The organism is Teichococcus globiformis (assembly GCF_042646265.1).
Classification (GTDB): Bacteria; Pseudomonadota; Alphaproteobacteria; order Acetobacterales; family Acetobacteraceae; genus Pseudoroseomonas; species Pseudoroseomonas globiformis.
In genome coordinates this window covers 1-53,189 of sequence record NZ_JBHRTN010000014.1, presented here as the reverse complement: position 1 = coordinate 53,189, position 53,189 = coordinate 1, and the positions used below count along the sequence as shown (strand labels likewise).

At 65.7% G+C, this 53,189-nt stretch carries 60 protein-coding genes (1 of these 60 running past the window's edge); 42 read left to right on the top strand and 18 right to left on the bottom strand.

Annotated features, from left to right (window positions below; translation table 11 throughout):
- The 3 genes in view from flgF to motA are tightly spaced (at most 5 nt apart) and all read right to left on the bottom strand, a layout consistent with a single transcriptional unit that may run on beyond the window.
- Positions 1-299 carry the 5' end (the start) of a flagellar basal-body rod protein FlgF gene (gene flgF / locus ACFOD4_RS13945; protein WP_379597333.1) on the bottom strand. Its footprint begins 454 nt before the window's first position, so the window shows 299 of its 753 coding nt (coding positions 1-299); it begins with the start codon at positions 297-299; its stop codon lies off the left edge, out of view.
- Between the two features lies 1 nt (position 300).
- Positions 301-2,886 carry a hypothetical protein gene (locus ACFOD4_RS13940; protein WP_379597331.1) on the bottom strand — a complete coding sequence of 862 codons (2,586 nt, stop codon included), beginning with the start codon at positions 2,884-2,886 and terminating at the stop codon, positions 301-303.
- 5 nt (positions 2,887-2,891) lie between these two features.
- Positions 2,892-3,788 carry a flagellar motor stator protein MotA gene (motA, locus tag ACFOD4_RS13935; protein ID WP_379597330.1) on the bottom strand — a complete coding sequence of 299 codons (897 nt, stop codon included), beginning with the start codon at positions 3,786-3,788 and terminating at the stop codon, positions 2,892-2,894.
- Positions 3,789-3,905: 117 nt separating this feature from the next.
- On the opposite strand from motA, the gene ACFOD4_RS13930 reads away from it, so the two are divergent.
- Entirely contained in the window at positions 3,906-4,934 is a 1,029-nt protein-coding gene (locus tag ACFOD4_RS13930) for a lysozyme family protein (RefSeq protein WP_379597328.1), read from the top strand.
- A 21-nt stretch (positions 4,935-4,955) separates the two neighbouring features.
- On the opposite strand, the gene ACFOD4_RS13925 is transcribed toward ACFOD4_RS13930, so the two are convergent.
- Positions 4,956-5,297 (bottom strand): hypothetical protein, encoded by a 342-nt coding sequence (locus ACFOD4_RS13925; protein ID WP_379597327.1) that lies wholly within the window; start codon positions 5,295-5,297, stop codon positions 4,956-4,958.
- A 210-nt stretch (positions 5,298-5,507) separates the two neighbouring features.
- Here ACFOD4_RS13925 and ACFOD4_RS13920 point away from each other — a divergent pair, with 210 nt between their 5' ends.
- Entirely contained in the window at positions 5,508-6,158 is a 651-nt protein-coding gene (locus ACFOD4_RS13920; RefSeq protein WP_379597326.1) for a hypothetical protein, read from the top strand.
- 405 nt (positions 6,159-6,563) lie between these two features.
- On the opposite strand, the gene ACFOD4_RS13915 is transcribed toward ACFOD4_RS13920, so the two are convergent.
- The 4 genes from ACFOD4_RS13915 to ACFOD4_RS13900 are packed head-to-tail and all read right to left on the bottom strand — an operon-like array spanning position 6,564 to position 9,595.
- On the bottom strand, positions 6,564-7,331 hold the full coding sequence (locus tag ACFOD4_RS13915) for a MotE family protein (RefSeq protein WP_379597324.1): 768 nt from the start codon (positions 7,329-7,331) through the stop codon (positions 6,564-6,566).
- 3 nt (positions 7,332-7,334) lie between these two features.
- Entirely contained in the window at positions 7,335-8,045 is a 711-nt protein-coding gene (locus tag ACFOD4_RS13910; protein ID WP_379597323.1) for a hypothetical protein, read from the bottom strand.
- A complete protein-coding gene (locus ACFOD4_RS13905; RefSeq protein ID WP_379597321.1) occupies positions 8,042-9,124 on the bottom strand; it encodes a FliM/FliN family flagellar motor switch protein in 1,083 nt (360 codons plus the stop codon). Before ACFOD4_RS13905 ends, ACFOD4_RS13910 begins: the two co-directional genes overlap by 4 nt.
- 3 nt (positions 9,125-9,127) lie before the next feature.
- Complete coding sequence (locus ACFOD4_RS13900) at positions 9,128-9,595, bottom strand: flagellar basal body-associated FliL family protein (protein WP_379597320.1); 468 nt, start codon at positions 9,593-9,595, stop codon at positions 9,128-9,130.
- Between the two features lie 315 nt (positions 9,596-9,910).
- Here ACFOD4_RS13900 and fliF point away from each other — a divergent pair, with 315 nt between their 5' ends.
- The 13 genes from fliF (at position 9,911) to ACFOD4_RS13835 (ending at position 22,204) form a co-directional block, all read left to right on the top strand.
- Complete coding sequence (fliF, locus tag ACFOD4_RS13895; RefSeq protein WP_379597319.1) at positions 9,911-11,509, top strand: flagellar basal-body MS-ring/collar protein FliF; 1,599 nt, start codon at positions 9,911-9,913, stop codon at positions 11,507-11,509.
- Positions 11,506-12,168, top strand: a complete 663-nt coding sequence (locus ACFOD4_RS13890; RefSeq protein WP_379597317.1) for a hypothetical protein — start codon at positions 11,506-11,508, stop codon at positions 12,166-12,168. The genes fliF and ACFOD4_RS13890 overlap by 4 nt, the downstream gene beginning before the upstream one ends.
- Positions 12,165-12,446 (top strand): FliM/FliN family flagellar motor switch protein, encoded by a 282-nt coding sequence (locus ACFOD4_RS13885; RefSeq protein ID WP_379597315.1) that lies wholly within the window; start codon positions 12,165-12,167, stop codon positions 12,444-12,446. Before ACFOD4_RS13890 ends, ACFOD4_RS13885 begins: the two co-directional genes overlap by 4 nt.
- A gap of 28 nt (positions 12,447-12,474) precedes the next feature.
- On the top strand, positions 12,475-13,407 hold the full coding sequence (gene fliP / locus ACFOD4_RS13880; RefSeq protein WP_379597313.1) for a flagellar type III secretion system pore protein FliP: 933 nt from the start codon (positions 12,475-12,477) through the stop codon (positions 13,405-13,407).
- On the top strand, positions 13,404-13,700 hold the full coding sequence (locus tag ACFOD4_RS13875; protein WP_379597312.1) for a hypothetical protein: 297 nt from the start codon (positions 13,404-13,406) through the stop codon (positions 13,698-13,700). Before fliP ends, ACFOD4_RS13875 begins: the two co-directional genes overlap by 4 nt.
- Complete coding sequence (locus ACFOD4_RS13870; RefSeq protein WP_379597311.1) at positions 13,697-14,728, top strand: flagellar motor switch protein FliG; 1,032 nt, start codon at positions 13,697-13,699, stop codon at positions 14,726-14,728. Before ACFOD4_RS13875 ends, ACFOD4_RS13870 begins: the two co-directional genes overlap by 4 nt.
- A gap of 9 nt (positions 14,729-14,737) precedes the next feature.
- The gene (locus ACFOD4_RS13865) at positions 14,738-15,439 is read left to right on the top strand and encodes a hypothetical protein (RefSeq protein ID WP_379597309.1); all 702 of its coding nucleotides are present in this window, start codon (positions 14,738-14,740) and stop codon (positions 15,437-15,439) included.
- Between the two features lie 60 nt (positions 15,440-15,499).
- On the top strand, positions 15,500-16,429 hold the full coding sequence (locus tag ACFOD4_RS13860; RefSeq protein WP_379597308.1) for a flagellar motor protein MotB: 930 nt from the start codon (positions 15,500-15,502) through the stop codon (positions 16,427-16,429).
- Positions 16,430-16,556: 127 nt separating this feature from the next.
- Complete coding sequence (locus ACFOD4_RS13855; protein WP_379597306.1) at positions 16,557-18,011, top strand: flagellar hook protein FlgE; 1,455 nt, start codon at positions 16,557-16,559, stop codon at positions 18,009-18,011.
- Between the two features lie 92 nt (positions 18,012-18,103).
- A complete protein-coding gene (gene flgK, locus ACFOD4_RS13850; RefSeq protein ID WP_379597305.1) occupies positions 18,104-19,588 on the top strand; it encodes a flagellar hook-associated protein FlgK in 1,485 nt (494 codons plus the stop codon).
- Between the two features lie 13 nt (positions 19,589-19,601).
- Positions 19,602-20,678, top strand: coding sequence for a flagellin (locus ACFOD4_RS13845; protein WP_379597303.1), 1,077 nt, complete (start codon positions 19,602-19,604; stop codon positions 20,676-20,678).
- A 28-nt stretch (positions 20,679-20,706) separates the two neighbouring features.
- On the top strand, positions 20,707-21,066 hold the full coding sequence (locus tag ACFOD4_RS13840; RefSeq protein ID WP_379597301.1) for a polysaccharide deacetylase: 360 nt from the start codon (positions 20,707-20,709) through the stop codon (positions 21,064-21,066).
- A gap of 16 nt (positions 21,067-21,082) precedes the next feature.
- Positions 21,083-22,204: a flagellar basal body P-ring protein FlgI gene (locus ACFOD4_RS13835; protein WP_379597299.1), complete on the top strand. Its 1,122-nt coding sequence runs from the start codon at positions 21,083-21,085 to the stop codon at positions 22,202-22,204.
- 43 nt (positions 22,205-22,247) lie between these two features.
- On the opposite strand, the gene ACFOD4_RS13830 is transcribed toward ACFOD4_RS13835, so the two are convergent.
- Positions 22,248-22,586, bottom strand: coding sequence for a hypothetical protein (locus ACFOD4_RS13830; protein ID WP_379597297.1), 339 nt, complete (start codon positions 22,584-22,586; stop codon positions 22,248-22,250).
- 578 nt (positions 22,587-23,164) lie between these two features.
- Positions 23,165-23,992, bottom strand: coding sequence for a S1 family peptidase (locus tag ACFOD4_RS13825; protein WP_379597296.1), 828 nt, complete (start codon positions 23,990-23,992; stop codon positions 23,165-23,167).
- A 102-nt stretch (positions 23,993-24,094) separates the two neighbouring features.
- Here ACFOD4_RS13825 and ACFOD4_RS13820 point away from each other — a divergent pair, with 102 nt between their 5' ends.
- The gene (locus tag ACFOD4_RS13820) at positions 24,095-24,505 is read left to right on the top strand and encodes a hypothetical protein (RefSeq protein WP_379597294.1); all 411 of its coding nucleotides are present in this window, start codon (positions 24,095-24,097) and stop codon (positions 24,503-24,505) included.
- 16 nt (positions 24,506-24,521) lie between these two features.
- On the opposite strand, the gene ACFOD4_RS13815 is transcribed toward ACFOD4_RS13820, so the two are convergent.
- A complete protein-coding gene (locus ACFOD4_RS13815; protein WP_379597292.1) occupies positions 24,522-26,267 on the bottom strand; it encodes a hypothetical protein in 1,746 nt (581 codons plus the stop codon).
- A gap of 418 nt (positions 26,268-26,685) precedes the next feature.
- Between ACFOD4_RS13815 and ACFOD4_RS13810 the strand changes: the two genes are divergently transcribed.
- From ACFOD4_RS13810 to ACFOD4_RS13800, 3 genes are all read left to right on the top strand, one after another.
- Positions 26,686-27,000, top strand: a complete 315-nt coding sequence (locus tag ACFOD4_RS13810) for a methionyl-tRNA synthetase (protein WP_379597291.1) — start codon at positions 26,686-26,688, stop codon at positions 26,998-27,000.
- A 225-nt stretch (positions 27,001-27,225) separates the two neighbouring features.
- Positions 27,226-28,140, top strand: coding sequence for a hypothetical protein (locus ACFOD4_RS13805; protein ID WP_379597289.1), 915 nt, complete (start codon positions 27,226-27,228; stop codon positions 28,138-28,140).
- A gap of 111 nt (positions 28,141-28,251) precedes the next feature.
- A complete protein-coding gene (locus ACFOD4_RS13800) occupies positions 28,252-28,929 on the top strand; it encodes a bactofilin family protein (protein ID WP_379597288.1) in 678 nt (225 codons plus the stop codon).
- A gap of 45 nt (positions 28,930-28,974) precedes the next feature.
- Here ACFOD4_RS13800 and ACFOD4_RS13795 read toward each other — a convergent pair whose 3' ends face one another.
- Positions 28,975-29,421, bottom strand: coding sequence for a hypothetical protein (locus ACFOD4_RS13795; protein ID WP_379597286.1), 447 nt, complete (start codon positions 29,419-29,421; stop codon positions 28,975-28,977).
- Between the two features lie 189 nt (positions 29,422-29,610).
- Here ACFOD4_RS13795 and ACFOD4_RS13790 point away from each other — a divergent pair, with 189 nt between their 5' ends.
- The 7 genes from ACFOD4_RS13790 to ACFOD4_RS13760 all read left to right on the top strand — a co-directional run bounded on the left by ACFOD4_RS13790 (position 29,611) and on the right by ACFOD4_RS13760 (position 34,978).
- Positions 29,611-29,886, top strand: coding sequence for a rod-binding protein (locus ACFOD4_RS13790; protein WP_379597284.1), 276 nt, complete (start codon positions 29,611-29,613; stop codon positions 29,884-29,886).
- Complete coding sequence (locus ACFOD4_RS13785; RefSeq protein WP_379597283.1) at positions 29,883-30,248, top strand: hypothetical protein; 366 nt, start codon at positions 29,883-29,885, stop codon at positions 30,246-30,248. The genes ACFOD4_RS13790 and ACFOD4_RS13785 overlap by 4 nt, the downstream gene beginning before the upstream one ends.
- A 153-nt stretch (positions 30,249-30,401) precedes the next feature.
- On the top strand, positions 30,402-32,099 hold the full coding sequence (locus tag ACFOD4_RS13780) for a flagellin N-terminal helical domain-containing protein (protein WP_379597281.1): 1,698 nt from the start codon (positions 30,402-30,404) through the stop codon (positions 32,097-32,099).
- 149 nt (positions 32,100-32,248) lie between these two features.
- Complete coding sequence (gene flaF, locus ACFOD4_RS13775; RefSeq protein ID WP_379597279.1) at positions 32,249-32,671, top strand: flagellar biosynthesis regulator FlaF; 423 nt, start codon at positions 32,249-32,251, stop codon at positions 32,669-32,671.
- Positions 32,671-33,147 (top strand): flagellar biosynthesis repressor FlbT, encoded by a 477-nt coding sequence (locus ACFOD4_RS13770; protein ID WP_379597278.1) that lies wholly within the window; start codon positions 32,671-32,673, stop codon positions 33,145-33,147. The genes flaF and ACFOD4_RS13770 overlap by 1 nt, the downstream gene beginning before the upstream one ends.
- A 68-nt stretch (positions 33,148-33,215) precedes the next feature.
- Entirely contained in the window at positions 33,216-33,512 is a 297-nt protein-coding gene (locus tag ACFOD4_RS13765; protein ID WP_379597277.1) for a hypothetical protein, read from the top strand.
- Positions 33,509-34,978, top strand: coding sequence for a DUF1217 domain-containing protein (locus ACFOD4_RS13760; protein ID WP_379597275.1), 1,470 nt, complete (start codon positions 33,509-33,511; stop codon positions 34,976-34,978). Before ACFOD4_RS13765 ends, ACFOD4_RS13760 begins: the two co-directional genes overlap by 4 nt.
- Before the next feature lie 33 nt (positions 34,979-35,011).
- Here ACFOD4_RS13760 and ACFOD4_RS13755 read toward each other — a convergent pair whose 3' ends face one another.
- The gene (locus ACFOD4_RS13755; RefSeq protein WP_379597274.1) at positions 35,012-36,358 is read right to left on the bottom strand and encodes a FliI/YscN family ATPase; all 1,347 of its coding nucleotides are present in this window, start codon (positions 36,356-36,358) and stop codon (positions 35,012-35,014) included.
- A gap of 141 nt (positions 36,359-36,499) precedes the next feature.
- Here ACFOD4_RS13755 and ACFOD4_RS13750 point away from each other — a divergent pair, with 141 nt between their 5' ends.
- From ACFOD4_RS13750 to ACFOD4_RS13705, 10 genes are all read left to right on the top strand, one after another.
- Positions 36,500-36,904 carry a flagellar basal body protein gene (locus ACFOD4_RS13750; RefSeq protein ID WP_379597272.1) on the top strand — a complete coding sequence of 135 codons (405 nt, stop codon included), beginning with the start codon at positions 36,500-36,502 and terminating at the stop codon, positions 36,902-36,904.
- The gene (gene flgC, locus ACFOD4_RS13745) at positions 36,904-37,344 is read left to right on the top strand and encodes a flagellar basal body rod protein FlgC (RefSeq protein WP_379597270.1); all 441 of its coding nucleotides are present in this window, start codon (positions 36,904-36,906) and stop codon (positions 37,342-37,344) included. The genes ACFOD4_RS13750 and flgC overlap by 1 nt, the downstream gene beginning before the upstream one ends.
- Positions 37,345-37,348: 4 nt before the next feature.
- Positions 37,349-37,645 (top strand): flagellar hook-basal body complex protein FliE, encoded by a 297-nt coding sequence (locus ACFOD4_RS13740; protein ID WP_379597268.1) that lies wholly within the window; start codon positions 37,349-37,351, stop codon positions 37,643-37,645.
- 33 nt (positions 37,646-37,678) lie between these two features.
- Positions 37,679-37,942, top strand: coding sequence for a flagellar biosynthesis protein FliQ (fliQ, locus tag ACFOD4_RS13735; protein ID WP_379597267.1), 264 nt, complete (start codon positions 37,679-37,681; stop codon positions 37,940-37,942).
- A 4-nt stretch (positions 37,943-37,946) separates the two neighbouring features.
- The gene (gene flhA / locus ACFOD4_RS13730; RefSeq protein ID WP_379597265.1) at positions 37,947-40,010 is read left to right on the top strand and encodes a flagellar biosynthesis protein FlhA; all 2,064 of its coding nucleotides are present in this window, start codon (positions 37,947-37,949) and stop codon (positions 40,008-40,010) included.
- A gap of 7 nt (positions 40,011-40,017) precedes the next feature.
- Positions 40,018-40,776 (top strand): flagellar biosynthetic protein FliR, encoded by a 759-nt coding sequence (locus ACFOD4_RS13725; RefSeq protein ID WP_379597263.1) that lies wholly within the window; start codon positions 40,018-40,020, stop codon positions 40,774-40,776.
- Positions 40,776-41,867 carry an EscU/YscU/HrcU family type III secretion system export apparatus switch protein gene (locus ACFOD4_RS13720; protein ID WP_379597261.1) on the top strand — a complete coding sequence of 364 codons (1,092 nt, stop codon included), beginning with the start codon at positions 40,776-40,778 and terminating at the stop codon, positions 41,865-41,867. Before ACFOD4_RS13725 ends, ACFOD4_RS13720 begins: the two co-directional genes overlap by 1 nt.
- Before the next feature lie 88 nt (positions 41,868-41,955).
- Positions 41,956-42,336 carry a flagellar basal body-associated FliL family protein gene (locus ACFOD4_RS13715; protein WP_379597259.1) on the top strand — a complete coding sequence of 127 codons (381 nt, stop codon included), beginning with the start codon at positions 41,956-41,958 and terminating at the stop codon, positions 42,334-42,336.
- A 152-nt stretch (positions 42,337-42,488) separates the two neighbouring features.
- The gene (locus tag ACFOD4_RS13710) at positions 42,489-43,922 is read left to right on the top strand and encodes an MBOAT family O-acyltransferase (RefSeq protein ID WP_379597258.1); all 1,434 of its coding nucleotides are present in this window, start codon (positions 42,489-42,491) and stop codon (positions 43,920-43,922) included.
- 16 nt (positions 43,923-43,938) lie between these two features.
- Complete coding sequence (locus ACFOD4_RS13705) at positions 43,939-45,042, top strand: hypothetical protein (protein WP_379597256.1); 1,104 nt, start codon at positions 43,939-43,941, stop codon at positions 45,040-45,042.
- A 3-nt stretch (positions 45,043-45,045) separates the two neighbouring features.
- Here the strand turns inward: ACFOD4_RS13705 and ACFOD4_RS13700 are convergent, their stop codons facing one another.
- From ACFOD4_RS13700 to ACFOD4_RS13685, 4 genes are read right to left on the bottom strand one after another with little or no spacing between them, the layout of a single operon-like run.
- Positions 45,046-45,735: a flagellar hook assembly protein FlgD gene (locus tag ACFOD4_RS13700; protein WP_379597254.1), complete on the bottom strand. Its 690-nt coding sequence runs from the start codon at positions 45,733-45,735 to the stop codon at positions 45,046-45,048.
- A gap of 33 nt (positions 45,736-45,768) precedes the next feature.
- Positions 45,769-47,427 carry a flagellar hook-length control protein FliK gene (locus ACFOD4_RS13695; RefSeq protein ID WP_379597253.1) on the bottom strand — a complete coding sequence of 553 codons (1,659 nt, stop codon included), beginning with the start codon at positions 47,425-47,427 and terminating at the stop codon, positions 45,769-45,771.
- Between the two features lie 44 nt (positions 47,428-47,471).
- The gene (locus tag ACFOD4_RS13690) at positions 47,472-48,119 is read right to left on the bottom strand and encodes a protein phosphatase CheZ (RefSeq protein WP_379597251.1); all 648 of its coding nucleotides are present in this window, start codon (positions 48,117-48,119) and stop codon (positions 47,472-47,474) included.
- An 11-nt stretch (positions 48,120-48,130) separates the two neighbouring features.
- The gene (locus tag ACFOD4_RS13685) at positions 48,131-48,493 is read right to left on the bottom strand and encodes a response regulator (protein ID WP_456316895.1); all 363 of its coding nucleotides are present in this window, start codon (positions 48,491-48,493) and stop codon (positions 48,131-48,133) included.
- 195 nt (positions 48,494-48,688) lie between these two features.
- Between ACFOD4_RS13685 and ACFOD4_RS13680 the strand changes: the two genes are divergently transcribed.
- The 6 genes from ACFOD4_RS13680 to ACFOD4_RS13655 all read left to right on the top strand — a co-directional run bounded on the left by ACFOD4_RS13680 (position 48,689) and on the right by ACFOD4_RS13655 (position 52,024).
- On the top strand, positions 48,689-49,036 hold the full coding sequence (locus ACFOD4_RS13680; RefSeq protein ID WP_379597249.1) for a hypothetical protein: 348 nt from the start codon (positions 48,689-48,691) through the stop codon (positions 49,034-49,036).
- Positions 49,033-49,725 (top strand): hypothetical protein, encoded by a 693-nt coding sequence (locus ACFOD4_RS13675; RefSeq protein WP_379597247.1) that lies wholly within the window; start codon positions 49,033-49,035, stop codon positions 49,723-49,725. The genes ACFOD4_RS13680 and ACFOD4_RS13675 overlap by 4 nt, the downstream gene beginning before the upstream one ends.
- Positions 49,726-49,913: 188 nt before the next feature.
- Positions 49,914-50,612: a septum site-determining protein MinC gene (gene minC, locus ACFOD4_RS13670; RefSeq protein WP_379597245.1), complete on the top strand. Its 699-nt coding sequence runs from the start codon at positions 49,914-49,916 to the stop codon at positions 50,610-50,612.
- A 40-nt stretch (positions 50,613-50,652) separates the two neighbouring features.
- Positions 50,653-51,504 (top strand): septum site-determining protein MinD, encoded by an 852-nt coding sequence (gene minD, locus ACFOD4_RS13665; RefSeq protein WP_379597243.1) that lies wholly within the window; start codon positions 50,653-50,655, stop codon positions 51,502-51,504.
- Positions 51,505-51,548: 44 nt separating this feature from the next.
- Positions 51,549-51,794: a hypothetical protein gene (locus ACFOD4_RS13660; protein WP_379597242.1), complete on the top strand. Its 246-nt coding sequence runs from the start codon at positions 51,549-51,551 to the stop codon at positions 51,792-51,794.
- A gap of 5 nt (positions 51,795-51,799) precedes the next feature.
- The gene (locus ACFOD4_RS13655) at positions 51,800-52,024 is read left to right on the top strand and encodes a helix-turn-helix domain-containing protein (protein ID WP_379597240.1); all 225 of its coding nucleotides are present in this window, start codon (positions 51,800-51,802) and stop codon (positions 52,022-52,024) included.
- Positions 52,025-52,139: 115 nt separating this feature from the next.
- On the opposite strand, the gene ACFOD4_RS13650 is transcribed toward ACFOD4_RS13655, so the two are convergent.
- The gene (locus ACFOD4_RS13650; RefSeq protein ID WP_379597239.1) at positions 52,140-53,069 is read right to left on the bottom strand and encodes a replication initiator protein A; all 930 of its coding nucleotides are present in this window, start codon (positions 53,067-53,069) and stop codon (positions 52,140-52,142) included.
- Between the last annotated feature and the right edge of the window lie 120 nt (positions 53,070-53,189).

Sequence of the window (53,189 nt, the reverse complement as noted above, 5' to 3'; positions counted from 1 at the left end):
TAAGCCCGGCCGCCGCCGGCGCGCTCGATCCCCAGGAAGGCTTCGCCGTCAATAGCGATGTCGAGCGGGTTGCCGGTCGCGGCCAGGGAACCCTGCCGGGTGTCGAGATAGGTCGCACGGTCCTGCACAAAGGCGATCTCGCGCCCCGGCACGGCCAGTCGGCTGACATGACTCTGGAACAGGGTACGGTCCCCGCGGAAGCCAGTTGTGGTCGCGTTGGCGAGGTTGTTCGCCGTGACATCCATCTGCTGGCGCAGTGCAAGCTGGCCGGAGAGGCCGACAATGCTGGGGCTGTCCATCTCAATTCCTTCCCGCATCAGGCAGCAATCGTTCAACCTGCCGGCTGCGGGCGATAGCGGCGCGGGCGGCCGAAACACCGCGTTCCGAGGCTTGGACGTTGCCGCTGAGATGCAGCAATGCCTTGGTGCTGGAACTGGCTGTCAGAAGGTCGTTCGGCACGTCCGGACGGCCGCCGGCCAAAGCGGCAGCCGCGGCCAGGCGCTGCGTTGCTTCACCGCGCATGTCCGGCGGCAGCTCCGGATCGCGCAGCAAGGCGCCGTAGGCGGCCATGGCATCGGCCCAGGACTGTGCCTGGAACAGCAACCCGGCCCGCGATTGCCGGTCGGCGAGCTCCTCCATACCGCGCAGTTCCTCGGCCGCGTCGGCAGGTTGGCCAAGACGCGTCAGGGCCACGCTGGCGGCGCGGCGCAGCGCGTCCGAAGGGGGCAGGCTCCGCAGCAGCGCCATGGCGCGCCTGGCATCACCCTGGCTGGCCATGGCTTCTGCCCGGGCGGTGAGCAACGCCCCGTCCTGCTGCAGCAGCGTCGCTGGAGTGAGCTGTCGGGCGATGTCGAGTGCGGCATCAGCCAGCCCTTCCTGCAACATCAACTGCACCGCGCCGCGGCGGATATCGTCGCCGCGCTCGCCAGGTGTGGCGTAGCCTTCATATTGCCAGAACAAGGCGAGGCGCTCGCCAGCAGGCGGGAGGGCAAGGCCCTTGGCATCGACCAGCAACAGGCGCAGGGCGCGCGCGGCCAAGCGGGCACCGCGGCTTTCGGCGCTGGGTCGCATCATGGCCTGGCTGGCGCCGTCGGCCACGGCCAGAGCCGCAGCGATGTCGCCACGCTCCAGCAGGCGCTGGGCGTACAGGATGGCAGCTTCCTCGCCGAGGCTGTCGCGGCGGAAGGTGCGGCTGGCATCGAGCAGCACCAGCTCAGCCTGGCGGCCCTCGGCGCCGGGGCGGTCGAACTGCAGTGCGGCCAAACGGATGCGCGCCTGCAGGACGGCCAGGCTGCGGCGGTTCCGCACCGCCGCCTGAAGGTGTTGAAGCTCCTCCGGCCGATTGCCCTCGGCATGGGCTAGGCGCGCCATCAGCAGGCTGCGCACCGCCGTCTGTTCAGGACGCGGATCGCCCAGCGCTCCGGGGCCGCGCAGCGCACCCAGCAGGGTACGCAGCGTTTCCGTATCGTCCTCGACGATCTCGGCCATGGTGGCGACAAGGGAAAGGCGCGGACCAGCCGGCACGTCGCGCAGTGCGGCGCGGATGCGGGGCGCCAGGCGGGCAAGGCTGTTGGCATCGCCGCGCAACGCGGCGAGCAGTCCCTGCCACAGCGGCAGATCGGGCGGCGTGCAGTCTCCCGCATCGGCCAGCAAGGGCGAGGTCCCTTCGATCGGCTGGCGGCCCAGCAGGCGGGCCACATCGCGCACCCGTTCCAGACGCTGGCGCACTTCGCCGCCCGGCGCCTCGCCGAGCCGGTTCGACAGAACCTCCAGCGCTTCGCGCGGCAATTCTTGGCCGACATAGAACTCTGCCAGCGCGGCGGCCTCGGCGGCGCCGTGGTCGGAACGTGCCAGGCCCGCGCGCAGCCCGGCCAGGGCTTCGTTGAAGGGCTGCATGCCAGCCCAGCCAATGAGGCTGAAACTTGGGGTCAGGCAAACCGGCTTGTCGGAGGGGGCGGGAAAGGCCGGGTTGGGCAGGGGTGCCGTTGCCATGGCAGACATGGGCCGCTCCTCGGGAGCGGCCGGGCCAGCAGAAGCGGCAGGTATCAGATTGGGGGGCGGGGAAGGTGCTGTCGCGGCCATCGGCGAACGAGCGGGTGCCGCGCTGCCCGCCGAGGGCTGACCGTTCAGCAAGGCAAGGCGGCTCATCAACGTGTCCCGCAGCGCCGCAATCTCGGATTTAGACAGGCTGTCGGTTGCTGTTGGTGCTGCTGTTCCGGCGCCGGCGACCGTTGGCGGTTTTGTTGTTGTGGAAGCGGGTGGGGCGGCGTGGGGAGAAAGGGCAGGGGCAGCCGGAACATCGGCCGGAACAGGGGCGGGCATAGGGGCCGCGGCCGAGGACACCGGCGAAGGAGAGGCCTCCACCGAACCAGCGCTGCGCAACAGGGCGATCGCCTGATCCTGGCGCAGCAATCCAAGCCGCACGGCATCGTCCAGCAGGCGGCGGCGGGCAGCGGCGAGCTGGGCCGGAGATGCCGGCTCACGGACCGTCCGGGCCGGACGCAAATCAACATAAAGCATACCGTCGAAGGCGCCTGTCTCCACCACGCAGTCGCAGGCGGGGCGAAGCCGCAGAACGGTGGCATCGCCTTCCTGGCGCACCTCCATCCCGGTCAGTTCGGCCAGTGGCCGTTGGCCAGACAAGTTGAGCTGGAAGCGCCCACGCAGCCACAACTCGTGCTCGCTCCCGACGCGTCGCAGCTCATGGCTCGGGATAGCGCCGAAATGCAGCACCACCCGGCCACGGTCATTGTGCTGGCCGGTGCGGACGCGAACCGAGGCCGTCTCTGCGGCAGCGGCGACGGGCACAGCTGGAGCCTGGGCTGCTGCCGGCTGGCCCAGCAGTGGCGGCAGGGCGATGCTGGCCAACAGCAGCGCGCGGCGCATCGGCCTCACTCCCCGCCCGAATCGCCGCCGTCGGATTTCATCCGTCCGGCATCGCGTAGTTGCGTCTCCATCTGATCGAAGCTCGGCTGCAGCTTGGAGGGCACGGCCTGGCGGCCGATCTCGACGCAGATCTGTGGCGACAGGTTTTCCAGATAGGAGGTGATCACGGCGCGGGTGACGTCGGCCATGCGCTTCTCTTCCTCGAAGATCGCCTTCAGCCGGCCGGCCATCGGGCCGATCATGCCATAGGCCAGAAAGACGCCGAGAAAGGTGCCGACCAGCGCCGCGCCGATCATCCGACCCAGCACCTCAGGGCTTTCGGAAATGGCACCCAGCGCCTTGATGATGCCGAGCACCGCGGCAACGATGCCGAGCGCCGGAAAGGCGTCGGCCATGGTCTGTATCGCCTTGGCTGGCTTCATGTTCTCCGCGTGGCGCTTGTCGATGGCGGTTTCCATCATTTCGCCGATGCGGTGCGGATCCTTGTTGTTCAGCGTGACCGAGCGCAACGTGTCGCAAATCAGGTCGCGCAGTGCCCCGTCCTGGATGATGCGTGGATAGCGCGAGAAAATCGGCGAATTGTCAGGCGTCTCGATATGCTTTTCGAGCTTCGCCGCGCCTTCCTTCTGGTGCACCCGCAGCAGCAGGTAGAGCAGCGAAAGCAGGTCGCTGTAATCGGTGCTTTTCCAGTTCGGGCCTTTGAAGACCTTGCCGAAGGAGGTGAGCGTCTTCTTCACCAGCGCGCCATCGCCGCTGATCAGCATGGTCATGAAGCCGCTGCCGCCAATGATCAACATCTCGGGCCCAACGGCCGAAAGGATCACCCCCATCTTGCCGCCGGCGATCAGATAGCCGCCAAAGACAGCGACAAAAACTCCGATAATTCCGGCGATCTGGATCATGGCGTGGCGCGGTCCCGCTGTTGCGTCAAAGGGCCGGAGGCCGGCCGCGGCATTCTCTTATCATTTCGCACAACGATGTGCTACGAGCATTTTTCGCAAAAGGCGATGGAGCAATCAATGCCAACCCCTCTCAGCCTCTCCTCCGCGCTGGAGAAAGCCGGCACTGCCGCAGTGGCCGGTGCCGGTCCTGTTGCAACGCCGCTGCGGCAGCGCGGCGCCGAGACGCTCGGGCGCTACACTGTGGACGCCTCGGTCACAGGTGCGCTGCGCAATGCTGCCCAGGCCACCGGGATGGGCTTTGAGGTTCTGGCCGCTAAGGCCGCCATGGAAAGCGGTTTCCGGGCCGATGCGCAGGCCTCCACCTCATCTGCCCGAGGCCTGTTCCAGTTCATCGACCAGACTTGGCTGAGCGTGGTGAAGGAGCACGGCGCGCAACACGGCCTGGCCGAGGAGGCCGCCGCCATCAGCCGCAGCGGCAGCCGGCTCAACGTTTCCGATCCGGCCCTGCGCCAACGCATCCTGGCCTTGCGCGACAATGCCGAGATCTCGGCCCGGCTGGGCGCCGAGCACCTGCGCGACCTTTCGGAGGCGATGACCAAAACCATCGGCCGGCGGCCTGATGCCACCGAGCTGTACCTTGGACATTTCTTGGGTTTGGGGGGGGCCCGAGCCCTGCTGTCCAAGGCGGCAAGTGATCCGGACATGGCGGCGAGCCAGGTTCTGCCCGATGCCGCCCGGGCCAATCCTTCTATTTTTCGCGGAAGTGACGGCGCATCGCTATCCATTCGCCAAGTGATGGATAAACTGCGCGGGCGGGTGAATCAGACCTATGCCCAGCTTGGCCTTGCCACGCCAGAAGGGCCGGTGCAACTCAACGCCGCCTTGCACACGCCGAAGCCCGGCGAGGCCATTGCCAGCAGCGAACCGCTCTGGTGGGGCAGCGGCTCTCCGGCAAGGGTGGCGCATGCGCCGGAGCAGGCGATGTTGTCGACCTTGATGGAAGTGTTCACGCGGATGAACAAGGCCGGCGCGCAACGCGGCGCTGGCGAAGAGCGTGGCACCGCCCTGCCGGCCGGTGTGGTCGAAGCCCTGCGCCAGAACAGCGATGCCGCCGCCGAGGCGCGCAAAGCCTACGGCGCCGCCTGACGTCGCGGCCTGCTCCTGCTGTCAGCCGGCAGCGCCCGGAAGCAGCTGGAATGGCTGCGGACGTGGCAGGCCGGAACCTGGCAACAGGCACAAGATCGGCGCTTCCCGACGTCGCCGGCGGGCCTCGTTCTCGCGCCGGACTTCAGCACCATGGCAATGTCCAGCGGCGTAGCATTGCCGCAATGCGGCGCCGAGAAGGCCGGCCAGGGCCACTCCGGCGGTTTCGGCCAAAGCGTCTGCGGCAAACCCTTCCTGCAGGACATCGCGCCGCTGACCCATCAGGCCATCGCGGCGGCCCAGCGCCGCGGCATGATCCAGCATGGTTTCATTGAAGGCTGTGGCAGGGGGAACAAGGTCGGTCATGGGGGGGATGTCCAGCAAGGTCGGGCGAGAGCCGGGGGGGCCTCAGCGCCATAGTGCAGGCTCTTGGCTCCTCTTATCAAGAGTTTTTCGCATTATGTTGAATCGAAACGCATACCGCTTTTCGCGTATATGGTTTAGTAAATGTTTGCGAAAAATTATGGTGAGGCCGTTACTCTGCTTGCTCCTGCTTCCGGCCTTGTGGAGAAACCCATGCCGCAATCTCCGTTTCGGCGTCTGCCCGCTCTGGCTGTGCTGACCAGTGCTGGGCTGGGCTATCGCTTTGGAGCCATGCCGGAACTTGCCCTTCCCTCAGGCTGGACCATGCTGCTCCTAGGGGGTGGTGGAGCCGCCGCCTGGTTGTTGTTGCGCCGACCGGCACGGGCCTTGCCGACGCTCAGGCTCGAATTGCGGTCTGTGCCGCCGCGCCACAGCTTGCAGGACGTGTTGCGGTTCGTGGGCTCCGCTCCTCTCGCATGGAGCGCGCGTCGTGGCGAATGGTCGCTCGATCTGGATGGCAATGGCCCGGCCGAGCTGCCTTGGCGCCTGGAACTGCGTCATCCCGAAGCACCGTCCATGCCGTTGGCTCGCGCCGCCACGCTGGAGGCGGTGCTGAATGCGTCCCGTCGCCTCTACGCGACCCGGGAGGCCGCCACGCCCGGCGCCGCTCCGGCGCATCGGGAAGCCGGACAGATGCTGGGCTGCGATCTGGAATTCGACCTGCCCTCGCCGCGCCGCTGCATCACCGCGCTGGCCGAGGGCGGCTTCGCTTTGCTGGATGACACGGGCTACCGGGCCTTGTCGCCGCCAACCGCCAATGCGCTGCTGGGTGAGGCGGGCCGGCTGCATGGGGCCCGGCCCTGACGTTCCAGGACCATCCGACGCGCGCAATGCTTCTTTGAAAGGCTTGATCCGGTACTGCAGCAGGCGGAACCGGAACCAGTTATCGCGATCCGGAGCCTCTTGGTGGTGGATGGTGCCGGAGCCGCGGAAGCCAGTCCCGATGCTTGTGGCGGTTGATCCGGGCATGAGCACGGTTCACGCGCAAGAAGCCGCTTCTTTCCCTGATCGTGCGTGAAGCTGATCGCCGGCGGACTTGTGATGCGGTTGGCGCGGCTGTGTGGAGGATCGATCGCCCCGTCCGAGGGTCGACGGCGCGGAATTGATGGCGCTGAACCGGGGCCGGCATGGCGGCCTTCCGGCCGAGCATGCCGGCCAGAACAGTCTGCCCCGTCGCCCTTCCGGAAAAGAAAGACGGGGCTTCAGGCCTCAGGGCGTGGCAACGGGCGATGGGCCGCGAAAGGCTTCACGCCGCCCGGCGATTTCCTGGGTTACGGCCAGGGCCGCGGGCGGTTCCATCTGGGCCAGGATCGGCCCGGCCTGACGCTCGGGGATTTTCAGCAAAACCGCCGCGGCGCGAAGCGGTTCCATGCGTTCCAGAACCTTGGCGGCTTGCTGCGGACGCATGTTGACATAGAGTGAAACCAGCGCGTCAAGATCCCCTTCAGCCGCGGCGCTTTCCTTGGAAACAAGCTTTTCCATCTCTTGGCGCAGACGGGTCAATTCGGTGATCTGGGTACGGGTCAGCGCCTCCGCCGCCCGCAACTGTGCTTCGCGTGCTTCCAGCGCCCGCTCGCGGCGGTCGATCTCGGCCTGGCGGCGGGCGACTTCCACCAGCAGCCGGCCGTCGCCGGGACGGTCCTCACCGATCGGGCTGGCCCGTCCCGCACCGGAGGTTAGCGAGGCCGGCATCGCCATGGGCGTGGCCAAAGGACCCGCCAGAACAGGCGCAACCACGGTGCGCGCGACCATGCCGTCGCGCAGCGTTACCAAGCCTGCCGCAGTGCCGGCAGCGGGCAGTGAGTGGGCGGCGGAACCAGCGGCAGGCGCTTCCACCAGCCACAGACCGGCCAGCCGGCCGGGTACCAGAGCCGCCAGCCCCAGCAGCACCAGAGGCAGGCCGAGGCGGGGACCATAACCGCGGGCCAAGCCTTGCCGGGGCCGAAAGGTGGAAGGAGGGTTCGGAACGGTCATCATGCGTCAGTCCAGCTTCACGCGAACGGTGCGGGGATCATCCGGCCGGTGGGCCAATCCATGAACCGGACCGGCAAGGCCACCTGTCACCGGTGCGGCGCGTTCGGCGAAGAGCAGCTCGGCTGCCAGCACGCTGCCGAGGGATGGCGGCTCCGGCAGCACGTCGTGCGGTTTCATCGCCAAGGCGAGAAGCGGCGCGACGTCCAGCGCGATGGCCGGCTCAGGCGATGGTATGGTGGCCTCCTCCGGCTCGGGCGCAACATCGACCAGTCTGCCCGGCGGAATGGCTGACGCATGCGGCAAGGCACGGTCTTCCCGGCCGGCCAAGCGCTCTGCCAAGCCCAGAGGCTCGGCCAGTTCGCGTGGCGGCGCGGCGGCACGGGCGGTCTGCAGGCGGCGGTTCTGTCGCAGCGCCTGGTCCAGCCGTGTGGCCACCTCTTCGGCATGGCGCGAGGCGGTGGTCAATTCCTGCGACAGGCGACGGCAAGCACCGATCTTGCTGTCCACCTCGGCAATGCCGTCGCGCACCTTCTGCACGATGCCTCCGGCCGAATCGTCTAGCCGGCGCGAGGCGGTGTCGAGCTGGCCGATCACCGCCCCGGCGCCCTCCAGCGTAGTGCGCAACCGCCCCATCCGACGGTAAAGCAAGCCGATCCAGCCTGCCTGAGCCGCCAGCACTGCGAGCGCGGAAGCATCCAGGATCTGTGTCAGGTTCATGGGTTTTCCTTCAGCCCTTCGGATGCGGGCGGCGTGACATCGCCCGGCCAGCCTTTTTCGATCACGCAATCCTCGACGCGCAGCACGATGCGCTCATCCTTGGCGGCGATGGCGGCGCGGCAAACCATGAGGCCTTGGCAGAACACCTCGATCGGGTCGTCCTGCCGGCGGTCCAGCACCAGGGTCGAGCCGGGCTTCCAGCCAGCCACCTCGGCGAAGGAAAGGGTGCGGTTCTCGATCACGGCTGTCAGGTCAATGCCGGCGCGCGGCAGCTCCTCCGCCAGATGGCTGCGCCAGATCGTGTCGCCGCCGGATTTGCGGCCCAGCACTTCCTGGCTCAGCAGGTCGCGCACCGGCTCGATCGAGGAGTAGGGCAGCAGGAAATCGATGAAGCCCCCACGCCCTTCCATGGCGATCTCGGCGCGGAAAGTGAGCGCGGCGGCAGTTGGCTTGGTGATCAGCGCGTAGCCCGGGGTGATCTCGAACCGCTCCAGGGTGAAGGTCGCGGGCGAGACGGCTTCGAACGCCTTGCTCAGATCCTGCGTCACGATGGAGACGAACTTCTCCACAAAGGTGCGCTCGATCGGCGTGTAGGGGCGGCCTTCGATCGGCTGCAGCGCGTTGCGCCTGCCGCCGAGCAGAATGTCGACGATGGACCCGATCAGCCGTGAATCCAGAGCGGCCAGGCAATAGCCGTCCCATTCCTCGATGCGGATGACGCCGATCAGTGCCGGCAGGGTGATGGTGTCGAGAAAGGCGCCCACCCGCACCGGCCGGGTGCGGTCGATCACCACATCGGCGTTGTCCGCTGTGAATTTTCGCGAAGAGCTGGTCATGAGGCGGGCCAGCCGGTCCACCACGATGTCCAGCATCGGCAGTTTCTCGTAGCGGACTGCCCCACCAACCAATGCTTCCAATCCCGATCGCGGCGCCTCCGGCTCCGCCGCCGTCTCAGCGCCACCAAACAGGTCATCGATATCGCCCTGGCCCATGGCGACGCCGGCAGCACCCCAATCGGCCATTGGGTCGATGTCTTCGCTTGCCGGAGAAGGCACCGGGTTCTCGTCGGTTCCGCTCATGCTTCAGGCCACCACAAAGGCCGTGATCAGCACATCGCGCACTGTGTTGGGACCAAGCACCAGTTCCAGCCGGCGGTGCAGATCGCCGCGCAGCCGCTCCATGGCCAACGCCCCATCCATCTCGCCGTCCCGCAGCGTGCGCAGATACAGCACCAGGCTGTCATAGACGCGCGGGCTCATCAGCTCGGGCTGCGCCTCAGGGGCCAGGCCGGCCTGTATCTCGACCGCCAGCTTGAGACGGAGCTGCCGTGGCCGCCCACCATTGGGCAGGGTCACCGTCATCTCCGGATATTCCACGAAGACCGGCTTCAGCATTTCCGCCGGGGCGGGTGCCGCAACAGCAGCCTCGGTTGTTTCATTGGGCGCAAGCCCGGCCAAGCGCCGTGCGGTATCGGCGGCGCCCGGCACCAGGAACCAGACGCCGGCGCCAGTCGCCGCCAGCACCACCGGAAACAGGGCGAGAGCCAGCATAAGGCGGCGCCTGCCAGAGTGGCGGACCGGATTTGCCTGATTTTTCGCGGAAGCATCCGCGCTGGTGGTGGACATGGGCCAAGGATCTCCCGGCGGTTGCGATTTTTCGCGGGACAAGTGGAGTGGAGGGAGATATAAACCGGACTGTCTTCGCATTGCTATGCCAAAAACAAGTAGAGCAAAAAGACTCGCATGGCATGGCGGCGAAGCGGAACAGGGCCAGGGCGCTGCCTGCCCGCATCCCGGCGCAGCAGCATCCGCGCTGCGCCGGGACGCGGGCGGAAGCCTGGCTCAGAATGGGGCGATAGAAGGTCGATGCAGCAAGTTCGCACCCTGGGGCCCGGTTTCGACCTGGGTGGACTGGGCAATACGGTGAAGCGGCTCGGGCCTGCGAAAATCGGTGCCATCGCGGCGGTCGGTCTCGCGGTACTGTTGGGGGTCGGCTATGTCGCGCGTTCGACCGGCACTCCGGCAGGACTGCTTTATGCGGGCCTCGAATCCGCCGACGCCGGCCGCATCGCTGCGCGGCTCGAGGAGCTGAAGATCCCGGTGGACGCGCGTGGCGACGGCAGCATCATGGTGCCGGCCGACCAGGTGGCGCGGCTGCGCATGCAATTGGCCGCCGAAGGTCTGCCGCGCCAGGGCGGGGCGGGCTACGAACTGCTTGACCAGGCTAGCCCGATGCAGATGACCTCCTTCATGCAGCGCGTGCAGCGGCTGCGGGCGCTGGAAGGCGAGCTGGCGCGGACCATTATCACCATGCGTGGCGTGCGCGCGGCCCGCGTGCACATCGTGATGCCTGAGCGTGAGAGCTTCTCCCGCGATGCGCCGTCGCCTACCGCCTCGGTCACCGTCACAACGCACAACAACCAGCGGCTCGGGGCTGCCCAGGCCGCGGCGATCCGGCTGCTGGTGGCCGGCGCCGTGCCGCGGCTGCATCAGGAGGACGTCTCGGTGGTGGATCCGACCGGCGTGGTGCTGGCCGCCGATGGTGGCACCGGCGCCGCTGCAGGCCGTATCGGCGAGATGCGCGCCAACCAGGAGCACGCCTTGCAGAAGGCGGTGCTCGATCTGCTGGAGCCGATTGTTGGCCGCGGCAAGGTGCGCGCCGTCGCCGCCGTCGAGATCGAGGGCGCGCGCATCGTGGCGCGGGAGGAAACCTTTGATCCGCTGGGCCAGGTCGAGCGGGGGCGGCAGGTCCAGACCGAGCAGGAAAACAGCGAGGATGGCCGCGGCCAGGCACCGGTGACGGTGGGCCAGAACCTGCCGAACCAGCAGGTCAACAACAACGCCAACCGCAGCGCCAGCAACAGCCAGCGCAACAACGAAACTATCAACTACGAGATTTCCTCCAAGATCGAGGAAACGACGCGGGAGCCGGGGGCGGTGAAGCGCGTCAGCGTTGCCGTGATCGTGGACGGGCTGACCGATGCTGCCGGCCAGGCGCAGCCGCGCTCCAAGGAAGAACTCGACAGGCTCGCCGCTCTGGTGCGTTCGGCGGTTGGCTTCAGCGAGAAGCGTGGCGACACCGTCACCGTCGACACGCTGCGCTTCCTGCCGGAGGAGGGGCCGGGCACGTTGATCTCCGCCGATGCCGGCGGGGTGACATTGAGCGGCGCGCAGATGGCGCTGCTGGGCGGCGGCCTGATGGTCGCGGCGGGCGGCAGCGCCTTCATGATGCGGCGCCGGCGCCAGCGCCGGATAGCCGAGGAAGCGGCGGCGGCCGAGGCTGCGGCGGCAGCGGCCCTGGCGGCCGCCCAGGCCGAAGCCATGGATGAGGCCATTGCCACGGTGGGCCAGGACATCCAGATCCGCCTGTCCTCGCTCAACGCGCTGCACGACATTATCGACAACCGCCCGGATGAAGCACTGGCTGTGGTGCGCAACTGGATCGAGGAAGGGACGCCCGGATGATGCGTCCCTATCAGCCACCTTCGCTGCTGGCGCTGATCTCGGATGAGGACGGCACCACCGCTTCCCGGATGCTGGCGGAGGAGCGCATCCGCAGTGCCGCCTTCGCCGCCGGCCGGCAGCAGGGCCTTGAGGAAGGCCTGCGGCTGGGCCGAGAAGAAGGTCTGGTTGTCGCCCGGGGTGAGGCCGAGCGCGATCTGCAGGCTGAGCTTCTGAAGCGCGGCCAGCAGGGCGCGGCGGCCTGTGCCGCAGCCCTGCAGGCGCTGCTGTCACGCCGCGATGAGGATCGGCGGGCACTGGATGCCGCGCTGCGGGCAGCGCTGGGTGCCGCGTTGCAGGCGGTGTTCCCGGTGCTGATGTCGCGTGCCGTGGGCAGCGAAGTGGCGGCGCTAGCCGTCGCCGCGCTGACAGAGCGCGGCGAAGATATGCTGACCCTGCACGCCCATCCCGACACCCTTGCCGCCGCTCGGACCGACGGGCTCGTTATGCCGGAACGGCTGCGCCTGCGTCCCGATCCGGCCCTGCCCATCGGACAGGCCGAGCTGGCCTGGGGCGAGGGCGGCCTGCTCTACGATCCCGCCGCGTTGCAGGCGCAGGTGCTCGCCCTTCTTGGCGCACCCGCCGCGCCGGCCTCAACGACCATCCAGGAGATTTCGCCGTGAGCGAGACCGTTCAGTCCGAGAACCCGTTCCTGGCCGAGCGCAAGCCGCGCATCATGGACATTCCGGTCAATGTGCAGGTGGTGCTGGGTAGCAAGCGCCTGCCCATGGCCGCCCTGTTCAATCTCAGCCGCGGCTCGGTGATTGAGTTTGACAAGAAGGTCGGCGAGCCGATCGACCTGATGGCCAATGAGCGGCTGATCGCGCGGGGCGAGATCCAGATCACCGATGACGGGCGGCTGTCGATCTCGATCACCGAGATCGTGTCCTCCGCCGGCTGATCTTTTCTCTGTCTTGAAGGCGTGCAGAATGCCGCTTCCATTTGATGCCGTGGCTTGGGAGGGCGCTGCCCTCCCTGGATCCTCCCGCCGGGGTGACCCTGTCACCCCGGGCCCCGCCATGAGGCCGGAAGGTCCCGGAAAATCCGTTTCCTGGTCAGGGGAGTTCCAGGGAGGCAAAGCCCTCCTCAAGGCCACGTTCCTTGTTCTCGGCTTTCTGCTGCTGAGCGCTCCGGTCTTTGCCCAGAGCGTCTCGCTCAGCCTTGGTCCGGGTGGCGCGCAGGCGGCAGCGAGCGGCGGGCAGAGCCTGACCACCAATGTGGTCGGGCTGATTGTCATCACCACCCTTCTGGCCATCGCGCCAGGCATTCTGGTGGTGGCCACGTCCTTCACCCGCATCGTTGTTGTGCTGTCCATGCTGCGCACCGCGCTCGGCCTGCAGCAGACGCCGCCCAACACAGTGATTGTCAGCTTGTCGCTGTTTCTCTCTGCCTTCGTCATGGCGCCCGTGCTGGAGCGCGTCTGGACCGATGCCGGGAAGCCGCTGATCGACGGCGCCATCACCGAGGAGATGGCTGCCGAGCGCGCCATCGCGCCGTTCCGCGGCTTCATGGAAGCCAATGTGCGCGAGCGCGACTTGGCGCTGTTCATCGACATCGCCAAGTGGCAGCCGACGCAGCCCGAGGCTGGCGCTGCGCCGTCCGCGCCGCGCGCCGCCGTGCCGATCCATATCCTGGCCGCCGCCTTCATCATCTCCGAGCTGAACAAGGCCTTCCAGATCGGCTTCCTGTTGTTCCTGCCTTTCCTGGCCATCGACATCGCGATCAGCGCAGTGCTGATGGGGATGGGCATGATGATGCTGCCGCCGGTAGTGGTCAGCCTGCCCTTCAAGTTGATCTTCTTCGTGCTGGTCGATGGTTGGTCGTTGGTGGCCGGCGCCCTGGCCCGCGGCTTCGCCACATGAGCGGACCCGAAATCCCGCAGCTACGCCGGCCACGCCGCCGCCGTGCCCTGGCTTCGGCCTGGCGCCACGCCATGGCGCAGGAAGGCGGCATCGACACCGTTGCGCTGGAAGCGCGGCTGCGGGCCGTGGCGGAAAGCCACGGCACCGTTCTGCCGCCGGAGGCGGACCTGCCCGAGATTATGGCGCGCCTGCCGCATGGCGGCGGGCTGCCGCCGGAATGGCTGGCCCTGCTGGCCACGCTGCTGCTGCCCCTTCTCAGCCCTGACACCGCCCCGCGGAGTGTTCCCCGATGAAAGCGCCCGAAGCCCGCCGTGCCGTCCGCCCCGTCGAGGCCAAGGCTGATCCGCTCGCCGATGTCGCCGTGCTGTTCATGGCGCTGGACGAGAACCGCATCCAGGGCTTGTTCGACCGGCTGGAAGAAGACGAGATCCGCCGTGTCAGCCGTGCCATGGCCAATCTCGGCAAGGTCGACATCGACCAGGTGGAGCGTACCATCACGCGGTTCCGCAACGATGTTGGCCGCACCGGCACGGTGATCGGCACCGCCGAGACCACGGAGCGCCTGCTGCGCCGCCTGCTGCCCAACGACAAGGTCAGCGAGATCATGGACGAGATCCGCGGCCCCGAGGGCAAGACCATGTGGGAGAAGCTCGCCAACATCTCGCCCGAGGTGCTGGCAACCTATCTCCGCACTGAGCTGGCGCAGACCGCCGCGGTGATTCTGGCCAAACTGCCGGCGCAGCACGCGGCGCGGGTGCTGGCGCTGCTGCCCAAGGCCTCGGTGGACGAGATCATGCTGCGCATGGTGCGCATGGACAGCATCCAGAAGGGCGTGCTGCAGGACATCGAACAGACGCTGCAGAAGGAGTTCATCACCAACCTCAGCCGCTCCTATGAGCGCGACAGCTCTCAGATCGTGGCCGAGATCCTCAACCGTGCCGACAAGGGCCTGGTCGAGCACCTGATGAAGCAGATCGAGAGCCGCGAGCCGCATGCGGCATCGCGCATCAAGCGCATCATGTTCACTTTTGATGACCTGATCCGCGTTGACCGTTCGACCTTCGCGACGCTGGTGGCCGATTGCCCGGCCGACAAGCTGCAGGTGGCGCTGACCGCCGCCACACCGGAACTGCGCGAACTGTTCTTGGGCAGCATGTCCGAACGCGCCGCCACGCTGATGCGCGACGAGATCGAGAACATGCCGGCACAGCGCCGCAAGGCGGTGGAGGACGCGCAAGCCGACATCATCACCATCGCCAAGCGCCTGGCCGATGAAGGCCGCATCTTCATCCTCGACGAGGATGAGGTGGGGGCGGAGTAAGCCACGGCCATGCCGATGGATGACCAGCCTTCTCCGGTACGTCCGGTGGCCGCCCCGTCGGGGCACGGCGCCGGGGCCGGCTATGCCGCCGCCGCACGCTTCCTCAGCGCGATGCCGCCGGTGGCTGGCAGCGAGGCCCCGCCGAGGCCGGATGCGCAGCCCGGGCTGGATGCGGCGGCGTTGCTGGCCGCCCGCATGGTGCTGCCGGGCGGTGCCGGCGGTCTCGCCTTGCCGCTGGCTCTTGCCGCGTTGCGGGTCGATGTGCCGCGCTGGTTGGGCGAAGACGCCCTTAGGGTGCTGGCGGAGCGGCTCGGCCTGCGCGAGCGGGTCCTGGCGGTGTTGTTCGACACTCCCCCCTTGCCGCCGGCAGGGCTAGGCGAGCCGGCACGCTGGACAGGGCGGCAAGTGCCGCTGCTGACAGCTAGAGGTGCCTTGTGCTGGCTCGATCTTTTCTGGCGGCGCGAAGCCGGACGTACGGCCGGATGCGAAAATTTTGCGCTGGCTGCTCGCCTGAGTGTGCCGGGCGCCGGCCGGGTGGATCTGCGTGCGCGGCTGGAAAACAGCCGCATCGATGTGGTGATGGAAACCTCGGAATCCATGCCCCGGGCCTTCTCCGCCGACCTTTCGGACACTTTCGCCGCGATGCTGCCGAAGCTGCGGCTTCAGGGCAGTTTGACGCTGCGGCACCAGAAGCAAGCGCATGACACTTGAAATGCGAAAAACAATGAGGCTAGAGAAGCGCAACGCCCTGCAGAAAGGCAGCACCGTCGCATGAGTGCCGATGAGCACAATCGCCGCCCGATCATCATCAAGCGCCACCATGGCGACCACGATGACGAGCATGGCGGCCAATGGAAGATCGCCTACGCCGACTTCGTCACGGCGATGATGGCGTTCTTTCTGGTGATGTGGCTGCTCTCCTCAACCACTGAGGCGCAACGCGACGGCATCGCCAAGTTCTTCACCGCTTCCAGCATCCTCGACCTGCCGGCCGGGAATGGCGCGCTGGAAGGTGGCCGTTCCATGATGCTGGCGGCCGATTCCAGCGAGCAATCCCTGACCCCCACCGAGGAAGGCGGCTTGCGCCAGGAGATGGATGGCGGGGAGGCAGCAGCCGATGGTGAGGCGCCGCGTCAGGCCCCGCCCCAGCAGGAGGCGATGCGCGACCCGATCGAACGCCAGCGCTTCGACGCCCTGAAGGCGGAGCTGGAGCGGCTGATGACCACCGATGCGCTACGCGAATACGCACAGAACATGCAGATCGAGATGACACCCGAAGGCCTTCGCCTGCAGATCTTCGACCGTGACGGCGCGGCGATGTTCCTGCCGGGCGGGGCTGAGCCAACGCCGCGGCTGGCCCGCATCCTGGAAGTGGTCGGCAGCGTGCTGGCCAGCGTTCCGAACGCCGTTGTTCTTGCGGGCCACACCGATGCCAGCACGCTGAACCGGAATGGTTACGGCAACTGGGAATTGTCTTCCGACCGCGCGAACACCGCCCGAAGGGCGCTGGAGCGGTCTGGCGTGCCGGCGCTGCGGATGTTCCGCGTCGAAGGCAAGGCGGCGGTTGAACCGCTGTTGGCCGAAGCCCCGAATGATCCGCGCAACCGGCGCATCGCCGTCACGGTGCTGCGTTCAGATGTGGTGGCGGCGGCGAAAGCCGCAGTGGCCCGTCAGCAAACTTCCCCGCAGGTGCAGCCATGACGGTGCACCGGCCAGGCGAGGGGCTGGCAGAACGCCGTCGCCGCCCATCCGCCCGCATCCGACCGAACCCGGCAGGCATCCGCCCCGCCGCATCCGAAGCCCCGCTGAAAAACCCCGAGGCCCTGCCATGACGGCTATCAACGCCCTGCGCACCAGCACCTCCGGCCTGAACGCCCAGGCCACCAAGCTGGCCGGCATCTCCAACAACATCGCCAACAGTTCAACCGTTGGCTACAAGCGGGTCGACACGCAGTTCTCGAGCCTGGTGCTCGAAGGCACCAGCAGCGGCTCCACCGCGCTGGCCGGCGCTTCGGCGCAGAACCGTGTGGAGATCAGCAAGGTTGGCCAGGTGCAGAGCACCGGCATCGACACCGACATCGCCGTCAACGGCAATGGCTTCCTGGTGGTCAATGAGGGCTCCGGCAGCGATGGCAAATACCTGGCAACCCGCGCTGGCTCCTTCCGCCCCGATGCCAATGGCAATCTGGTGAACTCGGCCGGCTACTATCTGCAGGGTGTGCCGCTTGGTGCCGATGGCCTGCCCGTCGGCAACAAGGGCGACAACAACCTGGAAAGCCTGACCACAGTCAACATCAGCAACACCTCGGTGGCCGCTTCGCCGACCACCGAGATGACCTTCTGGGCCAATCTGCCCGCCTTGCAGACGGCGCCGACCAACACGCCGCCGGACCATGACGCCTTTATCAGCAGCGTGGATTATTACGATGCGCTGGGCGCCAGCCAGACCCTGACCTATCGCTTCACCCCCGTTATCGGCGACCCCGATACCGTCACGGCCAACTCCAACAAGTGGACACTGGAAATCTTCGACAGCGCCACCACCAATGATGGCGGCTTGGTCGGTCTGGCGGGCATTGAGTTCTGGGATGAGGGGGCGGGGCCGAACAAGGCCGGCACCATCAAGGCCTTCACCGATGCAAGCGGGACATACGCCAAGGCCAGCGGACCGGTTTCCTCCGGCGCGGCGGATGTTCCGAACCCCGCGAGCTATGGGCAGGACCATTCCACCCTGACGCCGCCCCAGAATCAGTTCCGCGACGGCGTCGGTTCGTATGACCCGATCAATGGCATGCTGAAGATCAAGGTCGCCAATGGTGCTGTTGATTTGCCGATCAAGCTGGGTGGCGTCGACAGCATCTCCGGCATCACCCAGCTTGCGGGCAACTACACCCCGGTGAAGATTGAGAAGGACGGCTCGGCCTTCGGCCTGCTCGAGCGTGTGTCGGTGGAGAATGATGGCAAGGTCATCGCCACCTTCTCCAACGGTCAGTCGCGCGCCATCTACCAGCTCAAGCTCGCCGTCTTTCCGAATGCCGACGGGCTGAATCCGGTACGCGGCGATGCCTATGAGATGTCGCGCACAGCCGGCGCCGTTCGGTTGCTCACTGCGGGCGAAGGCTCGGCCGGCACCACCTCGGGCGGCGCCCTGGAAGCTTCCAACGTCGATATCGGCACCGAGCTGACCAATCTGATTGAAACGCAGCGTGCCTACAGCTCGAACGCCTCGGTTGTCCGCACCGCCGACCAGATGCTGGAAGAAGCCACCAACCTGAAGCGCTGATCCGGCCGGGCGCGGTGATGCCGCGCCCGACCCTTTGCTGTCTTCAGTGACGAGTCCGGCAAAACGCCGCGCCGTTGCTCCGGAGCCCGACGATGAGCCTGCAAGCCGCCCTTTCCACCGCCTTGTCCTCGCTGGCCGCGGAGCAACGCCAGTCGGCGCTGATCGCCAACAACATCGCCAACGCCAATACCGAAGGCTATGTGCGGCGCGACCTGCCGCGCACCGAGAGCTTGGTCGGCGGCACGGGCGCGGGCGTCAGCACCGGCACAGTGAAGCGCGCTTCGGATGCCGCGCTGGCCGCCGCCTCGCGCACCGCCAGCGCCAACGAGGCGTATGCTGCCGCCCAGCAGAAGCTGTTGCAGGCCTACACGGCCCATATCGGCCAAGCATCGGATGAGCGCTCCATCTCACATCGCTTGGGCGCCTTCCAGACGGCCATGACGAAGCTTTCCGCGGAGCCGGCCAACGCGGTAGCCCAGTCCCAGGCCCTTTCCTCGGCGCAGGATATGGTGGATTCGCTACACCACATGACCGATGCCGTCGCGCAAGCCCGCGTCAGCGCCGACCAGTCGGTCGCGCAGGATGTGGCCGCGGTCAACAGTGCCCTCGACAACCTGGCCGAGATCGACCGGCAGATGGCCTATGCCAGCGCCCGTGGCGCTTCCACCGCCGAGTTCGAGGACAGGCGCGACACGCTGGTTGCCGAAATCGGCACCAAGGTGCCGCTGCGGATCTTCGACAACGGGCCCGGCCAACTGATCCTGATGAGCGATGGCGGCAACACGCTCTATGACAGCACCACCGTTCATCACCTCAGCTTCACCCACACGCCGGGCATCCCGGCGGCATCGGGCAGTGCCGGGCTGTCGCAGGTCAAGGTTAACGGTCAGGCACTGCGCATCTCTGAGAGCGGCTCCATCGCCGCGGCGCTGACGTTGCGCGACCAGACCCTGCCTCGCTTCAACGACATGCTTGATCAGGTTGCGACGCAACTCGCCAATGCCTTCCAGGCGGCCGATGAAACACCGAGCGGCGGGGCGGCCGGCCTGTTCGTCGATCCGTTGAAGAAGAACTCTGCGGAGGAGCTGGTTTGGGATCAGCTGGCGGCGGGCGATGCCGGTTATCCGGTCTCGGGAATGGCCAGCCGCATCACCATCAATCCCGCCGCTGACCCTGAACTGGGCGGCGATCTGTGGCGCATGCGCACCGGCCTCGACCCTTCGGCGACCGATGCCGGCAATGCATCCGACAACAGCTGGATCCTGGCCGCGCTGAACGCCATGGATGCGGCGCGAGACTACGCCGGCAGCAGCGGACTGCCGTCCAAGATGAACCTGACACAGGCAGCCTCGCAGAGCGTCGGCCTCATGCAGAGCGAGCGCGCTGTTTGGACGGACCGCGCCGGCAGCCGCGCCGCCCTGGCCCTGCAGGCGCGGGAAGAGCTCGTGAACAAGACCGCCGTCAACATCGATGAGGAACTGCAGCGGCTGATGCTGGTGCAGCAGACCTACTCGGCCTCGGTGCAGATCATCCAGGCGGCGTCCAGGATGTTCGAAGAGTTGTCGCAAATCCGCTGAAGGAACGGCCTGAATGTATGATCGTGTTGCCTCGATGGGCGTATCCATCGGCCGTCAGTCGCAGCTGAACCGCATGCAGGCGGACCTTGCCCGCTTCACCGGGGAGATGTCGTCTGGTCGCAAGGCCGATCCGGCGCGTGAGCTCGGCGTCGGCGCTTCTCTGCTCTACAAGCTGCATGCCGATATCCAGCAGGGCGAGGCAATTGCCAACACCGGGGCGCTGGCCGGGCAGCGGCTGACGGCCATGCAGGATGCGCTGAAGTCGGTGGGCGGATTGATGGACCAGATGTCGACCGAGACGCTGCAGGCGGATGTGCTGAAGGGCGTCAGCTTCGAGACCATCGCCAGCAATGCCCGTGAGGTGATGGGCAGCATGATGGACCTGCTGAACAGCAGCTGGAACGGGCAAAGCCTTTTCGCCGGCCTCGACAGCGCAACCAAGCCGCTGGCCGGTGCCGGAGCGCTGACCGGCGCAACGGGCTGGGCCGCCACGGCACTGGCGGATCTGGCCGCGGGCGGCGATCCGGTTGAGATCGGCGGCAGCACCGACGACGGCACCGACGCGACGCTGCTCGGAACCTTCAACGCCATGTTCCGGAACACGGCGATCGATCCCGATGCCTCCTTCTACGGCGTCGTTTATCAAGCGGCGAGCCGGACCGGCGAGGAGCCCTCGCAGGTGCGGATCGGCGCCGGCGAGACGCTGCAATACGACATGCGCGCCGATCATCCTGCCTTCCGTGACGCCTTCCACGCGCTGAGCCTGCTGTCACTGCTGGACCAGCCGGAGGAAGCCCTGCCGGAAGACGCCAAGACGGACATCCTGCGTGAAGCCGGATCGCTCATGCGCGGCGCGCGCAGCCAGCTCACCACCGCCGCCGGTATTCTGGGCGCCAAGCAGGAGCGGCTGGCTCGCGTGGGCGAGATCCAGGACCGCACCGTCACCGCCGCCGCCTCTCAGATCAACGATCTCGAAGGGGTCGACTACTACACTATTTCGGACCGGATCAGCACGCTGCAGATCCAGCTCCAGGCCACCTATTCGATCACGGCCCAGGTCTCGAAGCTGAGCCTGGTGAACTATCTCTGATCCTCAGATCCCGCACCGGAGAAGCCGCATGACCGTTGCCATGGCACCCTTTCTGTCCGAGGCCGATGAACAGGATTTCGTTCCGTTAGCCCTCGGCGATGCCGATCTTGCCGCTTATGCGAGCATGGGTTTCGCGCTGGGCTGCGGCACGGAAGGTTGTGCCGAGGCCTTTATGCTGGCCACTCCCATGGCGCGCGAGCTGGCCGTTCAACTTTGGCGCGGTGCCGTTTTCGCGGCGGAACTCCCTGAGGCCGAGGTCGCGGCGCGGATGCAGCGGCAGTGGCAGGCGGAGCAGGCGCTGGAAGCGATGCGGGCTTTGATCGGCCTGGCGCCGGAGCGGATGCCGCATGCGGCGCTGGCCGCCGCCGGCCTGCGCTACGCCGCCTGAGCGGGAGGAACGGTTCATGCGCTTGTGGCTCCGCGCCGCGCTCGGCCTCGGCTGCTGCCTTCTGGCTCTTGGCGTCGTTGCGCCGATGGCTGAAGCACAGGTGCGGCTCAAGGACATCACCGCGATCGAAGGCGTGCGCGGCAACCAGTTGATCGGCTACGGGTTGGTGATCGGCCTGCAAGGCACCGGCGATCAGCTGCGTAACACTCCTTTCACTCAGCAGAGCCTGGCCGCCATGCTGGAGCGGATGGGTATCAACGTTGCCGATGCGCGGGTGCAGACACGCAACACGGCGGCCGTTATCGTCACTGCGACATTGCCGCCCTTTGCGCGGCAGGGCACGCCAATCGATGTGCAGGTTTCATCATTGGGTGATGCCAAGAGCCTCAATGGTGGCACGCTGATCGTGACGCCGCTGATGGGTGCCGATGGCGAGGTTTACGCGGTGGCCCAGGGTCCTGTGGTGGTGGGCGGCTTCCAGGCGGCCGGGCAGGCGCAAAGCATCACCAGCGGCGTCACCACCCAGGGACGAGTGCCCGGTGGTGCGTTGGTGGAGCGTGAGGTGCCGATGGCCATGAACGCGCAGCAGACCATCCGGCTGACCTTGCGCGCGCCCGACTTCACCACCGCCGTCCGTATTGAGGAGGCGCTGAATGCTCGCTTCGGCGGTGGCAGCGCCGCGGCGCTCGACCTTGGAACGGTGGAGATGCGTATTCCGCCCGGTTTCCAGGACCGCCTGCCCAATCTGGTGGCGCAAATGGAATCGCTGACCGTACGGCCGGAGACGGTGGCACGGGTGGTGGTCGATGAGCGTACGGGTACCATCATTGTTGGCGCTCAGGTGCGGGTGGAGCCGGTGGCCATCACCCATGGCAACCTGGTGATCCGGGTGACCGAAAGCCCCATCGTCAGCCAGCCCGCGCCCTTCTCGAACGGAGAAACAACGGTGGTGCCGCGCACTCAGGTGGAGGTGGACGATCAGCGCGGAAGGCGCTTGGCCACGTTGCCACGCGCAACGACGTTGCGAGACTTGGTGGACGGGCTGAACGCGCTGGGCTTGGCGCCACGGGACCTGATTTCGGTGCTGACAGCGCTGAAGGCCAGCGGCGCCTTGCATGCGGAGCTGCAATTCATCTGATAACTTGGGATGGCGGCTGATGCCTCAACCGGCGTCGAGAGGCTCAGCACCGCCCGCCCGGGCCGCTCCAACCTCGATGAGCCAGTTCGCCCAGATGATCCTCAAGCCCGGCGGCGCGCAGCGAGGCGATGCTGGCCCAGCCGCCAGGCCGGTCAATGGTCACCGGCAACAACAGCAGGTCTGCCGCCTGCTCATCTTCCGGCCACCCCCCTTCCCATAATTCCACATGGAATCGAGCCATGGCTTCGGATGGGAAGGTGGCCACGGCGTCGCGCCCGGCGGCATTCAGCTTTGACCAGTAGGACATGCTGGGGGTCCGGCCGACGTAGAGGCCGAGCCCGGCATGCAGCACCACGAAACCTCTGCCATATATCTCGGCCATGCCGCACTGGTTCCTTGTTCTTCTGCGGAACCATCATGCGTCAGAGCCGTCTGTCTTTAAAACAGGGCATGTGTCTCGATTTACGAGATGGTGCTGTTATCGGAGACTTCCGAAGCCATCTCGGCTCCAACCCTCGCTGAACAAGTTTGGGGCAGGGGCAACGCGTGCCTCCTGGTCCTTTGAAAGGGAGGCTTCTGTGTGGGGCAGGATGCGCGCCGCTAAAGCGGCCCTCGGCATACCATACGGATCAAAGGCCCGGACATCGAAGCTGTCAGAAGGCAAGTTGACGCTCGAAATAGGAGGCAGGCCGCGCGACGGCAACGGTGCCGCCTGCGCCCAACCCAGGGAAGGTGCGCCCAACAGCATCGAAACAACCCAGATCCAGCCTTGTCGCACCCAGCCTCTCCTCACCCAAAGCAACGTCCTTCTTTGCAGGCCGCAAAGGGATGCGCTGCAAACCGGTTTGCGGCACTGGTCGTTGCGCAACTTCACAGTGCTTTGCGAAGATCCAGGCTATCGTGACCAAATTCGCTCTGAGCTTCGCGCAACCGACGGCCGCGCACAGCAAACTGACAAATTCAGCAAGTCAGGCGCCGCGTTGCATGATGAGCATCCTCCAGCACCTTCGGCCAGTCCGGGGTCCGATTGCCGGCCGGGGGTCGGAAATTCGGCATCACCCCGGCACGGGCCAGGAACTCCCGCAAGTCCGACAGCGGAACGGCCGAAGTACGCCCGCCTGCTCCGGCATAGATAACGGCCACAACGCCGCCCTGTGCATCCAGCACCGGGCCTCCCGAGCTGCCACCACCGCTTGGCGCGTCGATTTCCACCTGCCAGCGGAGCTTCTCCGCCTGACTATCACCAAAGTAACGCAGCCCGTCTTCCCATTGCGCCGCGACTTCGCGGCCATCACGATCGGTCACGGTGAAGCTCACGGCGCGGCCGGCCTGAGGGTCATGCACAGTCAGCGCTGCACGGCCGATCCGCCCGGTCCGCGCCTGAAGGCCGCCATTTGCCGGCCCTGTCGCCGGATAACTCAGCAGCATCACGGGCATCCCTGCCGGCAGCCTCGTGGCTGCGGAGAGAAGGAGCGTCGACTCATGGCCCATGGGTCCGGCGAGCAGGGCCAGATCGGTTCCGGCATCCTCGGCCAGGATGCGCCAAACAGCGGCCTTGTCCGGGTGATCCGTCATGATCGCCCGCCCCTCTGCGCGGCAGCGCAGCGCAACATGTGCATTGGTGACCAGAAGCCCGGGCGCCACCAGGAAGCCAGACCCGGAAAGCCCCGATGCCGGTTCGGCGCGCAACGCTGTGGGGGTGGCCAGTCCGTGCCAGACGGCTCCGGCCAGCATTGGACCGCCGATGATCCCGATGGCCGTCAATAACAGCCCAAGCCTCTTCCGCATTCCGCTCTCGACCATTATGCGAAAAACCACTAAATAGTATCATGAGGCCTAGCCTGACGCCAGCTTGGTACAGGGACCATCCGGCCTTCCTGGAACACTGCCATGCAAGCTCTGCCCCTTCTGATCCGCCTTGCCCGCCGCCAGGCCGATGCGCGCCGGGTGGCACTATCCGAAGCTGAGCTGGCCGTTCGTGAAGCGGGGCAGAGGCTCGCCACACATGAGGCCCTCACGGCGGCGGAAACGGCGCGGGCATCCGGCAATGCTTCGGAGATGGCGGCCTGGGTGCATTGGTCACGCCGCTCGGCCCGGGAAACGCGACAGCTTGATCATGCTTACGCCGTGCTGGCGGCACGCGAAGCGGAGATTCGGGCCGCGCTGACCGAAGATTTCGCGGAGACCAAGCGGCTCGAAATCGCGCTGGAGGCACGTCGGCGCGAGGCGGCGAAGCACGCCGCCCGCAAGACCGAGAAGCTGGCCGAAGATGTGGAACTGCGCCGGCCGCGGGCAGGGTGACCGACCTTTTCCCCCGTCAGTCCTCGTTCAGCCGGTCGAGATCCGGATGCTCGCGGAACCTTGCCCAGGCGCTCAGCACCTCGCGCAGCTGATCATCCTGGCCTGTGCGTTCGCGACGCAGGATCTGCATCCGCTTGCGCAGCTCAAGGATAAGATGGCCGCGGGGCAAGTCTGCACCGGTTTCGAAACGCTCCAGAAAGATCCGCCCCAGCTCAGGATCGTCGCGCTCGATGCAGTAGGCTGCATAGGCCAGCACCGAGCCGCGGCCGAACTCGATCATCTTGCGGCCAAAGGTGCGCATCTCCAGTAGGCGCGGATGCTGCTCAACGATCTTCATCACCTCGGCCGGGGTGGGCTTGGCGTTGCGCGTGCCGGCAGGCTTCAGTTCGCGCTTCCACAGCAGCACGGCGGCCGCGGCAATCAACGGCCGGTCGCCGAAATTGTCGAAAGCGGCGCCGAGCTGTGGCCCCTTCTTGGCATGAATGTCGTAGGTGTCGTAGGCCTCTTCCGGCAGGCCGCGCATCACCGGAACCTCGATTGCCTCGCCTGCCTGCACCACGGCCGAAAGGCGATGCTGGCCGTTCAGCAGCCGGCCGGAGCGGCTGAAGCAGATGGGCTGAGCGTTCATCATCCAGTTGCCCGCGCGGATGTCGCGGGCAATGGCGTCCACATGCGCGGCCACGATTTTCCGGTTGCGGGTATTGTGCGTCAGATAGGCCTCCGCCATCTCCGGGCCGATATCCTCGATCGCCAGCGGAAATACGCCATCCTCGTCGGACAGCCGCTGCACCGCCGCCTGCAAGCTGCGCGTCGTCTCCTCCGCATCGCCCTCATGGCCGGGATCGGTGAGGCCGGAATAGCCTTCAAGATGGGGAAAATCTTCCCCCTTGGTCGGGTTCACCGTGCGGTCGATCCAGGTGTAGCTGCGCAGGTGCTCGCCGCTGATTGTGGCGTTCAGCGCCTTGATGCAGAGGGCAAACAGATTGACCGGCTTGAGCCGCGTTGCCGGATCGCCACGGGTGATGTCGATCAAGTCGCGGATGCGTGCGCCCGGCTCCATCGGGCTGTGCTTGTCGGGAAAAGCGATGGCGTCGAGAAAACGGCGCGTCGCCGCCTTGTCGGTGCGGAAGCCCATAAAGAGCAGCGGCGTGCGCACGGCCTCCGACAGGGCCGTGGCTTCGCTTTCCAGCGACATCTTCACCGCCTGCTCCAGATCAGGATTGGCGGTGAGCACGCGATCCATGCGCGACCAGGCGGCAGTGCCCGCACCGCGCAGCATCTTGCCGTCATCGTAGCGGATGAGCTTCACCAGCGCCGATTGCAGCGCATGGGCGTGCGGAATGCCGCGTGCCTCCAGCACCCCGGCAAAGGAGCGGCGGCGCTGCTGGTCAATGGTGTGCAGCACATCATCGGGGATGTTCTGCGCCAGCACGGTCAGAAACGGCACGCCGGCCTTGATGCAGGCGCGCAACCGCTGCACACCATCTAGCAATATGCCGCCACGCGAGAGGATGATCGGCATGCCGTTCAGGATCCAGCGCCCGTCGCGCATCGCCTCGGCATAGGCATTGATGGCGTTGGTGTTCTCGGCGGCACTGGGTCGTTTGTGCTGCAGCAATCCGGTGGCGCTTTCCGGCGTCACCAATTCAATGGAAAAAGCCGGACCTTCAGGATTCTGCCCTTGCACCTGCACGATCCTGCCGCCCGGCGGATGGGCAGCCGGAGAGGGCATTTTGCGCACCGCGATATTGGCCCGTGCCATGGGAGTATCCTTTCCATCCTCGAGCGGGCCCTGGCTCGTCTGGCTATGCCGGCGGGCCAAGGCTCCTGCAAGCGTTTAGACTTTTTTCGCGTTTGACGCCATATGCAAAAATATATGAAAACTCTGGGAGATAGACTTTCTGCCGCAACGCCTTCTTTCCCGCAGCCGGTCGCTCAGTTCACCTTGGATCAAGGAACAAGGCGACATCATGGCTGCGGAGGGCGGTCTTACCGGAAAGATTCTCTTTAAGATGTTCTCAGAACCCGAAATGGAGCCTCGGCTTGGATTATGCTAGAAACCATAATCGTTCTCGCAGGCTTTGCGCTTTTGCGCAGTTCTCGAGGCTCAGGCAGGGTGGAAAGGCCGCCCTACGCTTCCCGTTCGACGTTACGTTCCCGCAGGAAGGAGAATCCTCCCGATGACAGCCCACACTCCCTTCTACATCAGCCACACCATCCAGCTCGGCCGCGGCGAGGTGCTGGAAGCGCTGCGCGGCGCCGCCCTGGCACGCGCCAAGGAAAGCCTGCGCCTGGTTGACCCCTCCGCACGCGGTGTGGAGATGGAAACCCGCATCCTTTCCGGCTCCGTGGTGGAGATCGACGGCGCAGCGGTGGTGATCGAAGCCCAGCTTCCGGCCGACCTGGCGGCGCTGCTGCAGACCGTCCAGCCCACTGTTCCGAAGGCAGATCAGCCCGCTCCAGTTGTGGCCGAGGATGCGCTGCTGATCGCCTGATTTGACAGGCCACACTGCCCATTGGTCATCGAGACATGGTGGGCCAAAGGCGACGTGACGGTGTGGAAGCGGCTCCATGCCATGCGAAATACTATAGTTTAAGGTCGGTGGCGCAGCCTGTCTGGGGCTCGCCGCCGATTTTTGCCTGGCGCGGGCCAAGAAAGCTTGCATGCGCGGTTCTGAACTCGCCATTTGGTGCTCACGAAATCGCGAGGGGCATCGCTCATGGTGTTCAGGCTGGGACCAGATGGTCAGGGAGGCTGGGAAGCCGCACTCTGCCAAGGTGCCGCTGCCTTTGGTCGCCACGCCTTTCCGGACCGTGCTGCCGCCGAGGACTGGGCAGCGCGGGCCGCTCTGGCCACCCGGCAGTGCACCATCCGCATCGGCAGCAAACGGTTTCTGGGCACCGCTGCGGAGGCGGCGCAGCGATGGGCCATCGATCAGGGCACCCTGCCTCGCGCTGAGGGTGGCACGCATCTGGCGCCGATCCGCCGTCTCGATGCCCTGATGCGGGATGCCGCCTGTGCCTGGCCTTTGACGTTGTTGAACGCGCCCGAACTGGTGGCGCTGCGCCGACGGCGTTTGCTGCAGTTGGGAAGCGCGGAACTGGCGCTGGCGGAGCAGGCTGCGCTAGCGGTGGCCATTGAGCAGTTCCGCGAGATGCATCTCCCTGCCCTGGACGACGCTTTTGATGAACCGGCACCGGACGGGATCTGGCTGCTGGATAGCACCGCTTGTGGGCTGCTGCGGCAGCAGGCAGAAGCGATGGGGGGTGCTTGGCCGCGCTTGGTTGGCCTGCTGCTGACCAGCGGCGGATCTGCCTCGGATCTGTTGCAGGCCTGCTGCGGACAGGCGGATCGTGGCACTGGCAGGCTCTATCTGGCCGGCGGGCGCCAGCTGAGCGCGCCGCCCGAACATTTGCCTGTTGCCGACAACTCGCCGGAGGCGCCGCTCTTGCCTGGTTTGGCGCTGGGGGCGGAGTTGGAAACGGGTTTCGCTACCTTGGCCCGCTGCCTAGGCCAGGCCACGCTGCTGCCCGAAGCGCTGCAGATGACGGCCCTGGCAGCGTTGCTGGCACAAGGATGGCACCTGGATGAGATGATGCGCGCCTGCGCTGCCGTTCCGTCGCCGCCGGGGTGAGATTTGTCGCCACAAACCATGCGAAAACATTTGCAGAAGTGATGCGAAAAATATAGAAGAAGGCAGAGCGCGGTCAGCCCGCCTCCCACACATCCTAGAACGGGACCGGATATGAGCCTCTTCGGCAAGTCGAGCGGCGGAGAGCCGCGGATCACCTTCGAGCATATCGACCTGGCCGCCGAGCCACGCCCTTCCGCCCGTCCAGCCCCGGCACCGGCCACGCCTGGTCCCATGCTGCTGGCTGCAGACAGCGAAGTGGATGGGGAGTTGCGCAGCCGCGGCGCCGTGCGTGTCGAGGGCGTGCTGCGGGGCGCATTGCAGGCACCGCTGATGTTTCTGGAAGTGGGGGGGCTGGTGGAAGGCACCGTCACCGCCGAGCGCGTACGGATCGCCGGCACCCTGCGCGGTACCGTGATTGCCCGTGAGATCGAGGTGGCCCGCACCGCGATCCTGGAAGCCGAGCTGGTTTATGACGAGATCAGCATCGAGCGTGGTGCCAGGGTCCGGGGCCTGCACCGTCAGCGTGAACCCGAGCCCGTGGCCGAGCCGGAAGCCAAGTTGGCTATGTCCGACAGCGTCGAGGATGCTGTTCTGATGGCCGCAGCCGCCAGCACTGCGGCTCTGGTCGCCGAGGCCGAGGCGGCGTTGCAGGAACTGGCCCAGGCCGGACAGGCTGCGGCCCAGGCCGCCGGTGAACTGGCCGGCGAGGGCGTTGAGGGCCTGGTGACGCTGGAAACGGAACTGCGCGCCACACCGAAGCAGCTGCTGAGCGAAGTACCGGCCGTCTGATTTGACGAAGGTGCCCGCCACCCTTGGAGGCGAGCGCCGCTTCGTTCAGCGATAGAGCGGTGTCAGACCCGGATAAGGAATTTCCGGCAGCCCACGGTCGCGCAGCAGGCGGTTGGCGGCGCGTGCCACTTCCTTGGGGCCTGCCTGATGACCATCCAGCACGTAATAACCGTTGCGCAACGGACGGACCCGAAGGCCCAGCAGGCTGCAGGCATACTGCATTGGCGTCATGTCATCATCCGCCTCCGACATTCCGCCCATGAAGGGCGATTGCTCCTGTATACGGCTGGCTTTGGCCAGAATGCGGTTGGCGCGACGCTGCGCGTACCAAGGCTCGATGCCGAAGGCGCGGGCCAGGCTGTTCACGTCTTCTCCTGACAGCAAACGGCGATCGAAATCGCCGCGCAACTCGCTGGCCAGGGCTCTTCTGCGGATCTGCTGGCGCCGTTTCGACCCCAGCGACTCGCTGCAATTGTCTTCATCCACGCCCACGGCGTCGGTTCCTTGTCAGCCGCTTCTTGCGGCAGGGGTTGTCCCCTTCTGGAGTGCGCAGGAGCCGTCCCTTCTGGAGGCGGCTTTGTTGCCCCATGTTATGCGAAAATTTGCTGATGACCGACTAAGATTGGGGCGTATCCACGGAAGGCGGCAAAAAATCCGCCTGAGCAGAAGGCCAGTTTTAGAATGGATGTCCTCAACACGCCTTTGGCAGGCAGGCCGGATGGCACTGAACGTCGCTTGGCCCGCCAGTTGGAAAGCAGCTTCGCGGCGGAATTGCTGCGCGCAGCACGGCCCGCCGCCAGATCCGGCGGCATGAGCGGACGCGGTACCGGCGGTGATGCCTTCGACAGCTTCATGGATGACGCGCTGGGCGCGGCGCTGGTGGCGCGTGGTGGCCTGGGCCTTGGCGATACGCTGGAGGCCTCGATCCGTGGCATCGCTGTGGGGCCGGGGCGATGAGCGAGTTTCGCAAGGCGGCGGAGGATTTGCGTGCCGTGTTGGAGGCAGAGGCTGCCATCGCACGCCAGGCGCAGCTGACGGAATTGGTCAAGATGGTGGACCGCAAGCGCGAAGCCGTGGCGGCGCTGGCGGGGGCGGGCGTGCCCGAAGACGATGCTTCGCGGGATGCGCTGGCGGCGATGCTGCGCGCGGCGGAAGAAAATGCGCTGGTGCTGGGCGCTGTTGCCGGTGCGCTGGAGATGGTGCGCGAGCGGTTGCGGCAGGATGTGACGGGCGCGGCCGATCCTGGGCTTTACGGCCCCGCCGCTCGGCGCCGGCCGCTGCGTCATACCCTGGCGGCGCAACTCGACCACACCGCCTGATCCACTGCGCCTGGACCTGCAGCAATGAACAGAATGCTAAAGTAAAAATCAACGAATCTTAGTGAACTTCAGTATTCGATTGTTGAGGCACAGAACTTCTTGTCGCGAAATTCTGACCGATGCTAGGAATCGGCCACGGCTGCGGGTCTCGATGTGGGCCCCACCCGCGATGATCGCGTCAGAAGGCGCTCCCCTGAACCGGAACCCTCGAAGGGCGCAACAATGGTCAGCTCGATCCTCACCAATAACGGCGCGATGACGGCGCTGCAGTCGCTGAAGTCGACGCAGAAGAGCCTGCTTGAGACGCAGAACCGCATCTCCACCGGCCTCAAGGTCAGCAACGCGAAGGACAACGCGGCGACCTGGGCTGTCGCGACCTCGATGCGTTCGGATATCTCCAACTTCAAGCAGGTTAGCGAGAACCTGTCCCTCTCCTCTTCGGTGCTGAGCACGGCGCAGACGGGCGGCGAGGCGGTGGCCAGCCTGATCACCGAGATCAAGTCCAAGATCACCGCCGCTCAGCAGGGCGTGCTGGATGGCCGCACGATCCAGGCGGATATCGACGCGCTGGTGAAGCAGGTCGAGTCGACGGTGCAGGGCTCGGCGCTCAAGGGCGTCAACCTGATGAACGGCCAGGGCACGGAGCGCATGGTCGCTTCCGTGAACCTGGTCGATGGCGCCAGCGTTCCATCCTACATCGACGTGGACAAGGTGAACCTGAGCACCGCCGCCGGCGGCAAGCTGAGCGAGCTGTCCAACCTGTCCGTGGTGTCGCGCGGCGACCAGTTCTTCAACGACGCCAACCTCGCCGACGTGAAGGCCTCTGAGAAGGCGATGGGCACAACCTACAAGACCTTCGACGTCAACGACAATGCCGGCACTAACGGCAAGATCCTGACCAACACTGATGGCAGCTTCAAAGTCGACTACAAGGACGCGGAAGGCAATGCGCGCAGCCTGACGGTGCAGGTGGGCGCTGGCGTGACGACCGTGGCCGGCCTCATCACCGCCCTGAACGACGACAAGGATTTCTCTGCGCTCTTCCGCGCGAGCGGTGCGGCGGACGGCCTGCATATCGCCGCGGCTGACCGCAAGGTGCAATCGGGTAAGTTCGAGGTCACCAATATCGGTGGCTCGAAGATCGCCGACAACGGCACTGTCGGCGATCCGACCACCGGCACCACCTTCACCTTCCAGGACGGCGTCGCGCTGAAGGATGGCGAAACCTTCACCTTTAACTATAAGGTCGGAGCCGAGAGCCGCACCCTGGTGCTGAAGGCGACCAACGACTTCGCCGCGGGCACCGCATACCAGGCCGAGGACACGGTCAACAAGATCGAGTACCGCTCGATCAAGCTGGACGATGCGAACATCAAGAACGCGGATGGCGAGTACACTGGTGCCGCGATCGGCAATGCGCTCCGCGCGGCACTGATCGCCGCCGATGACTTCGCGAGTGGTGCAGCGGTTGGCGGCACCTCGCTGGGTGTTGCTGCGGCGGCTGGCGCAACTGTAACCATCACCGCCGACACCGATGACGCCTTCACCGCTTTCCAGCCGGTGAAGACTGACTATGCCAGCCTGCTCAGCAGCGTCGACAGCCTGCTGAAGACGGCAACCGACACCGCCGCCTCCTTCGGCTCGGCCGGCAAGCGCGTCGACATGCAGAAGGAGTTCATGGACAAGCTGGTCGACACTCTGACCAGCGGCGTCGGCGCCCTGGTGGATGCCGATATGTCCGAGGAAGCCGCCCGCCTGCAGGCCCTGCAGGTACAGGAGCAGCTTGGCACCCAGGCGCTGTCGATCGCCAATCAGGCGCCGCAGAGCATCCTGGCCCTGTTCGGCCGCTGATCCAGCTCGCGCCCGGGGCGGACCACCGTCCCGGACGCACCCTTGCCTGACCCCCGGCGGGTTCGGGCAGCGTGGCCTGGTGATCGTCTCTCCAGCCCACGCGCCTTGCCCCGCCGGACCCGGCCAATACGTGCCCCAGGAAGAATCCGATGCTGCAAAACGCCTACGAGACACTCCCGAACCCGGTTCGCCGCCCGCTGGGCGCCGCCGCCGCCTATGGCGCGGTGATCCGCGGCACCGAGGATCCGCGCGAGATCGAGTACCGCGTGCTGGCCCGTGCCACCGCATTGCTGGACCAAGCCGCTCAGGTTGATGCCGGTCCGACTGCTCTGTCCGCCGCCATTCACGAGAACCGCTTGGTCTGGATCGCCTTCACCGCCGATCTCGCCGGCGAGAACAACAGTTTCGACAATGCGCTGAAGGCGCGCCTCGTCTCACTGGCCCGCTGGGTCTTCACCGAGAGCGAACGCGTGCTGCGTGCACGCCAGGGCGTGCAGCCGCTGATCGATGTGAACCGTGCCGTCATGGCCGGGCTGCAGCCCGGCATCACCCCTGCCACAGAGATGAGCTGATGTCGCTGATCCTGAAGCTCGCCCCCGGCGAGAGGCTGTTCATCAATGGCGCGGTCATCACCAACGGCGATCGCCGCGCCTATCTGATGGTCGAGACCCAGGCGCAGATCGTGCGCGAGAAGGACGTGCTGCAGGCCGAGGATGCCAGCACGCCCGTCCGCCGCGCCTACTTCGCCGCGCAGAACGTGCTGCTGAACGCGCAGCCCTCGCTGGGCAGCATGGATGCGTTCGAGACGCAGCTGGCCACGCTGCGCACGGCCTTCCGCAAGCCCGAGCATCTGCAACTGCTCGATGAGGCGGAGCGGCAGATGCGTCTCGGCAACACCTATCGCGCCCTCGCCGCCCTGCGCGACCTCGTCCTGTATGAGGCCGCGCTGCTGGAGATGGAGCCGCCGCAGCGCTTCCGCCGCGAGCCGCCTCGCCTGCCGTCCGGCCCTGTTCAGGCCCTGCACGCGCCGGAACAGCGCGCCGGCTGACCAGCACCCTTTTTCCCAGGATGGGAGACGCCTCCGGATCCGCAATCCGAGAACAAGGACGCATCGCCATGATCGATCCCGCCCCGCCCGCCAAGAAACCCGTAGCCCCGCAGGAAGCGCCCACCCGCCCGGAGCGTCAGGCGCTGCGCGAGGAGGTGCCCTCCGAGAGCGGCGAGATGCAGACGGCCGAGCGGCAGAAGCAGGTGGTGGCCAGCAGCCCCGCCTTTGACGTGCGGCTCGATGGCGAGACGATGCGCCTCTACTCCGAATTGCGCGATCCCGAGACCGATCGCCTCCTGCTGCGTCTGCCCGGCGGCTACCAGCCGGAAGCAGAACAAGAAAGCGGGGTCTCGACCGAAGCATGACCGTTGGCGCCATCTTGACCGGAGTTCCGCTCGGCCTGGCCGGCTGGAAGCTGTTGCAGACCAAGTCGCCCACCGACTTCAAGGCGTTCAGCAAGGATCCGATCTTGCAGAACGACCTGGCCTATCTGCGGAACAAGCTGCCGACTAAGGCCGACGCCAAGTCGCTCCTGGAGGATCGGCGCCTGCAGGAGATCGTGCTCAAGGCCTACGGGCTCGACGCCCAGATCGGCTATAACGGGCTGATGCGGAAGGTCTTGGAGAGCGACCCCAGCGACAAGAACTCGACGGCCGGCCGAATGACCGATGCGCGCTACCGGGTGCTTGCGGCGGATCTGAACTATGGTGCTTCGGTCACTGCGGCGGTTCCCGCGGTTCCGACCAGCAGCACGTTGCAGATTGGCTGGCCGGTGAACGGCAAAGGCTTCAACAGCTTCGCGGGTAGCTTTGGCACGGTGCAGGTCGAGAATGTTTCCCTGGAAGGTCTGCACAGCCGCGGTGAAGTGGCCGCTGCCCTGCAGGCCGCCTTTCGCAAGGCCGATGGGGGCCGCAGCGACATCACCGTCACGCAATTCGGCCTGAACCTGATCGTGACGGATGCCAAGGGAAGGGGCGCTGTTGAATTCGGATTCAAGCCCGCGGACGGCAGCCAGGCTCGCGCAGTTGAAGGCGAAGGCAGCTTGTCCCCTCTGACCGGCCGCGTTCTGCTCAGCGGGCTGGACGATGGCCGAGGTTTCACCAGCTTCAGCGGCACCTTCGGCACCGTTGCGATATCCGATGTCGATCTCTCGGGCCTGAACAGGCCGCAGGACATCGCGGCCCGGCTGCAGGCTGCCTTCCGCAAGGCCGATGGCGGACATGGTGATATCAGCGTTGCGGTAAAGGATGGCTCGCTGGTTTTTACCGATGCGCGGAACCGCAACCTGCCGGAGTTCAGCTTCACTGGTGATTCCACGGCAACCGTGCTGAGAAGCGCGAATGGCACGCCGGGACGCCCTGTGGTCGGCGGTGCCAAGGTTGCCGATGCCGCCCTTCTCGACTCGATTGCCCAGAAGTACACCCAGGCCCGGTTCGAGGAATCCCTGGGCGGCACGTCCGAAAGTCTGCGGCGGGCGGTTTATGCCAAGCGTACCTTGCCCACCATCACCAATTGGTACAGCGTCATCGCCGATCGGAACCTGGCGGCTGTGGTGCAGTCCGCCCTGGGGCTGCCGGAAAGCTTTGGCCGCCTCGATGTTGACCGCCAGCGTGATGTCCTGAGCCAGCGTATGGATATTGCGGAGTTCAAGGACAGCGCGAAGCTGGGCAAGATGCTGGAACGCTATGTGGCCCAGACCAGCGTGGCCGAGGCGCAGGCCTTGGCCAGCAGCAACGGCATCGTTGGCCTGGTGCAGCCGATCTCCTGGGGGGGCGACCGGTTCTCGGGCGCGAGTTCGGCGGCATTGTTCTCCATCCTCTCCAGCCGATGATGCGGTTGCCGGGGCCGTTGCCCCGGGCGCGCCTCAAGGTTCTGGCTGCAGCAGAGTGGCCAGCCGCGCAAAACTATCCTCCGCCGTGCTACGCTCGTTGATATCCTGGCTGAGAAACGCCTCCAGCCCGGCATTGTGCGCGATGGCCGCATCCACCTCCGCATCGCTGCCGGCGCGATAGGCGCCCAGGCGGATCATCTCGGCCATGTCGGCATGGGTGGCGAGCAGGCGCCGCGTTTTTGCCAGCAGCGCGTTCTGCTGTGTGTCATGGCAGCGCGGCAAGGCGCGGCTCACCGAGCGTAACACGTCGATGGCCGGCCAACGGCCACGCTCGCCGATTCGTCGGTCCAGCACCAAATGCCCGTCCAGAATGCCGCGCACCGCATCAGCGATCGGCTCGTCATGATCGTCGCCATCCACCAGAACGGTGAAGATGGCAGTGATGTCTCCCTCTCCTTCCAGCCCCGGCCCGGCGCGCTCCAACAGCGAGGGCAATTCGGTGAAGACCGAAGGTGTGTAGGAACGGGCCGTTGCCGGCTCGCCGGCCGCCAGGCCGATCTCCCGCTGCGCATGGGCCAGCCGCGTCACGGAATCGAGCAGCAGAAAAACCTGCCTGCCCTCGGCGCGGAAGTGTTCGGCGACCGCCAGAGTAGCCTGCGCCGCGCGGCGGCGGGCCAGGGCTGGCTCGTCTGAAGTGGCGACCACCACCACGGTGCGCCGGCGTCCTTCCTCTCCGAGCGTGTGGTCCAAGAACTCGCGAACCTCGCGGCCGCGTTCGCCGATCAGACCGACCACAATGACATCGGCCTCGACGCCACGAGCCAACATGCCCATCAGCGTGGATTTGCCAACACCGGACGCGGCGAAGATGCCCAGACGCTGGCCGCGGCAAATTGGCGTGAAAACGTCGATGGGCCGGATCCCGGTTTCCAACTTGCTGCCCACCAGACGGCGGCGCATGGCCGGCGGTGCTGGCTGGCGCAGCGCGACGCCGCGCGAGCCTTGCGGCAATGGGCCCTGGTCGTCGAGCGGACGGCCCAGGCTATCGATCACCCGACCCAGCCAGGCATCACTCGGATAAAGCGCCAGCGGTTCCTCTAGCCACACCCGGGCACCGGGGCCAAGACCTTCGGTGCCGCCCTCCGGCACGGCGATGGCGCGGCCCTGGCTGAAGGCAACGAACTCGCCCTCCACGGCGGCACGGCCGGGACGGTCGATGCGCAAGCGATCGCCGATGGCTGCGCCCTGTCCCAACCCGGTGGCTGAAAGCGCGGCCCCTTGCACTCCGGCCAGCGTGCCGAAGCGGCGCCAGCGTGGCAGGCGGGTCAGGGGCAGGAAAGCAGCGTCGAGGGTGATCTGCTCGGAGCGGGCACTGGGCATGCGAAAAAATTTCCTAAACTGTGGTGGCGAGCTTCTTTGCCCCCTCATTGTCATGGATGATCGATGAGAAAGCCATGCGAAAAATCTCGACAGAAGCGGCCGCATGGGTTATGGCTGGCCTATGGCGAAAAGGGAGCATCCATGCTCGACAGCATCGACGTCTTCCGCATCAGCGGCGCGCGCATGCGGCAATTGTCCGAGCGGCAGAATGTGCTGGCGCAGAACATCGCCAATGCCGACACGCCGCATTACCGTGCCCGTGATGTGAAGCCCTTCAGCTTCGACAGCACGCTGCTGCGCGCGCAGCCGGGATTGATGCCGCTGCGCTTGGCCTCGACCCAGGCGGGGCATTTCGGTGCCTCCCGCGGCGGTGCCGATGTCGTTACCGACCGGGCGAATTCCTACGGCGAGGATCCGGACGGCAACACCGTGAATCTGGAGGAGCAGATGGTGAAGCAGGCGGATGTGGCAAAGGCCTATGACCTGACGACCCTGGTCTACAAGCGCGGCACCGCCCTGCTGCGCACCGCGGCGGGTGGCCGCTGATGTTGCGGATTCCGCCTGTCAGTGGCAGCGGCCCGCTTACCCAGGCGATGGCGACCGCGGCCTCGGGCATGAGCACCCAAGCGACCCGCATGCGCGTCGCCGCCGAAAACATCGCCAATGCCAACTCCACCGCCGCTGTGGCCGGTGGTGATCCCTATCGCCGCAAACTGGTGAGCTTCGGCCACATGGTCGATCGCGGCACCGGTGCGGAGTTGGTGCGCACCGACAACATCCGCGCCGATCAGCGCAACTTCCGAACCCAGTTCGACCCTGCTCATCCGGCAGCGGATGAGAGTGGCTACGTCAAGCTTCCCAATGTTGACCCGCTGATCGAACAGGCCGATCTGCGCGCTGCCGGCCGCTCCTACGAGGCGTCCATTGCGGTGATGCAGCAGGCCCGCACGCTCTACGGCAAGACGCTCGACATTCTGAGGTCCTGATCCGATGACCGCTCCTCTCGCTGCCATCCAGCCCACTTCCGCAGCTCTGCGCGCCTATGGCGCCACCGGAACCTCCGGCGCCGGCGGTGATTTCGGCGCCATGGTGGGAGACGCGGCCCGCGCCTCTCTTGCCACGCTGCGCAATGCCGAAGTCACCGCCGCGCGCGGCGTCGCCGGCACCGCCGATGTGCAGGAGGTGGTGCAGGCCGCCGCCAATGCCGAGCTGACCGTGCAGACCATGACCCAACTCCGCGACAAGGTGGTCTCCGCCTACATGGACGTGCTCCGCATGGCGGTCTGATCCGCCGCCACACTGCTCGCCGGAGAATCCGCGATGAATGAAGGAGATGTGGTGGAGGTGCTGCGCGGCGGCTTCTACACCACCATGATGATCGCCGCCCCGCCACTGCTGGCGGCGCTGCTGGTGGGCCTTGCGGTTTCCGTTGTGCAGGCGCTGACGCAGATTCAGGAGCAGACCCTCTCCTATGTGCCGAAGATCGTAGCGACCTTGCTTGTTTGCATGCTGTCCCTGCCTTTCGGCTTCGCGGCACTTCGCTCCTACACGGAAGAGATCGCACAACTGATTGTGGGGCTGTAGAGCCATGGGCTTCCTGCAACGCATGCGCGCCGCCTTTGGCCATCAGGATCTGCTCTTCGCCGCCGCCATGGTGGTCCTGCTCGCCGTCCTCGTGCTGCCGATGCCGAGCTGGCTGGTCGATCTCGGCCTCGCCACCTCGATCACCCTGTCCGTGCTGATCCTGATGGTGGCCATCTGGATCGAGAAGCCGCTGGATTTCTCCGCCTTTCCGACCGTGCTGCTGGTAGCGACGCTGTTGCGCCTGGCGCTGAACCTGGCCACGACCCGCCTGATCCTGGCCAATGGCCATCAGGGGCCGGATGCGGCGGGCAGCGTGATCCATGGCTTCGCCGTCTTCGTGGTCGGCGGCGACTTCATCATCGGCGTGATCGTCTTCACCATTCTGATCATCGTCAACTTCATTGTCGTGACCAAGGGTGCAGGGCGGATCGCCGAGGTCGCCGCGCGCTTCAACCTCGATGCCATGCCGGGCAAGCAAATGGCGATCGACGCCGATCTGGCAGCCGGCACCATCGACGATGCCGAGGCCAAGCGGCGCCGGCGCGAGATCGAGGACGAGAACGGCTTCTTCGGCGCCATGGACGGTGCCTCGAAATTTGTCCGTGGCGACGCGGTGGCCGCCATCATCGTCACCGTGGTCAACGTGCTGGGCGGCATTATTGTCGGTACGCTGCGCCACGGTATGGGTCTTGGTGACGCGGCCGAGAACTATGTGACGCTGGCCATCGGCGATGGCATCGTCAGCCAGATCCCGGGCCTGATCGTGTCCATCGGCGCCGGCATGCTGGTCTCCAAGGGCAATGTGCGCGGCTCCACCGACAAGGCGCTGATCGGTCAGTTGGCCGCCCAGCCCAAGCCGCTGTTTCTCGCTGCCGGCCTGTCCTGCCTGTTCGCGGTGATGCCGGGCCTGCCCTTTATGCCCTTCATGGTGCTGGGCATGCTGGCCGCTGCCGGCGGCTGGCTGGCGCAGCGCAGCCAGGCCCGCACCGCCGCTGCCGCCGAAGCAGGCCCTGAGGCCGTGGACACCGCGCCTCGCGAGGAAACCATGGCCGAGCTGATCCGGGTCGACGACGTTCGCCTGGAGCTGGGCATGGGGTTGGTCTCGCTGACCGCCAGCCGCCAGGGTGGTCTGTCGGAAAAGATCAAGAAGCTGCGGCGGGCCTTTGGTCTGGAGTTCGGCTTCGTGCTGCCCGCGGTGCGCATCAAGGACAACATGGACCTAGCTTCGGGCGAGTATTCGGTGCAGGTACAGGGCGTCGAAGTGGCGCGCGAAACGCTGGTGCTCGGTCGCCTATTGGCCTTTGCCCCGGCGGGGCAGGAAATCGGCGTGCCCGGCATCGACACCCAGGAGCCTTCCTTCCACATCAAGGCGCGCTGGATTGAGCCGGCGCTGCGCGAGATGGCGATGGCGCAGGGCCTCACCGTGGTGGACGCCGAAACCGTGCTGACCACCCACCTTTCCGAGGTGCTGAAGGGCTACATGGCCCAGCTGCAGGGCTATGCGGCGACGCAGAAGCTGATCGACGGGCTGGAGAAGGATCATCAGCGCCTGGTTTCTGATTTGGTTCCGGCGGTGCTGCCATTGGCCACTGTGCAGAAGGTGCTGGCGTCGTTGCTGGCCGAGCGCATCTCCATCCGTAACCTGCCCCTGATCCTAGAGGCGCTGCACGAAGCGGCCGGCTTCACCCGCAACGTTTCGCTGCTGGCCGAGCATGTGCGCCAGCGCCTTTCCTTGCAGATTTGCCGCGGGCTGACGCAGGAGGATGGCTATGTCACCGCCCTTCTGCTCTCGCCTGATTGGGAGCGCGAAGTCGGTGCCTCCATTCTCGAGGAGGGCGACCAGCGCTCCTTCACCATGGCGCCGTCCAAGATCCAGGAGCTGGTCACCGTCACCCGTGCCCGCATCGCCGAGGCCGCCGCGCGCGGCGACTGGCCGGCGGTGCTGACCTCGGCCGGAGCACGTCCCTTCGTGCGACAGCTGGTGGAGCGCATCAACCCCACCATCGCCGTGATCTCCCACGCCGAGGTGCACCAGCGGGTCAAGCTGCGCACCGTGGGCCAGATCTGACCCGGCGATGATGGCGCTGTCACTGGAGACCTGGGTTTCGGCGGAGCTCTACCGGCTGCTGCTGGTGTTCTGCCGGGTTTCGGCGGCACTGCTGCTGCTGGCGGGGCTGGGCGAGATCCAGGTGCCGGCGCGCATCCGCATCCTGGCCGGACTGCTTATCGCGCTTTGCATTGCACCGCTCTCCGGTCCCGCCGTTCCGCAGCCGGCAGTTTGGGGCGTGGCTTTCGCGATGGTGATGGAAATTGTCGCCGGTGCGTTTCTCGGCACGCTGTCGCGGCTTCTGCTCTCCGCCGTGCAGACGGCCGGCCAGATCATCGGCCAATGCATTGGCATCAGCAACGCCTTTGCCTTCGGCATCGGCAGCGACAACTCCGCGGTGATTGGCGCTGCCCTCTACGCCGCCTGCCTGGCCGCGCTGTTCGCCATGGATGGCCATCATCCCGGCCTGCGTGCGTTGGCAGACAGCTACCACCTGATCCCGCTTGGCCAGCCCCTGCCCGCCGCCGCCGCCGCCCGCAGCATGAGCGAGGGGATGACCACCGCCTTCCGCCTCGCCATGCAGCTCTCCATGCCGTTCCTGTTCCTGTCCGTTCTGTTCAACATCGCGCTCGCCGGCATCAACCGGGCCATGCCGGCCATGCCGGTCTTCATGATCGGCGCCCCGGCTCTCCTGCTGGCCGGGCTGCACCTGCTCGGCGTCGCGGCGCCCACCCTGGTGGATGAGATGCTTGGCGCCTACGGCAACGTCTTCACCGTGATGCGCTGATGGCGGAGGAAAGCGGCCAGGAAAAAACCCTCGACGCCTCGCCGCGCAAGCTTCAGCAGGCGCGCGAGAAGGGTGACATCCCGATCTCCCGCGAGGGTTCGGCCTTCGGGCTCTACGCCGCCTTTCTGATCGTGCTCGGCCTCGGCGGCGGGTTGATCGCGCAGAACGTCGCGGCGATCATGCTGCCGTTGATCGAGCAGCCTGACGCCTTTCTGGAACTGGAGTCGGAAGGATTCCGTCAGGCCGGCGCTGCCGTGGCCGGGGCGCTGGGCCTTGTTCTGCTGCCGGTCTTCGGCCTGCTGATCGTGGGATGCCTGTTGCCGCACCTGGCGCAGAACAGCGTTGTGATGGCGGGGGAAAGGCTGCGGCCCAAGCTGTCGCACCTCTCGCCCATGGCCGGCCTCAAGCGGATCTTCGGCCTCAAAGCCTTGTTCGAGTTCGGCAAGAACCTGGTTAAAATGCTGGCCCTTGCCGCGGCCTGCTGGGTGGTCGGCAAGCCGCTTTATGACCAGAGCAGTCAGCTTGCCGCGCTCGACCCGGCTGTTTTCCCGGCGCTGGCCAAGCAACTGATCGTCTCGGTGCTGTTTGCCGTGACACTGGTGGCCGGGGTGATCGCCGCCATCGACATCGGATTCCAGCGTTTCGAATACCGCCGTCGCCAACGCATGACCCTGCAGGAAATGCGTGAGGAAATGAAATCCACCGAGGGCGACCCGCATGTGAAGGCTGCGCAACGCAAGAAGCGGCGGCAGATGTCGCAGCGGCGCATGATGGCGGATGTGCCCAAAGCCACGGTGGTGATCGCCAACCCGACCCATTTCGCGGTCGCCTTGCGCTACGAACGGGGCGAGGATGCGGCGCCGATCTGCGTGGCCAAGGGGGTAGACAATATTGCATTGAAGATCCGCGAGATCGCCGGAACGGCCGGGGTGACGGTGATCGAGGACCGGCCACTGGCTCGCGCCCTCCACGCCACGGTGGAGGTCGGCCACACCATCCCGCCGCAGCATTTCGAGGCGGTGGCTCGGGTCATCGGCATTGTATGGGCGCAGGCGGCAAGAGGCCGCGCTGCGTCGCAAAAATCGGGATGATTTGTTTGACCTGAGAAAAGCCGGCTGCGAAACAGGAAACACACTCGCAGGGGTTGTTTTGATGTCGAATTTATCGTCCAGGAGGTTCATGATCGGCATGCTTGTGGCAGCGCCTGTGGCCGCGATGACACCCGCCCGCGCTGCGGAACCGGCTCCCAAGAAGGAGTTTGAGTATGTTGCGCTGGGCGACTTCACGGTGAACCTGCCCAACAGCGGCCGTCGAATGTCCTACATTGTGGTGTCGATAACGCTGGAAACCGAAACAAACCAGAGCCAGAGCTTCCGCGACTTGCAGCCTCGTCTCAAGCAGGCGGTGCTGCAGCGTCTGATGGCCATGTCCGAACGGCAAGAGCTGCGTCCGGGCCGCACCGATCCTTCCCTGCTGCGCGACAGCTTGTTCGACAGCTTGGCCCGTATTCAGGAAGCGGGCCTTCGGGACGTGGTGATCACCCGGCTGCTGCATAGCTGACGATCCAACGCATTGTTTCGGAGCAGCATAGGTTTCAACTCTTTAAAAAGAATCCTTTCAAGTTTGCGTGCTTGTCTCCAGAAATGAATGAATCTCGTTGAGTGCTTGTTCGTGGCCGTTAACGTCCCGCCCGACTTCCTGGGACGTGCACCATGCTGTTCAACTCATGGACCTTTGTTGCCTTCTTCGCCGCGCTGATGGCGCTTTATCTGCCGCTCGGACGATGGAAGGGCCATCAGGCGCAGAACCGCCTGCTTCTGGTCGCCAGCTATGTCTTTTATGCCGGCTGGGATTGGCGGTTCTGCCTTCTGCTGGCGGCCATCTCAGTGGTCGACTGGGCTTGCGGCAATGCCATTGCCCGCAACGCATCCCAGCGACGTCGACAACTCTTTCTCGGTCTCAGCGTCGTTTTCGACATCGGCGTGCTGATCTATTTCAAGTATTGCAATTTCTTCATCCAGGGAGCAGCGGATCTGGTAGGTCTGCTAGGCGAACCGGTCAGCTGGCCACTGCTCAACATCATCCTGCCAGTCGGCATCTCGTTTATTGTCTTCAAGAGCCTGAGCTACACGATCGACGTTTATCGGGGGGAAATCCGGCCGGAGCGTCATTTGCTCGACTACGCGCTCTTTGTGGCCTTCTTTCCCGATCTGGTGGCAGGGCCGATCATCCGAGCCAGAACCGTTCTGGCGCAACTGCACGCACCGCGTCGCATCACGGAAACCATGGTGGTGGAGGGCTTCTGGCTGATCCTGTTCGGCTACTTCCTCAAGGTGGTGGTGGCCGACAACCTGGCGCCGATCGCCAACTCCGCCTTTGCCACCAGCCAGCCGGAATCCTGGCTCCATGTTCTGCTCGGCATCTATGCCTTCGCCTTCCAGATCCTCGGTGATTTCGCCGGTTATTCCGGCATCGCCATCGGCGTGGCCCGGCTGATGGGCTTTGTGCTGCCGCCGAACTTCGGCCATCCCTACCGGCAAACCAATCCGCAGGCTTTCTGGCGTCACTGGCATATCAGCCTGTCCACTTGGCTGCGGGACTACGTCTACATTTCCTTTGGCGGCAGCCGGGGTGGCAATTGGAAGACCAGCCGCAATCTTCTGGCCACCATGGTGTTGGGCGGCCTGTGGCATGGTGCCGCTTGGACCTTTCTGCTGTGGGGCTTCTATCATGGGCTGCTGCTGATCCTGCACCGTGCCATGGCACCGGTCGCGGCACGGCTGCATCTGCCCTTGCTGTCGGGGCTTGGTCATGTCCTGGCCGTGCTGTTCATGTTTCATCTCACCTGCTTCGGCTGGTTGCTGTTCCGCGCCGAAAGCTTGGCGCAAGTTGGCGGCTTTCTGCGGGCCCTCGCCCTTGGAACCTCGGCGGACATGGCGGCGGGGCTGACGCCTTCCATGGTCAGCCTGGCAATGCTCGGCGGCGCAACCCTGCTTGCCGATCATGCGCTGCGTGCTCCTGATGGCACCCTCCGACCACTGAACCTGCCTGGTCCGGCACGCTGGGCCTGTGCTGCCTGCCTGGCCCTGGCCATTCCCGTCTTTGGGGATTTCGGTTTGTCCCACTTCATTTACTTCCAGTTCTGACGGCGGAGCCCCACCCATGCTCGAGCGCCTTTCCCAGCTGATCGACCCAATGATGTTGGCAGTGCTGCTGACGCAGCTTGTCGCGATCGGTCTCGGCTTCTGGCTGGTGCGACGCCGTCTGCACGGGCTGTGGCGCACCAGCGCCTTTGCGCTGCTTGGGCTGCTCGCTCTGCGTGTTGCCTTGTTCGGCAATCCGGTGGCCTGGGGCGCCTATTACGTGGCGTTGCAGGGTCATGCGGATTGGCGGCAAACCGATGTGATTGCCGAACGTTTCCGCAGCCTGATGCCGGCCCGGCCCGGCGCCGAGTTCCTGGCCATCGGCTCCAGCCAGACCTTTGCCATCTACCGCGAGATCACGCGCGGCCGTGACGACCTGCAGCTCTTCTCGCTGGCCGGTATGACGCCCATGGACATGATGCTGTATCGTGATCGCATCCTCGCCCTGCGGCCACAGCATGTGCTGCTCTACATCTCGGAGTTCGATCTGGCCGCCGAGCTGCGGCCGGAATGGGCAAGGCTGGCTCCGGTGCCGCTGCTGCGCATCCCCGATCAGGTGGCGGCGCTTCGCGCTGCACTGCCTTCGGATGCGCTTCCCGACTTGCAGCGCGATCTCGTGCTTGGCGCGCTTTTGCCTGAGTATCGCTACAACTTCGTCTTCCGCGACATCCTTTCGCGCAGTGCGTCGCTGGCAGGACTGCCTGGATTCCGGCCGCAGCGTGGTGCGGATGATGCAGTGAACTATGCGGCCCTAACCGCCCGTGCCACGCAACCCATGGAGGGCATGTCGCGGCTGCTCGAAGCTTTTATCGGCAGTCTGCGTGAGGCCGGCATCGGCACGGTACTGGTTGAGGGCCAGTACAATCCGCACGGCGAAACGCCGGGCCTGCTGCAACAGCACCGTGCCTTCGGCGCCTATCTGTCGGCGCTGCAGCAGCGCCACCCTGATCTGCTGATCCTTCGGCGCGACGAGCTTCCGCTGCTGAGCAGCGGCGATTTCGATGACGCCTATCACCTGTCGCCGGCTGCAGGCCACAGGATGGCCGAGGCGGTGCTGCAGGCGGCGCGGCATCGGCTCGGTCAGGCCACGGCCATCAGCCGCCTGGAGGCGCCGCCCCGTTGAGCGTCAGCTTGAAGCCAGGCGCGTGATATCGGCGGCGCTGACGATGTTGCCGTTCTCCAGCAGCAGGCTGACGCTGCCATCGCTGCCGCGGCGCAGTTCGGTGATCTTGCCGGAACTGCTGACCGCGCCGGCACTCTGGCGCGCATGGTTGGCGTCGTCGGCCACCACACGCACCCCATAGGTACCGGCCGGCAAAGGTTGCCCGAAGCTGTCCCTGCCGTCGAAGGTCATAGTGGTGCTGCCACTTGCCAGACCGATCTGCCGCAACACTTGCCCGGACCCGCTCAGCAGCTCAAGGCGCTTGGATTGCAGATTGCCGTCGCTGCTGACGGTGAGGCTCAGCGGCAAGGTGGCGCCTGCACTGGGCAGGGTGATCCTGGACATTTCCGTCTGCACCGTACGGCCAAGCAGCGCCGCATTCTCCGACAAGCTGCCGCTGTTGGTCAGCGCCTCGGAGATGGTCTTCAGGTAGGTATTGCTCTTGGTCTGCTGCTCCACCTGCGAGAACTGGGCAAGCTGCGCCACGAACTGCGTCGGATCGGTCGGCTGCATCGGGTCCTGATGCTTCATCTGCGCTGTCAGCAGCGTCAGGAAGCGGTCGAAATCCTCGCTGCTGCTTTTGAGCTGCGTGGTCGGCCCGATGCTGGCCTGGGCCACCGAACTGGTGGCGGTGATGCTCGATGTGGCGGCCATGCTGGCTCTCCGGAAGGTGCGGCGCGTGTCGCGTCAGACGAAGATGTTGATCAGGCTGTCCGAGGCAATGGGGCGCCGATCAGCCATGCTTTCCTTTGTTTCCTCTGGTGCTTCGGCGAGATCGGCATCGCCTGCCGTGGAGCCGGGCGCCTCGGCTTGCGGGCGCGGGAGGCGGCCCTGCTGCAGATCCAGCCCACCTGCACCGAGCTGCAGCCCTGCATCGGCCAATTGCTGCTCCAGATGCTGACGGTCCTGGCGCAGGGCCTCGAAGGTTTCTGGCTGCTCCGCACGCATCACCACCTGCACCGCATTGTCCCGAAACGTCAGCTGGATCTCCACCCGGCCTAGCTCCGGCGGGCGCAGATCCACCGAGATCCTGTCCACGCCATCCTTGCTGGCCTGGGCCAGGCGCAACACCAGCTGTGGCGCCGCCTCGGCGGCAATCTGCGGGCGATGCGCCGGAGCGGTGGCCAGGGGAGGCAGGACGGAGGACATTTGAGCGGCAACGGGTGAAGGCGCGGCCGGCACTGCCAGGCCCGCAAGGTCGGGCATGCCGCTATCGCCTGTCACGGCGACGATCGGCTCGGCCGCTTTCTGTTGCGGCTGCATCGATCCGGCGAGGGACGGCAATCCTGGATCCGACCGTGTCCCAAGAATGGACGCCATCGAGGCTGTGGCGGCGGAAGCAAGATCGGGCTGATCTATCATCGCCACCGATGCGAGTGCCGTCGCGTCGCGGGCCTTGACCACCGGCCAGTGCTGCAGACGATCAGACAGATCCTCGCCGGAACGGCTCCTGCCGGCAACACCGGATAACGAAAGGGCTGCGGGATCGGCCCGCATCGGGGAAGGTATCGCGGATGCCGCCGCCATGGCCTGTGCGGGCAAGGCCGGTACGGCAGCACCGATGGTTCCGGCCACTGGCCGCGGGAGCGGCGCTGTGGCCGGGTCGGGCAGGAACGATGGGGCTGTCGGCTCGGTGTCCACGGCCGACGAGGTGGCTTCCACGACACCCGCCGCTGCCTTTGCGATCTTTGCCGATGCGGTTGCGGAGGAAGGCCAGGGCTGTGCCGGCCCCATGCCGGGAGAAACCGTGGATGCGGGCTGAACACCAGGAAGCGGTTTATGCGGCACTTCCGGTGCCGCTGAGGCTACGCCTTGTTCAGGCGCTAGATTCCCCAAACCGTTCTCCTGAGAAGGAGTGGAAGAGATGGCAGGTTGGCCGGCTTCCTCGGAAACAACGGAGCGGCGGCTCGGCTCTGCTTCCAAACGAGTGGCAGAAGAAAGCAGCGGCAAGCCGGATATTGGCACCTGATTTGCCTGCAGCGAAGCATTCTGCGCCTGCTGTGGCGGCGGGTACTGGAAAGGCATCGCCAGCCGGCCGGCTTCTTCGGCCGCCGCGGCCAGCGCATCCCAGGGCAAGCCGCCCTGGAAGGCGCCGATATCGGGCTTGGCGGCAAGCGGCTCGATGTTCTGCGAGGCTTCCTGAGGCGCAAGCTCCAAGCCCGTCCCGCCCGGCTCCAGCAGCGAGGATGCTGTCTGTGGCGGAGCCGAAACAGTGGCGGGCGCCACAAGGGCCATCACCAGGCCAAAGCCCTGGGTCTCCGGCGCGGCGACGGTGCCCGGCATGCCGGCACGGATCATCGGGCTCCCTCCCTGAAGAGGGGCCTGCTGTCCCAGGGTAATGCTCATGAGGTTCTTTCCCTGCCGCCTGTAAGGGCTCTGTGTGCGACCAGTCAGCCGAAAAGATCGTCCACGGCACTTTGTCCAAGACCGCCTTCAACTGCCGAGCTCGGGCCGTTCAGCAGATGCGCATCAGGCCGATGATCATCAGACGATATGCGGCCTGCCTCGCGCTGTGCCTCCTCGGGGCTGATGCCGAGCAGCGCCACCAGGGCTGTGACCCGAACCTCGACCTGGCGTAGCGTGACCAGCACCTTGCGCACGCGCTGCCCAGTGATGTCTTGGAAGGCACAGGCCAGCACGATGGCCTGTGCCGCCTGTTCCACCTCGGCGATCTCTACCCCTGGATCGGCCGCCTTCCCGTGCTGCAGCCGACTGGCTGCCGCCTGGGCACGCTCGGCCTGACGCAGGATCTCGAAGGCGGCGCCCTCGGTCTCGCTGACCACCGCATCCAGCGCGTCGCCCAGATCCGCTGAGGGCGGCGCGAGGCCAATCACCTCGGCACGCATCTCGGCCAGGATGCGCGACATGCCGCGCATCTCGTCCCACGCCTGGACCAGCTTATCGGCCGCAGCGCCCTCCCCAGTACTGCCGAGGCCCAGCAGACGGTCCACCTCGGCCGAGATGGCCGCAACATGCCCGGTGATGCGGGCCAGGCCCGCATGCGACGTTGCCGCCGGGCCGGACAGAGCAGCGCTCATGCGGCCCCCGTTCAGTTGATGACGGACGCGATCTTCGCCTTCAGCGTCTCGGCCGTGAACGGCTTGACGATGTACTGCGAAGCGCCGGCCTGCTTGGCGGCCACCACATTCTCGGCCTTGCTCTCGGCCGTTACCATGATGAAGGGCGTCTTCGACAGCGCGGCGTCGGCGCGGACTTCCTTGAGCAACTCCAGCCCGGTCATGGGCTCCATATTCCAATCGGAAATCACGAGATCGTAGCGAGAAACCTTGATCTTCTCCAGAGCCTCGGCACCGTTTCCGGCTTCCTCGACATCCTTGTGGCCAATTTGGTCGAGAAGATTTCGCACAATCCGCCGCATGGTCGGATAGTCATCAACAACCAGAATTTTCACCGCGGGTCCCCCTATGCGATGAATCATACTCTAGGAAGATGGGTTGTTTTTCGCAAGGGTTTTGATGGGCTCTCTTGGGTATGGGTATGGCAGATCAATCCAAGGCCCTAATCCTCCTGAATTTTGCGAAAAATCTTGAATACAATCGCTCGTCGTGGCACCAACCACCTCAGCGATCGATTCCGGAGAAGCCGAATGCAGATCATCCGCCATGCGCCAGGAGAGGCGAGCCTGTTGCAAGAGGGTCATACCCTGCTCGACATCACCCAGGCTGATACCGGGGAGGCGGAGTTCGAGACTTTGCTGGATCGACTGGCCCAAGCGCTGGACCCTGCCCGGATGCCGCGGCTTGCGGTCACCTTGCGGGAGGGCTTGATCGAAACCGTGTTGAGCGAAGTGCCGGTGGAAGTCCATGTGATCGAGGAGGATCCGCATGACGAGCCGTCATTGCGCCTCGTGCGGCGTGTGGCGGAAGTCGATCCATCCTCGTTGGCGCAGTTGCTGGACAGTGCCAGCCGTCGCCTGGCGCGGGAACGGTCATGACGGGCAGCGCACCGCGCGAGGCGCGGCTGGAGCTGGATGTTGGTTTGCGGCGCCCACTACCCCGGCTCGAGGCCGAGGCGCTGGTGGCATTGTTGATGGGGCGCAAGCTCGGTACGGATCACCCTCACCGACTGTTCCGCGACCCTGAGGCTTCGCTGTTGCTGACAGGGGAAAGCCTCGATCATGCGACCCGCGGCTCTCGTGTGCTGCACGACATGGCACTGCCGCGGCTTGAGGTTTCGGCCAGCCTGCCGCCTCGCCGGTTGTTGTTGGAGGCAGGAATCGACTGGCTGGGTGGTCTGCTGCAGGCCGAACCTGGCGATGTGCTGGGCTTTCTGGTGCCGCCAGGCACTCATCGGCATGACATGCGGCTGCTGGTCTGGGATGGCGCACGGATGCGACCGCTCGATCGTTTGCCGGAAACGCTGTTAACGGAGGCTGCCGCCCTGCCTGCCTTTCAGCAGGCTGCTGCCCTGCCCGATCCTTCAGCGCCCGAGAGGGAATTGCTGCCCGCAATGCGCCGTGTTGCGCTGGCACAGCTGGAGCGCCGAGCCCTGCCAGTATCGCAGACAGTGCTGGCGGGCGGGTTTCTGGGTGCTGGGCACTTCAGGCTCTGGCTCGCGGCTGCGGCCTCGCGTTTGCACGGCTTTACCACCAGTGTTCCGCCGCGGCTGCTGCAGGCGGCCTGACTGCATAGGCCGAGGCGTCGCCTTCATCATCGACCGAACTCTTGGTGTTTTTCGCAATATCTTGGAACAGAGCAGAAACATGTTGCGAAAAACATCTAATGCCTCTACGAAGAGGTTCAGGACCGGAAGGACCTAACCGCTGCCCGGTATAATGCGAAAGCGGGCGGCGACAGCAGAAGGCAGACGTGATGACGTCAGATAATCCCTGGACCGTGACAACCGAGGCGCCTATCCGCCTGCGCGGCAGGGCACATTCCTTTCTGACGCTGGAATTGCCCGAACTGGAAGCCAGTCTGTTGCAGGAGGCACTGGTCGCCAGGCTCGGCATGGTTGCCGGCTACTTCCGCCATGCGCCCGTGGTGCTGGACCTGACCAGCTGGGCACCAGGTGCCGGTTTACGCGTCGCAGCGCTGATCGAGGCGGTTCGTGCCTGCGGTCTGGTGCCGGCCGCCTTCCGCGCCCGTTGGCCTGAGATCGAGCGGGCCGCTCTGGCCTGTGGCCTAGGCCGCATGGTGGAAGGGGAGACACAGCAGGATCTGCAACGTTCCCCCGAACGCCGTCCCCCTGTGATCGTCACCGAGCCGGTCCGGTCCGGCCAGCGCATCTATGCCGCCGAGGCGGATCTGATCGTGCTGCATTCCGTTTCGCCCGGCGCGCAGCTGCTCGCCGATGGCTGCATCCATGTCTATGGCGCACTCCGAGGCTCGGCCAGCGCGGGAGTGGGCTGCGACACGCAGGCCCGCATATTTGCGAAAAACATGGATGCTGAGCTGCTCTCGATCGCCGGGCTGTGGCTCGGCGCCGAGGACATCCCCGCTACCTGGTCCGGGCGACCGGCACAGCTGCACATCGATGATGGCTGGCTTCGCTTCGGACCCCTCCCCTGATCCTTTGAAACGCCACTCCACATAGCTGGGAGAATCCCGCATGACCGCGACCGTGATCACTGTGACCTCCGGCAAGGGAGGCGTCGGCAAGACGACCACCACCGCAGCCTTCGGCGCCGCCCTGGCACTGGCCGGCAAGCGCGTCTGCCTCGTCGATTTCGATGTTGGGCTGCGCAATCTGGATCTGGTGCTCGGCATCGAGAAGCGCGTGGTCTACGACTTCCTGCATGTTGCCAACGGCCAGGCACGGCTGCAGCAGGCGCTGATCCGCGACAAGCGCGTTGCCAACCTTTACGTGCTTGCCACCTCCCAGACGCATGAGAAGGACGCGTTGACCCTGGAGGGCGTGAGCCGCGTCATGGCGGAGCTGAAGGAGGAGTTCGACTATATCCTCTGCGACAGCCCGGCCGGCATCGAACACGGCGCAATGATGGCGCTGTACCACGCCGACCACGCGCTGGTGGTGTGCAACCCCGAGGTCAGCTCGATCCGCGACGCCGACCGCATCCTGGGCTTCATCGCCTCGAAGTCGAAGCGCGCAGAGGAAGGCCTCGATCCGGTGCAGGAGCACCTGCTGGTCACCCGCTTCGATCCCGAGCGAGTGAAGACCTGCGAGATGCTGCCCCTTTCCGAGATCCGTGACATCCTTTCGGCCGAACTGCTGGGCGTGATCCCCGACAGCAAGGCGGTGCTGAAGGCCTCCAATGCCGGCGTGCCGGCGAGCCTGGATGGCGAGACCGATGCGGGCCGCGCCTATCGCGAGGCAGTGCAGCGCTTTCTCTCCGCCGGCCACCTTCCCGCCGACATTCCGGATGCGGCGGTGATCAGCGCCGCCATGGGCACGAGCGGCGAGCCGCGCGGCTTCTTCCGCCGCCTGTTCGGCCGGGCCTGAGACGCCAACGGACCACGCCACGGGAAGAAGGAGCCCCCAGGAGCATGTCGCTCATCGCATTGATCCATAAACGCCGCAGCACCGCGCATCTCGCAGCGGCACGCCTCAAGCGTCAGATTGGCGCCGATCGCATCGCCGTGTTTGGCGAGGATATTGGTCAGCGGCTGCAGGAGGCTTGCCTGCGGGAGATCCGCAAGCTCGCACGCGGTGGCCATGTGAAGGTGAAGATCGGCACCTCGCCGACGCTGGAGCTGCGTGAAATCGATATTGACCTGACGCCGGGACGCTGACGGCCATGCTGATTTCAGCGGCGCAATGCCGCATGGCGCGTGCGGCCCTCGGACTCAGCCTGCGCGAACTGGCCGAGGCCGCCGGCATCTCGGTCAACACGCTGAGCCGGATCGAGGGCGATGGCAACGTCACCAGCCGCACTCTTGGCCGTGTGCAGTCTGTTTTGAGCGAAGGCGGCGCAGTGTTCCGTCGGGATGGTTCGGTAGGCGTCGAGGCACCCACCGGCTGATAGCCTGCAGGGCGTGACACCAGGAGAAGCGGAAAAATTCCGCGCCTGTCTCTGTCGCGGAGAACTCCCGAACAGGCCAGCGCCGGGGCAAAAAAGGCCCCGGCCTTCCCTGTTATCAGGCCATGGCGAGTTCGGCTTCCTCATCTTCCAGCAACGGCATCTGTTCCAGCGGCGCCAAGCTGGTGATGTTGCTGGTGGGATAGAAGGCCACCAGCCACGCCTTCAAGGGCGTCTGACCCGACGGCTTGGGGAAGCCCTTGTCGATGGAGCGCCGCAACCGCGGATCCACCAGCGCCAAGCCATAATCAGGCAGGCTGCGCTTGTGTGTGGCGTAGGCCATTAGCTCGGCCTTGAAGCGGCGAAGATCCTGCGTGGTGCCGACCCGGCTGCGCAACTTAGTCAGGTTCATGCGGAACCCGCCGGGCGGACCGCTGCGGGCAATCTCGTAGAGGCGCTTGGCCACCGGGGGCAGCTCGAAATAGCGCGGGCTGTAGGTCAGGAAATGCTTGTCCTGCACAATGGCGCGGAACAGCCAGGCACACAGCGTCAGTTCCACGGCCCGCATCTGCTTCGAACCGTCATGGTTGCGGCGGTAAAGAATGCGATATTCATCGAGCCAGCCGAAGCCGCGATCCTCGCCTTCCCCACCGGTTTCGATGTTGGTGCGCACAAAGGTGGATTTCAGCCGCGCCAGCGATTCTTCCAGCCGCTCATAGGCCGAGCCACCAGTGGTGCTGCCCGTGGTGACAAAGAAATCATGGGCGGTAAAGGTGATCCGAGGTGACGGCACCTCGCCCCGGTTGATCTTGTCGGCGATGAGCGAGGCCGAATAGACCAGCAATTCCTTGTCCCAGATCGAGGCGACGCCATGCTTGGTGCCCACCACCTCGATCCAGATCCGACCATCATCGTAGCGCGGCAGTTCGGTCTCCTTGTCCCGCCGTAGGGAAAAGAAGTTGTAGACCATGGTGTTGCGGTCACCCTTCACCTTGCCCATGAGCGGGCTATCGGTGGGGCGGAAGTCCAGGGTCTGTTGTTCGTCCATGAAGAAACCGGGCCTGTCTGCCCCTTCCTTGTGGCGGAGCTCACCTGTCTAAACCAGCAAAGACACGCGTCATGTCGGCGTGGCGACGAGTCTTTTCCCCTCAAGACTCGTCGCCACGCC

Bases quoted from the DNA above. Each gene is read 5' to 3' on its own strand.
- ACFOD4_RS13940 (WP_379597331.1), bottom strand. From the start codon at position 2,886: ATGCGCCGCGCGCTGCTGTTGGCCAGCATCGCCCTGCCGCCACTGCTG.
- motA (WP_379597330.1), bottom strand. From the start codon at position 3,788: ATGATCCAGATCGCCGGAATTATCGGAGTTTTTGTCGCTGTCTTTGGC.
- ACFOD4_RS13930 (WP_379597328.1), top strand. From the start codon at position 3,906: ATGCCAACCCCTCTCAGCCTCTCCTCCGCGCTGGAGAAAGCCGGCACT.
- ACFOD4_RS13925 (WP_379597327.1), bottom strand. From the start codon at position 5,297: ATGACCGACCTTGTTCCCCCTGCCACAGCCTTCAATGAAACCATGCTG.
- ACFOD4_RS13920 (WP_379597326.1), top strand. From the start codon at position 5,508: ATGCCGCAATCTCCGTTTCGGCGTCTGCCCGCTCTGGCTGTGCTGACC.
- ACFOD4_RS13915 (WP_379597324.1), bottom strand. From the start codon at position 7,331: ATGATGACCGTTCCGAACCCTCCTTCCACCTTTCGGCCCCGGCAAGGC.
- ACFOD4_RS13910 (WP_379597323.1), bottom strand. From the start codon at position 8,045: ATGAACCTGACACAGATCCTGGATGCTTCCGCGCTCGCAGTGCTGGCG.
- ACFOD4_RS13905 (WP_379597321.1), bottom strand. From the start codon at position 9,124: ATGAGCGGAACCGACGAGAACCCGGTGCCTTCTCCGGCAAGCGAAGAC.
- ACFOD4_RS13900 (WP_379597320.1), bottom strand. From the start codon at position 9,595: ATGCTGGCTCTCGCCCTGTTTCCGGTGGTGCTGGCGGCGACTGGCGCC.
- fliF (WP_379597319.1), top strand. From the start codon at position 9,911: ATGCAGCAAGTTCGCACCCTGGGGCCCGGTTTCGACCTGGGTGGACTG.
- ACFOD4_RS13890 (WP_379597317.1), top strand. From the start codon at position 11,506: ATGATGCGTCCCTATCAGCCACCTTCGCTGCTGGCGCTGATCTCGGAT.
- fliP (WP_379597313.1), top strand. From the start codon at position 12,475: ATGCCGCTTCCATTTGATGCCGTGGCTTGGGAGGGCGCTGCCCTCCCT.
- ACFOD4_RS13875 (WP_379597312.1), top strand. From the start codon at position 13,404: ATGAGCGGACCCGAAATCCCGCAGCTACGCCGGCCACGCCGCCGCCGT.
- ACFOD4_RS13870 (WP_379597311.1), top strand. From the start codon at position 13,697: ATGAAAGCGCCCGAAGCCCGCCGTGCCGTCCGCCCCGTCGAGGCCAAG.
- ACFOD4_RS13865 (WP_379597309.1), top strand. From the start codon at position 14,738: ATGCCGATGGATGACCAGCCTTCTCCGGTACGTCCGGTGGCCGCCCCG.
- ACFOD4_RS13860 (WP_379597308.1), top strand. From the start codon at position 15,500: ATGAGTGCCGATGAGCACAATCGCCGCCCGATCATCATCAAGCGCCAC.
- ACFOD4_RS13855 (WP_379597306.1), top strand. From the start codon at position 16,557: ATGACGGCTATCAACGCCCTGCGCACCAGCACCTCCGGCCTGAACGCC.
- flgK (WP_379597305.1), top strand. From the start codon at position 18,104: ATGAGCCTGCAAGCCGCCCTTTCCACCGCCTTGTCCTCGCTGGCCGCG.
- ACFOD4_RS13845 (WP_379597303.1), top strand. From the start codon at position 19,602: ATGTATGATCGTGTTGCCTCGATGGGCGTATCCATCGGCCGTCAGTCG.
- ACFOD4_RS13840 (WP_379597301.1), top strand. From the start codon at position 20,707: ATGACCGTTGCCATGGCACCCTTTCTGTCCGAGGCCGATGAACAGGAT.
- ACFOD4_RS13835 (WP_379597299.1), top strand. From the start codon at position 21,083: ATGCGCTTGTGGCTCCGCGCCGCGCTCGGCCTCGGCTGCTGCCTTCTG.
- ACFOD4_RS13830 (WP_379597297.1), bottom strand. From the start codon at position 22,586: ATGGCCGAGATATATGGCAGAGGTTTCGTGGTGCTGCATGCCGGGCTC.
- ACFOD4_RS13825 (WP_379597296.1), bottom strand. From the start codon at position 23,992: ATGCGGAAGAGGCTTGGGCTGTTATTGACGGCCATCGGGATCATCGGC.
- ACFOD4_RS13820 (WP_379597294.1), top strand. From the start codon at position 24,095: ATGCAAGCTCTGCCCCTTCTGATCCGCCTTGCCCGCCGCCAGGCCGAT.
- ACFOD4_RS13815 (WP_379597292.1), bottom strand. From the start codon at position 26,267: ATGGCACGGGCCAATATCGCGGTGCGCAAAATGCCCTCTCCGGCTGCC.
- ACFOD4_RS13810 (WP_379597291.1), top strand. From the start codon at position 26,686: ATGACAGCCCACACTCCCTTCTACATCAGCCACACCATCCAGCTCGGC.
- ACFOD4_RS13805 (WP_379597289.1), top strand. From the start codon at position 27,226: ATGGTGTTCAGGCTGGGACCAGATGGTCAGGGAGGCTGGGAAGCCGCA.
- ACFOD4_RS13800 (WP_379597288.1), top strand. From the start codon at position 28,252: ATGAGCCTCTTCGGCAAGTCGAGCGGCGGAGAGCCGCGGATCACCTTC.
- ACFOD4_RS13790 (WP_379597284.1), top strand. From the start codon at position 29,611: ATGGATGTCCTCAACACGCCTTTGGCAGGCAGGCCGGATGGCACTGAA.
- ACFOD4_RS13785 (WP_379597283.1), top strand. From the start codon at position 29,883: ATGAGCGAGTTTCGCAAGGCGGCGGAGGATTTGCGTGCCGTGTTGGAG.
- flaF (WP_379597279.1), top strand. From the start codon at position 32,249: ATGCTGCAAAACGCCTACGAGACACTCCCGAACCCGGTTCGCCGCCCG.
- ACFOD4_RS13770 (WP_379597278.1), top strand. From the start codon at position 32,671: ATGTCGCTGATCCTGAAGCTCGCCCCCGGCGAGAGGCTGTTCATCAAT.
- ACFOD4_RS13765 (WP_379597277.1), top strand. From the start codon at position 33,216: ATGATCGATCCCGCCCCGCCCGCCAAGAAACCCGTAGCCCCGCAGGAA.
- ACFOD4_RS13760 (WP_379597275.1), top strand. From the start codon at position 33,509: ATGACCGTTGGCGCCATCTTGACCGGAGTTCCGCTCGGCCTGGCCGGC.
- ACFOD4_RS13755 (WP_379597274.1), bottom strand. From the start codon at position 36,358: ATGCCCAGTGCCCGCTCCGAGCAGATCACCCTCGACGCTGCTTTCCTG.
- ACFOD4_RS13750 (WP_379597272.1), top strand. From the start codon at position 36,500: ATGCTCGACAGCATCGACGTCTTCCGCATCAGCGGCGCGCGCATGCGG.
- flgC (WP_379597270.1), top strand. From the start codon at position 36,904: ATGTTGCGGATTCCGCCTGTCAGTGGCAGCGGCCCGCTTACCCAGGCG.
- ACFOD4_RS13740 (WP_379597268.1), top strand. From the start codon at position 37,349: ATGACCGCTCCTCTCGCTGCCATCCAGCCCACTTCCGCAGCTCTGCGC.
- fliQ (WP_379597267.1), top strand. From the start codon at position 37,679: ATGAATGAAGGAGATGTGGTGGAGGTGCTGCGCGGCGGCTTCTACACC.
- flhA (WP_379597265.1), top strand. From the start codon at position 37,947: ATGGGCTTCCTGCAACGCATGCGCGCCGCCTTTGGCCATCAGGATCTG.
- ACFOD4_RS13725 (WP_379597263.1), top strand. From the start codon at position 40,018: ATGATGGCGCTGTCACTGGAGACCTGGGTTTCGGCGGAGCTCTACCGG.
- ACFOD4_RS13720 (WP_379597261.1), top strand. From the start codon at position 40,776: ATGGCGGAGGAAAGCGGCCAGGAAAAAACCCTCGACGCCTCGCCGCGC.
- ACFOD4_RS13715 (WP_379597259.1), top strand. From the start codon at position 41,956: ATGATCGGCATGCTTGTGGCAGCGCCTGTGGCCGCGATGACACCCGCC.
- ACFOD4_RS13710 (WP_379597258.1), top strand. From the start codon at position 42,489: ATGCTGTTCAACTCATGGACCTTTGTTGCCTTCTTCGCCGCGCTGATG.
- ACFOD4_RS13705 (WP_379597256.1), top strand. From the start codon at position 43,939: ATGCTCGAGCGCCTTTCCCAGCTGATCGACCCAATGATGTTGGCAGTG.
- ACFOD4_RS13700 (WP_379597254.1), bottom strand. From the start codon at position 45,735: ATGGCCGCCACATCGAGCATCACCGCCACCAGTTCGGTGGCCCAGGCC.
- ACFOD4_RS13695 (WP_379597253.1), bottom strand. From the start codon at position 47,427: ATGAGCATTACCCTGGGACAGCAGGCCCCTCTTCAGGGAGGGAGCCCG.
- ACFOD4_RS13690 (WP_379597251.1), bottom strand. From the start codon at position 48,119: ATGAGCGCTGCTCTGTCCGGCCCGGCGGCAACGTCGCATGCGGGCCTG.
- ACFOD4_RS13680 (WP_379597249.1), top strand. From the start codon at position 48,689: ATGCAGATCATCCGCCATGCGCCAGGAGAGGCGAGCCTGTTGCAAGAG.
- ACFOD4_RS13675 (WP_379597247.1), top strand. From the start codon at position 49,033: ATGACGGGCAGCGCACCGCGCGAGGCGCGGCTGGAGCTGGATGTTGGT.
- minC (WP_379597245.1), top strand. From the start codon at position 49,914: ATGACGTCAGATAATCCCTGGACCGTGACAACCGAGGCGCCTATCCGC.
- minD (WP_379597243.1), top strand. From the start codon at position 50,653: ATGACCGCGACCGTGATCACTGTGACCTCCGGCAAGGGAGGCGTCGGC.
- ACFOD4_RS13660 (WP_379597242.1), top strand. From the start codon at position 51,549: ATGTCGCTCATCGCATTGATCCATAAACGCCGCAGCACCGCGCATCTC.
- ACFOD4_RS13655 (WP_379597240.1), top strand. From the start codon at position 51,800: ATGCTGATTTCAGCGGCGCAATGCCGCATGGCGCGTGCGGCCCTCGGA.
- ACFOD4_RS13650 (WP_379597239.1), bottom strand. From the start codon at position 53,069: ATGGACGAACAACAGACCCTGGACTTCCGCCCCACCGATAGCCCGCTC.